The organism is Vibrio bivalvicida, from assembly GCF_001399455.2.
GTDB classification, from domain to species: Bacteria; Pseudomonadota; Gammaproteobacteria; order Enterobacterales; family Vibrionaceae; genus Vibrio; species Vibrio bivalvicida.
Window position 1 is genome coordinate 57,672 of the sequence record NZ_LLEI02000075.1, and the last position, 57,671, is coordinate 115,342.

General features: G+C 45.1%; 49 protein-coding genes (1 of these 49 only partly in view). 26 read left to right on the top strand and 23 right to left on the bottom strand.

Annotated features, from left to right (window positions below):
- A protein-coding gene (locus APB76_RS19410) for an aldo/keto reductase (RefSeq protein ID WP_082880318.1) crosses the window boundary here: on the top strand, positions 1 to 137 show its 3' end. Its footprint begins 745 nt before the window's first position; only the last 137 of its 882 coding nucleotides appear in the window; its start codon lies beyond the left edge, outside the window; it ends in the stop codon at positions 135 to 137.
- 63 nt (positions 138 to 200) lie between these two features.
- On the opposite strand, the gene APB76_RS19415 is transcribed toward APB76_RS19410, so the two are convergent.
- Complete coding sequence (locus APB76_RS19415) at positions 201 to 1,202, bottom strand: substrate-binding domain-containing protein (protein ID WP_054962395.1); 1,002 nt, start codon at positions 1,200 to 1,202, stop codon at positions 201 to 203.
- A gap of 178 nt (positions 1,203 to 1,380) precedes the next feature.
- Between APB76_RS19415 and APB76_RS19420 the strand changes: the two genes are divergently transcribed.
- Positions 1,381 to 1,713: a tRNA-binding protein gene (locus APB76_RS19420; RefSeq protein ID WP_049846470.1), complete on the top strand. Its 333-nt coding sequence runs from the start codon at positions 1,381 to 1,383 to the stop codon at positions 1,711 to 1,713.
- A gap of 28 nt (positions 1,714 to 1,741) precedes the next feature.
- Here the strand turns inward: APB76_RS19420 and APB76_RS19425 are convergent, their stop codons facing one another.
- A complete protein-coding gene (locus APB76_RS19425; protein WP_054962394.1) occupies positions 1,742 to 2,302 on the bottom strand; it encodes a gamma-glutamylcyclotransferase family protein in 561 nt (186 codons plus the stop codon).
- Positions 2,303 to 2,544: 242 nt separating this feature from the next.
- Here APB76_RS19425 and APB76_RS19430 point away from each other — a divergent pair, with 242 nt between their 5' ends.
- The gene (locus APB76_RS19430; protein WP_054962393.1) at positions 2,545 to 3,729 is read left to right on the top strand and encodes an NnrS family protein; all 1,185 of its coding nucleotides are present in this window, start codon (positions 2,545 to 2,547) and stop codon (positions 3,727 to 3,729) included.
- 62 nt (positions 3,730 to 3,791) lie between these two features.
- On the opposite strand, the gene glpD is transcribed toward APB76_RS19430, so the two are convergent.
- The 4 genes from glpD to APB76_RS19450 all read right to left on the bottom strand — a co-directional run bounded on the left by glpD (position 3,792) and on the right by APB76_RS19450 (position 8,905).
- The gene (gene glpD, locus APB76_RS19435; protein WP_054962433.1) at positions 3,792 to 5,345 is read right to left on the bottom strand and encodes a glycerol-3-phosphate dehydrogenase; all 1,554 of its coding nucleotides are present in this window, start codon (positions 5,343 to 5,345) and stop codon (positions 3,792 to 3,794) included.
- Between the two features lie 180 nt (positions 5,346 to 5,525).
- Positions 5,526 to 6,299, bottom strand: coding sequence for a DeoR/GlpR family transcriptional regulator (locus APB76_RS19440; RefSeq protein ID WP_049846473.1), 774 nt, complete (start codon positions 6,297 to 6,299; stop codon positions 5,526 to 5,528).
- Positions 6,300 to 6,475: 176 nt separating this feature from the next.
- Positions 6,476 to 7,993, bottom strand: coding sequence for a glycerol kinase GlpK (glpK, locus tag APB76_RS19445; protein ID WP_054962392.1), 1,518 nt, complete (start codon positions 7,991 to 7,993; stop codon positions 6,476 to 6,478).
- A gap of 57 nt (positions 7,994 to 8,050) precedes the next feature.
- Positions 8,051 to 8,905, bottom strand: a complete 855-nt coding sequence (locus tag APB76_RS19450) for an MIP/aquaporin family protein (RefSeq protein WP_049846475.1) — start codon at positions 8,903 to 8,905, stop codon at positions 8,051 to 8,053.
- A gap of 595 nt (positions 8,906 to 9,500) precedes the next feature.
- On the opposite strand from APB76_RS19450, the gene glpT reads away from it, so the two are divergent.
- Positions 9,501 to 10,865, top strand: coding sequence for a glycerol-3-phosphate transporter (gene glpT / locus APB76_RS19455; protein WP_054962391.1), 1,365 nt, complete (start codon positions 9,501 to 9,503; stop codon positions 10,863 to 10,865).
- 146 nt (positions 10,866 to 11,011) lie between these two features.
- Here the strand turns inward: glpT and dapD are convergent, their stop codons facing one another.
- Both dapD and APB76_RS19465 read right to left on the bottom strand, forming a co-directional pair.
- Positions 11,012 to 12,040 carry a 2,3,4,5-tetrahydropyridine-2,6-dicarboxylate N-succinyltransferase gene (gene dapD / locus APB76_RS19460; protein WP_054962390.1) on the bottom strand — a complete coding sequence of 343 codons (1,029 nt, stop codon included), beginning with the start codon at positions 12,038 to 12,040 and terminating at the stop codon, positions 11,012 to 11,014.
- A gap of 383 nt (positions 12,041 to 12,423) precedes the next feature.
- Positions 12,424 to 13,032 carry a peroxiredoxin gene (locus APB76_RS19465; protein ID WP_004747907.1) on the bottom strand — a complete coding sequence of 203 codons (609 nt, stop codon included), beginning with the start codon at positions 13,030 to 13,032 and terminating at the stop codon, positions 12,424 to 12,426.
- 199 nt (positions 13,033 to 13,231) lie between these two features.
- On the opposite strand from APB76_RS19465, the gene APB76_RS19470 reads away from it, so the two are divergent.
- From APB76_RS19470 to aceA, 3 genes are all read left to right on the top strand, one after another.
- Positions 13,232 to 14,137 (top strand): hydrogen peroxide-inducible genes activator, encoded by a 906-nt coding sequence (locus APB76_RS19470; protein WP_049846991.1) that lies wholly within the window; start codon positions 13,232 to 13,234, stop codon positions 14,135 to 14,137.
- A 663-nt stretch (positions 14,138 to 14,800) separates the two neighbouring features.
- Positions 14,801 to 16,447, top strand: a complete 1,647-nt coding sequence (gene aceB / locus APB76_RS19475; RefSeq protein ID WP_054962389.1) for a malate synthase A — start codon at positions 14,801 to 14,803, stop codon at positions 16,445 to 16,447.
- Between the two features lie 128 nt (positions 16,448 to 16,575).
- On the top strand, positions 16,576 to 17,889 hold the full coding sequence (aceA, locus tag APB76_RS19480) for an isocitrate lyase (protein ID WP_054962388.1): 1,314 nt from the start codon (positions 16,576 to 16,578) through the stop codon (positions 17,887 to 17,889).
- Between the two features lie 252 nt (positions 17,890 to 18,141).
- Here aceA and APB76_RS19485 read toward each other — a convergent pair whose 3' ends face one another.
- The 3 genes from APB76_RS19485 to APB76_RS19495 form a co-directional block, all read right to left on the bottom strand.
- Complete coding sequence (locus APB76_RS19485) at positions 18,142 to 19,065, bottom strand: aminoimidazole riboside kinase (protein ID WP_049846480.1); 924 nt, start codon at positions 19,063 to 19,065, stop codon at positions 18,142 to 18,144.
- Positions 19,066 to 19,157: 92 nt separating this feature from the next.
- Complete coding sequence (locus APB76_RS19490; protein ID WP_054962387.1) at positions 19,158 to 20,531, bottom strand: PTS transporter subunit EIIC; 1,374 nt, start codon at positions 20,529 to 20,531, stop codon at positions 19,158 to 19,160.
- A 16-nt stretch (positions 20,532 to 20,547) separates the two neighbouring features.
- Positions 20,548 to 21,996, bottom strand: coding sequence for a glycoside hydrolase family 32 protein (locus APB76_RS19495; protein ID WP_049846482.1), 1,449 nt, complete (start codon positions 21,994 to 21,996; stop codon positions 20,548 to 20,550).
- Positions 21,997 to 22,195: 199 nt separating this feature from the next.
- Here APB76_RS19495 and APB76_RS19500 point away from each other — a divergent pair, with 199 nt between their 5' ends.
- Positions 22,196 to 23,197: a LacI family DNA-binding transcriptional regulator gene (locus tag APB76_RS19500; protein WP_054962386.1), complete on the top strand. Its 1,002-nt coding sequence runs from the start codon at positions 22,196 to 22,198 to the stop codon at positions 23,195 to 23,197.
- 50 nt (positions 23,198 to 23,247) lie between these two features.
- Here the strand turns inward: APB76_RS19500 and APB76_RS19505 are convergent, their stop codons facing one another.
- Complete coding sequence (locus APB76_RS19505; protein ID WP_049846484.1) at positions 23,248 to 23,688, bottom strand: CBS domain-containing protein; 441 nt, start codon at positions 23,686 to 23,688, stop codon at positions 23,248 to 23,250.
- A gap of 316 nt (positions 23,689 to 24,004) precedes the next feature.
- Here APB76_RS19505 and queA point away from each other — a divergent pair, with 316 nt between their 5' ends.
- The 6 genes from queA (at position 24,005) to APB76_RS19535 (ending at position 30,480) form a co-directional block, all read left to right on the top strand.
- A complete protein-coding gene (queA, locus tag APB76_RS19510) occupies positions 24,005 to 25,057 on the top strand; it encodes a tRNA preQ1(34) S-adenosylmethionine ribosyltransferase-isomerase QueA (protein ID WP_049846485.1) in 1,053 nt (350 codons plus the stop codon).
- 311 nt (positions 25,058 to 25,368) lie between these two features.
- A complete protein-coding gene (tgt, locus tag APB76_RS19515) occupies positions 25,369 to 26,505 on the top strand; it encodes a tRNA guanosine(34) transglycosylase Tgt (RefSeq protein WP_049846486.1) in 1,137 nt (378 codons plus the stop codon).
- Between the two features lie 173 nt (positions 26,506 to 26,678).
- Entirely contained in the window at positions 26,679 to 27,008 is a 330-nt protein-coding gene (gene yajC / locus APB76_RS19520) for a preprotein translocase subunit YajC (protein WP_049846487.1), read from the top strand.
- Between the two features lie 21 nt (positions 27,009 to 27,029).
- Positions 27,030 to 28,886: a protein translocase subunit SecD gene (gene secD, locus APB76_RS19525; protein WP_074181735.1), complete on the top strand. Its 1,857-nt coding sequence runs from the start codon at positions 27,030 to 27,032 to the stop codon at positions 28,884 to 28,886.
- Between the two features lie 9 nt (positions 28,887 to 28,895).
- Positions 28,896 to 29,843, top strand: a complete 948-nt coding sequence (gene secF, locus APB76_RS19530; RefSeq protein ID WP_049846489.1) for a protein translocase subunit SecF — start codon at positions 28,896 to 28,898, stop codon at positions 29,841 to 29,843.
- 115 nt (positions 29,844 to 29,958) lie between these two features.
- On the top strand, positions 29,959 to 30,480 hold the full coding sequence (locus APB76_RS19535; RefSeq protein WP_049846490.1) for a hypothetical protein: 522 nt from the start codon (positions 29,959 to 29,961) through the stop codon (positions 30,478 to 30,480).
- A gap of 35 nt (positions 30,481 to 30,515) precedes the next feature.
- On the opposite strand, the gene APB76_RS19540 is transcribed toward APB76_RS19535, so the two are convergent.
- Positions 30,516 to 31,454 (bottom strand): ABC transporter substrate-binding protein, encoded by a 939-nt coding sequence (locus APB76_RS19540; RefSeq protein WP_049846491.1) that lies wholly within the window; start codon positions 31,452 to 31,454, stop codon positions 30,516 to 30,518.
- A gap of 195 nt (positions 31,455 to 31,649) precedes the next feature.
- Here APB76_RS19540 and APB76_RS19545 point away from each other — a divergent pair, with 195 nt between their 5' ends.
- Complete coding sequence (locus tag APB76_RS19545) at positions 31,650 to 31,982, top strand: DUF1904 domain-containing protein (RefSeq protein WP_049846492.1); 333 nt, start codon at positions 31,650 to 31,652, stop codon at positions 31,980 to 31,982.
- A 28-nt stretch (positions 31,983 to 32,010) separates the two neighbouring features.
- Positions 32,011 to 32,853 carry a penicillin-insensitive murein endopeptidase gene (mepA, locus tag APB76_RS19550; protein WP_167350329.1) on the top strand — a complete coding sequence of 281 codons (843 nt, stop codon included), beginning with the start codon at positions 32,011 to 32,013 and terminating at the stop codon, positions 32,851 to 32,853.
- A gap of 15 nt (positions 32,854 to 32,868) precedes the next feature.
- Here the strand turns inward: mepA and APB76_RS19555 are convergent, their stop codons facing one another.
- The 3 genes from APB76_RS19555 to rdgC form a co-directional block, all read right to left on the bottom strand.
- Complete coding sequence (locus APB76_RS19555) at positions 32,869 to 33,123, bottom strand: YfhL family 4Fe-4S dicluster ferredoxin (protein ID WP_004747928.1); 255 nt, start codon at positions 33,121 to 33,123, stop codon at positions 32,869 to 32,871.
- A 3-nt stretch (positions 33,124 to 33,126) separates the two neighbouring features.
- Positions 33,127 to 34,524: a prephenate-dependent tRNA uridine(34) hydroxylase TrhP gene (gene trhP / locus APB76_RS19560; protein ID WP_054962384.1), complete on the bottom strand. Its 1,398-nt coding sequence runs from the start codon at positions 34,522 to 34,524 to the stop codon at positions 33,127 to 33,129.
- Positions 34,525 to 34,784: 260 nt separating this feature from the next.
- Positions 34,785 to 35,699 carry a recombination-associated protein RdgC gene (rdgC, locus tag APB76_RS19565; RefSeq protein ID WP_054962383.1) on the bottom strand — a complete coding sequence of 305 codons (915 nt, stop codon included), beginning with the start codon at positions 35,697 to 35,699 and terminating at the stop codon, positions 34,785 to 34,787.
- A 208-nt stretch (positions 35,700 to 35,907) separates the two neighbouring features.
- Here rdgC and phoB point away from each other — a divergent pair, with 208 nt between their 5' ends.
- The 3 genes from phoB to APB76_RS19580 are packed head-to-tail and all read left to right on the top strand — an operon-like array spanning position 35,908 to position 38,897.
- Positions 35,908 to 36,597: a phosphate regulon transcriptional regulator PhoB gene (phoB, locus tag APB76_RS19570; protein WP_049846496.1), complete on the top strand. Its 690-nt coding sequence runs from the start codon at positions 35,908 to 35,910 to the stop codon at positions 36,595 to 36,597.
- A gap of 24 nt (positions 36,598 to 36,621) precedes the next feature.
- Entirely contained in the window at positions 36,622 to 37,920 is a 1,299-nt protein-coding gene (gene phoR / locus APB76_RS19575; RefSeq protein WP_054962382.1) for a phosphate regulon sensor histidine kinase PhoR, read from the top strand.
- The gene (locus APB76_RS19580) at positions 37,920 to 38,897 is read left to right on the top strand and encodes a PstS family phosphate ABC transporter substrate-binding protein (RefSeq protein ID WP_054962381.1); all 978 of its coding nucleotides are present in this window, start codon (positions 37,920 to 37,922) and stop codon (positions 38,895 to 38,897) included. The genes phoR and APB76_RS19580 overlap by 1 nt, the downstream gene beginning before the upstream one ends.
- Before the next feature lie 57 nt (positions 38,898 to 38,954).
- Here the strand turns inward: APB76_RS19580 and ppx are convergent, their stop codons facing one another.
- Positions 38,955 to 40,454 carry an exopolyphosphatase gene (gene ppx / locus APB76_RS19585; RefSeq protein WP_054962380.1) on the bottom strand — a complete coding sequence of 500 codons (1,500 nt, stop codon included), beginning with the start codon at positions 40,452 to 40,454 and terminating at the stop codon, positions 38,955 to 38,957.
- A gap of 31 nt (positions 40,455 to 40,485) precedes the next feature.
- Complete coding sequence (gene ppk1, locus APB76_RS19590) at positions 40,486 to 42,591, bottom strand: polyphosphate kinase 1 (RefSeq protein WP_054962379.1); 2,106 nt, start codon at positions 42,589 to 42,591, stop codon at positions 40,486 to 40,488.
- A 196-nt stretch (positions 42,592 to 42,787) separates the two neighbouring features.
- Between ppk1 and APB76_RS19595 the strand changes: the two genes are divergently transcribed.
- Genes APB76_RS19595 through phoU form a run of 4 tightly spaced genes read left to right on the top strand, consistent with a single transcriptional unit; the run spans position 42,788 to position 48,212 of the window.
- Positions 42,788 to 44,971: an ABC transporter permease subunit gene (locus APB76_RS19595; protein WP_054962378.1), complete on the top strand. Its 2,184-nt coding sequence runs from the start codon at positions 42,788 to 42,790 to the stop codon at positions 44,969 to 44,971.
- Positions 44,972 to 44,996: 25 nt separating this feature from the next.
- A complete protein-coding gene (gene pstA, locus APB76_RS19600; protein ID WP_054962377.1) occupies positions 44,997 to 46,643 on the top strand; it encodes a phosphate ABC transporter permease PstA in 1,647 nt (548 codons plus the stop codon).
- A 2-nt stretch (positions 46,644 to 46,645) separates the two neighbouring features.
- Positions 46,646 to 47,464 carry a phosphate ABC transporter ATP-binding protein PstB gene (gene pstB, locus APB76_RS19605; RefSeq protein ID WP_049846503.1) on the top strand — a complete coding sequence of 273 codons (819 nt, stop codon included), beginning with the start codon at positions 46,646 to 46,648 and terminating at the stop codon, positions 47,462 to 47,464.
- A 49-nt stretch (positions 47,465 to 47,513) separates the two neighbouring features.
- Positions 47,514 to 48,212, top strand: a complete 699-nt coding sequence (phoU, locus tag APB76_RS19610; RefSeq protein WP_049846504.1) for a phosphate signaling complex protein PhoU — start codon at positions 47,514 to 47,516, stop codon at positions 48,210 to 48,212.
- 15 nt (positions 48,213 to 48,227) lie between these two features.
- Here phoU and ppk2 read toward each other — a convergent pair whose 3' ends face one another.
- The 4 genes from ppk2 to APB76_RS19630 form a co-directional block, all read right to left on the bottom strand.
- A complete protein-coding gene (gene ppk2 / locus APB76_RS19615; protein ID WP_054962376.1) occupies positions 48,228 to 49,010 on the bottom strand; it encodes a polyphosphate kinase 2 in 783 nt (260 codons plus the stop codon).
- Between the two features lie 54 nt (positions 49,011 to 49,064).
- On the bottom strand, positions 49,065 to 49,817 hold the full coding sequence (locus APB76_RS19620; RefSeq protein WP_054962375.1) for a copper homeostasis protein CutC: 753 nt from the start codon (positions 49,815 to 49,817) through the stop codon (positions 49,065 to 49,067).
- Between the two features lie 170 nt (positions 49,818 to 49,987).
- Entirely contained in the window at positions 49,988 to 50,290 is a 303-nt protein-coding gene (locus tag APB76_RS19625; RefSeq protein ID WP_054962374.1) for a YebG family protein, read from the bottom strand.
- 129 nt (positions 50,291 to 50,419) lie between these two features.
- Positions 50,420 to 51,106, bottom strand: coding sequence for a TetR/AcrR family transcriptional regulator (locus tag APB76_RS19630; protein WP_237767929.1), 687 nt, complete (start codon positions 51,104 to 51,106; stop codon positions 50,420 to 50,422).
- Between the two features lie 96 nt (positions 51,107 to 51,202).
- On the opposite strand from APB76_RS19630, the gene APB76_RS19635 reads away from it, so the two are divergent.
- Both APB76_RS19635 and APB76_RS19640 read left to right on the top strand, forming a co-directional pair.
- The gene (locus APB76_RS19635; protein WP_054962373.1) at positions 51,203 to 52,435 is read left to right on the top strand and encodes an efflux RND transporter periplasmic adaptor subunit; all 1,233 of its coding nucleotides are present in this window, start codon (positions 51,203 to 51,205) and stop codon (positions 52,433 to 52,435) included.
- 4 nt (positions 52,436 to 52,439) lie between these two features.
- Positions 52,440 to 55,622, top strand: a complete 3,183-nt coding sequence (locus APB76_RS19640) for an efflux RND transporter permease subunit (protein ID WP_054962372.1) — start codon at positions 52,440 to 52,442, stop codon at positions 55,620 to 55,622.
- Positions 55,623 to 55,675: 53 nt separating this feature from the next.
- On the opposite strand, the gene APB76_RS19645 is transcribed toward APB76_RS19640, so the two are convergent.
- Positions 55,676 to 56,563, bottom strand: coding sequence for a LysR substrate-binding domain-containing protein (locus APB76_RS19645; RefSeq protein WP_054962371.1), 888 nt, complete (start codon positions 56,561 to 56,563; stop codon positions 55,676 to 55,678).
- Between the two features lie 104 nt (positions 56,564 to 56,667).
- Between APB76_RS19645 and APB76_RS19650 the strand changes: the two genes are divergently transcribed.
- Complete coding sequence (locus tag APB76_RS19650) at positions 56,668 to 57,636, top strand: TDT family transporter (protein WP_054962370.1); 969 nt, start codon at positions 56,668 to 56,670, stop codon at positions 57,634 to 57,636.
- Positions 57,637 to 57,671 lie beyond the last annotated feature (35 nt).

The following is a 57,671-nucleotide window of genomic DNA, read 5'->3' on the forward strand; positions in this document are numbered from 1 at the left end:
CGTCTAACCCAGTACCAATCTTGGGCAGTGGTAACATTGAGCGTGTCCACTCTGCAGTCGGCGCATTTGAACTGTCATTGACTAATGAGCAATGGTACCGAATTTGGGTTGCGTCTAAAGGTCATGGCGTGGCTTAAATGCTAAAACAATAAAGGCGTTATTCAAGGTAACGCCTTTGTTTGTTCTAACTGGTGCCACGTTTAGGTGACTTTCTCAACTGAATTTCGGCGTACCAAGGTCGGAGTAAACATTAATGCTTCATCGTTGGAGCTTTGTTCTTTGGCTAAATTCAGCGCTAAACGCGCCGCTCGTTCAGCCATCATGGCGATTGGATAACGGATCGTTGTCAGGCGAGGGCTGACATAGCGAGCGATCAAGCCATCATCAAAACCAAGCATTGAGATTTGATCCGGAACCTTGATGCCGTTTTCGTCTAATACCGACAGCGCACCCGCGGCCATATAGTCGTTGTATGCCACAACGCCAGTGATGTCTAACGACTTAGTCAGCAGGTTGGTCATGGCAACTTCACCACCGTCATTGTTCGGCTCACCATATTCAATATAGCTTTGCGGAAGCTCGATATTATTATCTCGCAGGGCTTGCAAGTAACCATCAACACGCTGATCCGAGTCTTCAATACGATGCGCTGAAGCGACGCAAGCTATCTTAGTGTGGCCATGGCGGATAAGGTATTCCGTGGCGAGATAGGCGCCTTTGCGGTTATCCAGTGCAATGCAGCGTTCGGCCATTTCTGGAATATGGCGATTGATAAAAACCAAGCCTTTGACTTCTTTGGCATAGCCTATCAACTCTTCATCTGACAAACCTTTCGAGTGAATGACCAGTGCGTCACAACGGTTGTTGATTAACAGTTCAATTGCTTTGCGCTCTTCATCAGGGCTATGGTAACCGTTACCGATCAGGATATGCTTGCCGTGTTCATGGGCAACATTGTCGACTGCTTTGACCATAGTACCGAAAAATGGGTCGGATACATCGCCCACTAGCACTCCAACTGTATTACTGCTTTGGCTTACCAACGCTTTCGCCGCGGCATTTGGGCGATAGCCAAGTTTCGCCATCGCCTGTGTCACTGAGGCAATAGAGGCTTTACTCGCTTTTGGGGATTTGTTTATGACCCGAGAGACGGTAGCGATCGATACGCCCGCTTCTTTGGCGACATCTTTAATAGTTGCCATGTTTGACCTCGATAAATATTCCTAGAGTTATTTAACCCTTTGAATGTAAATAAGGCAAATTGTATAGCATTCAGTTTCTTGAAATGCGATCTTTACCACTTGCAATATAAGTGGTTGCTGATAGTGTAAACGTTATCTTTTAGTAAAACTTTACTTAATCAATGTGCTGAGGTTTATCATGGAAACGATCGCATACACTGACTTCGCCAAACTGGAAATGCGTACAGGAAAAATCATCGAAGTCGCTCGCCACGAAAACGCGGACAAGCTCTACATAGTGCAGATTGATATTGGAGAAAAGACGCTGCAAACCGTCACTAGCTTAGTGCCTTACTACACTGAACAAGAATTGATGGGCAAAGAAGTGGTGGTACTGTGTAACTTGGCGAAAGCTAAAATGCGTGGAGAAACATCTGAATGCATGCTGCTTTGCGCTGAGACGGATGATGAATCACAAAGTGTACTGTTAACCCCAGAGCGTTCTATGCCTGCTGGGGTTCGTATTGTATAGAGCTCTCTTGTCGGCTGAGGGTTTTTAGTTAGGTTCTTGCTTCAGCCACCAGAGCATCAATTGTGTTGTGGTGCTCTGGTTTTACTCCTGCTAAATTGCCATATTTGGGCTGATGGCGATCATTCTCCAATGGAAAGTGCCAGCCAAAGGTATGTTCAACAAACTGCTGGGCAAACTGCTCGGAAATTTCTAGGCAGCCTGCCAGTACAGTATCGACGTAAGTCTGCATTATTGGGCTCAATGAACAAGGTGGCTCTGGACTGTCTTTGATATAGACCCAAATTTGGTCACCTGTCGACAGCGATAGTTCTGCGTCTAGTTTATCCGTTGAGATTAAAATTCGGTGGTACCCACGCTCTCTAACATCAAACTCTTGTAGCCCAGTATCGCTGACCTCAAGCAAAACTCCATTCACTTGTCCTTGGCCTTTATCGACGACTAACGGTGACAGAATGTAGCTCTCATCAACTTTGCCCCAATAGCGCTTGAAGCCATGTATTGTGGCCGGAGTTGCGGTAGAGGTTTGGCCCGTCAACTGGCGTGATTCAGAGTTCATTAGACTGCCATAACCAAAGATATAGCTTGCCATTCTGTTCTCCTTCTTGATTGGCATGATCAGTAGAGTTCTAAACTAGCGACTTTTCGTGACAAAAGGAAGTGATACAAATTGTTTTATTGAGGTCATAATGACATGTGTTTATTGTGTCATTATGACTTTAAATTGAGTGATTAGAGCGCTGAAAGCAAGAGTCTATAACGCTTTAACAAACTGGAACACTTCTTGCGATAGTTAAACGAGTTAGAGATTTTAATTTGTTTAGGAGTCTTTCAGTGCTCAATATTACCGACAAAAAGGTTGAAGAAGCCATTCCGCCCGTTTTGCGTCTAGGGTTTAGACCTTTCTTTCTGCTTGGTTCCATTTATGCTGTTATTGCCATTGCTTTATGGGTATGGATGTTTCAATCTGGTCAGCCCAAGCTATTGCAAGTCCCTGCACTATGGTGGCATGTCCATGAGATGGTATTTGGTTTTGCGATGGCAATTGTTGTCGGCTTTGTTTTAACTGCAGTACAAAACTGGACGGGGATTAACGGCACCAAACATTACCGTTTAGCTATCTTGGCCGTGTTGTGGTTAGCGCCTCGTTTATTGTTATGGACCCCCGCTCCGTTGTGGTTAATCTCTTCAATTGAAGCGCTTTTTTTAGCCATGGCGGCATTCGAAGTTGGCACCCGAGTGGTGAAAGCCAAAGGGTGGCGTAATCTGTTTTTTGTACCACTATTCATCCTTGCGATTGCGGCTAACTTTGCCAGTTATGCGACTGTGAAAGGCATGCCACCATTCTCCTCATCTGCGGTTTGGCAAGCCATGCTGTGGTGGTTCACTTTACTGCTATCTGTAATGGGAAGCCGAGTGATCCCATTTTTTACTGCTCGCCGGTTTAATTTCGAAAAACCTCAACCTATAGTTTGGCTCGAGTGGGTGGCTAATTTGCCTTTGGTGGGGCTGTTTATTCTTAGTTTCTTCCCGATGACTTTTGCTGAACTTGGCCGGCCATTGATGGTCATATCGGGCGTGGCGCATCTGATTCGTGTAATGAGGTGGCAGCCATGGAGAACTTTAAGTGAACCGTTAGTTTGGTCACTACACGCGACTTACTTATGTATTCCGCTGAGTCTATTGTTACGAGGTTTACTAAATAATCCATTTGCCAGCCACAATATGCTACATCTGTTTGCTATTGGAGCCATTGGCGGTGTTATTTTGGCGATGATCGCGCGTGTGACGATGGGACACACTGGACGCGCGATTTACCAGGGGCCAAACATGAGTATTGCTTTTGTGGCAATTGTCTTAGCTGCTCTGATTCGTAGTCTTGGTGTCGCTTTCTTCCCCCAGTACCTGATTGAATCGGTTAACATCAGCGCTGCCTTGTGGGTACTCGCATTTGCTATGTATGTTGGATTATTTGGCAAAATGCTGATTACACCTAGAGTCGATGGTCATCCCGGATGAGTTATTAGACAAAGAAAAAGGCTTGGTATGCGCCAAGCCTTTTATAGGTAGGACAGTGGGGGTTAACCTACCTCAGAAAACTCAACGACAGTTTTAGGTTGCTTGCTCTTTAGGTAGTCACCTAGCACCTGTTGCTCTTGGTCATCCAGATACAAGCCCAGTTTGGTACGACGCCACAAAATGTCTTCCTCAGTTACCGACATTTCATGCTCAATCAAGTAATCGATCTCACGTTGATAAACGCCTTGTGCTGAGTCTGAGAACTTGAAGCCAAGATCATCGACACTTTTTACACCTTCGAGTAATTTCCAGCAATAAGTGCCAAACTGAGTGACATAGCGCAGTAACAATGCCTCAGAAATCCACGGATATTCTTTGCGTATGGATGCAGCAAGTTGCTCTCGTGAACAGCTAAAGTTCCCACCCGGTAACGCGTGGTGAGCAGTCCAAGCAGTTCCCATCTCTGGCAAATAAGGCTTAAGTTTAGTTAACGCTGCTTCACCAAGTTTACGGTATGTGGTGAGTTTACCTCCAAATACAGACAGCAGTGGTGCTTGGTCATATTTAGCTTCAAGTTCAAGCGTGTAATCACGTGTGATGGCTTGTGGCGAATCGGATTCATCATCACATAAAGGACGCACACCACTGTATGTCCAAACTACGTCTTCACGTTTAAGCTGGTGGATGAAGTGCTGGTTAACGATGTCGATGAGGTAATCGACTTCTTCGTCGGAGATCGCAACTTCTCGAGGATCACCCTGGTACTCCACATCGGTAGTACCAATGATCGAGAACTTATCTAGGTAAGGGATCATAAATACAATGCGATTGTCTTGGTTTTGAAGGATATACGCTTGAGGCTCATCATGAATGCGTGGCACGACAATATGGGAACCTTTAATCAAGCGAATATTACGTGGAGAGTCCTGCTCTAAGCCATCGTCGAAGAATTGTTTAACCCAAGGGCCAGCAGCATTGACTAGGGCTTTCGCTTGACGTTCAAATACTTGGCCAGTGCTTTCATCACGGATAGTGACGTTCCATATCGCTCCCTCTCTGCGGGCACTTTCTACGCGGCAGTAATTACGTATTTCTGCATTGTTTTCTTGAGCCGCAAGTACATTAAGTAGCACCAATCGAGCATCATCTACCCAGCAGTCTGAGTATTCGAAGCCTTTTTTCATTTCAGGCTTGAGTATGCCCGACTTGGCTAAGTCGATCCCTTTACTCGCAGGTAGGGTAGTACGTTTGCCTAAATTGTCATAAAGGAACAAGCCGCAGCGGATCATCCACGCAGGGCGTAAAAATGGACGGTGTGGTAGGCGAAAGCGCATGGGTTGAGCGACATGGGGTGCTTTTTTCAGTATTACTTCACGTTCTGCGAGTGCTTCCGAAACTAAACGAAATTCATAGTGTTCAAGATAGCGTAAGCCGCCGTGAATAAGCTTAGAGCTTGCTGAAGACGTTGCTGAAGCAAAGTCGTTCGCTTCATAAAGACCAACGGATAAACCACGACCAGCAGCATCGGCAGCAATACCTGCGCCATTGATACCACCACCAATAATGATCAAATCTAAAATTTTGTGCGAAGTAGCCGCATTCGGGTTGTTACTCATGAATATGACCTCGTGTTTGAGCGAACGAGCATTTGTGAACATGATTCAATCCTAGCCTAGGTTTCGTTTGTGGTCATTATTTATTTTCGTTTATGCTCGTTTGTGTGATTTAAACACAAAAAAACCTTTATCTAATGATAAAGGTTTCAATAAGGTTAAATACTTCTGAGTGGGGAGTAACTAATCTTCGTTCGCGACCACTTCAAGTGGAATGGCGTTTTCTTTAAGAATTGACAAGATTTCTTTAGGGGGCTGTTTGTCGGTAAACAACATATGTAGCTGAGATATATTGCCGAGCTTAACCATAGCGTTACGCCCAAACTTAGAGTGGTCAACAGCTAAGAATACGCTACGACTGTTTTCTATGATTGCTTGTTTAACCCTGACTTCATGGTAGTCGAAGTCGAGTAGAGAGCCATCAAAATCAATACCACTAATACCCAAAATGCCGAAGTCTAAACGGAACTGCTTAACAAAATCTAGCGTCGCTTCACCGACGATACCTCCATCTCGATTACGGACCTCTCCACCGGCAAGGATAACCTTGAACTCTGGGTTAGGCAGCAAGATGGTAGCAACATTAATGTTGTTGGTAACCACGCGTAGCTGTTTGTGATTTTTACTCAGTGCGCGTGCAATAGCTTCTGGTGTGGTGCCAATATCAATAAATAGAGTCGCACCATCGGGAATGTGTTTCACGACTTCGTCAGCAATGACATCTTTCTCATTGAAATTTAGGCTCTTACGTGTGTTATAAGAGGTGTTTTCTGAACTCAATGGGATGGTTGCTCCGCCGTGATAACGACGGATTTTATTCGTGTCTGCCAATTCATTTAAGTCACGGCGAATGGTTTGCGGGCTTACGTCAAACTTCTCGACCAGTTCTTCCGTGCTAACATAGCCCTGTTTTTGAACCAACTTGATGATCTGCTGATGTCTTGGTATCTGTTTCACTCATTGCTCCCTGAACGAGGTTGGTCGGCAATTTCGAAAAGCCGCATTCGATAGTTGTATTGTGACTATTGTGCTCGAATTTGACCATGGAAAGAAGAGGGAGTCATAAGGAACAAGGGCTAAGGCGCAAAAAGGGCGCTTGAATTGCGCCCTTAGTTGCTTAACGATACGGTGATCTAGTCTTCATCATCGTGCATTTGTGCCCAAGTTTGCGCACACTTCACTGCACGTTTCCAACCTTTATAGCGTCGGTTTCGTTTTTCTTCGTCATGGTGAGGAACGAAAGTGCGATCTAATACCGCTTTGTTTTGCAGCTCATCAATGTTGTTCCAGTAGCCAACCGCCAAACCCGCTAAATATGCTGCACCTAGCGCGGTGACTTCGGTAACTTGAGGACGATGCACTTCGGTGTCCAATACGTCAGATTGGAATTGCATAAGGAAGTTATTCGCAACTGCACCACCATCGACTCGAAGGTTTGCGAGTTTAATACCCGAGTCAGCTTGCATTGCGTCGAGTACATCTCGCGTTTGATAAGCAATCCCTTCTAATGTTGCACGTATGATGTGATTGGCGTTCACACCGCGAGTTAGGCCGACAATCGTACCACGAGCATACGCATCCCAATAAGGTGCACCCAGTCCGGTGAATGCAGGGACAACATAAACCCCATTTGACGAATCTACTTTAGTTGCGAAGTATTCAGAGTCTTTTGCGTCAGCGAGTAGTTTCATCTCGTCACGCAACCATTGGATCGATGCTCCTCCCATAAATACAGCGCCTTCTAGGGCATATGATGGCTCCCCTTTTGGTCCACAAGCTAATGTAGTCAGAAGACCGTTCTTCGACGTTACTTTTTCTTGGCCAGTGTTCATTAACAAGAAACAGCCTGTGCCGTAGGTATTTTTAGCTTGTCCTGCTTCGACACACATTTGCCCATAGAGTGCGGCTTGTTGGTCACCGGCAATACCAGCAATAGGGATACGAGTTCCGCCTTTACCACCAATGTTCGTTTGACCATAGATTTCAGAAGAACATTTGACCTCGGGCATCATGGATGCGGGGATGCCCAATTCATCGAGCATTTTTTGGTCCCAACAGAGATCATTAATGTTAAATAGCATGGTACGTGAAGCATTGGTGTAATCAGTCACATGAACACGGCCTTGCGTCATTTTCCAAACGAGCCAAGTGTCGACCGTACCAAACAGCAGCTTACCCGCTTTCGCGTCTTCGCGAGCACCTTCAACGTTATCAAGAATCCATTTTACTTTGGTACCCGAGAAGTATGGGTCGAGTACTAAGCCTGTGTTATCACGTACGTAATCTTCAAGGCCGCGTTGCTTTAAATCTTCACAAATATCTGCGGTGCGGCGACATTGCCAAACAATAGCGTTGTAGACAGGTTTGCCGGTTTCTTTGTTCCAAACAATGGTGGTTTCTCGCTGGTTGGTGATACCGATACCCGCTAATTGGTCGCTGCGGATACCCGACTTACCAAGAGCTTCAACCAGTGTTGAGCTTTGAGTTGCCCATATTTCGAGTGGATCGTGCTCAACCCAGCCTGCTTTAGGATAAATTTGTGTGAACTCACGTTGCGCAACGCTTACAATGTTTGCATCGTGGTCTAGGATTACGGCGCGAGAGCTTGTGGTGCCTTGGTCTAGGGCAACAATGTACTTTTGCTCAGTCATGGTAAGAATCCTTTTTGTTTCGTTACTTTTAATTTTAGTTAATTCAGGGTTGAAAGGTTATGCGCGCGCTTCTTGCGCTTCGTCTTCTTGTTCACATTGGTTGGGAATTGTGCAGCCGTGGCCTTCTTGAGGCAAATAAGCCGCAATGGCTTTCGGGTATAACCAACCACCAAAACATGCGCCAGCGATTGGGGCAAGTATAGGGACGATGAAGTACGGGATCTCTTTCGCTCCGGTTAGCGCGTATTCCCAGCCAGCAAAGTAAGCAAAAAGCTTAGGTCCAAAATCACGAGCGGGGTTCATGGCAAAACCCGTTAGCGGGCCCAGTGAGCCTCCAATCACAGCGATTAGAATTCCGATTAATAGTGGGTTCATAGCACCACGAGATGCTCCGTTGTTTTCATCCCCTAGAGCTAGAATGACAAACATAAGGACAGCAGTAATAACAAACTCCACAGCAAAGGCGCCAAAGAAAGAGAGTGAAGCATGTGGGTAAGTTGAGAAAATTCCAGCTGTTGCTAGTGCATCTTGGCTGCTGCGCGCGAAACCGTGGGCAATTTCATAGTCGGTGAATAAATTGCTGTATAGGGAGTAAACTAGTGCCGCTGAGCAAAAAGCGCCAAGTAACTGTGAAATGATGTAAGGAATAACTTTAGCTTTATCAAACCCGTGAAACGCAGCTAGTGCGATTGTTACCGCAGGGTTAATGTGCGCTCCGGATACGCCCGCAGTGCAGTAAATAGCAATAGCGACGCCTAAGCCCCACATAATGCTAATTTCCCATTGTCCGAATGTTGCCCCTGTTAATACCAAAGCAGCAACGCAGCCAACGCCAAAAAAGATAAGTAATCCTGTCCCGATGAACTCGGCCAAGCACTCACCTAAGAGTGTAGGTTGTTTGTTCGTTGTCATAGTAAGAGTCCTTTAATAATTATGCTTGTCTAGCACGGCTCTATTGTGCATATGTAAACGTTTGCGAAAACAAACGCGCATTAAAAGTGAGCGTTTGAGCATAAAATTGTTAATCAAAATGTTTGTTTTTGTTAAATGGCGCATCTTTTGAACAAAAAAGAAAACTAATAAAGTCGTCATCAAGGAGGTGAACTTATCTAGAAAGTTAAAACTACCGATGGAAAAATGATTTCACAAACTGGTAAGAGGAGTTTTGTGAGGCCGCGCCACTATTGATAATTGTTCGTTAGCGTTTAGAAAATATATCGACATTAAGAGAAAATAAACCACGACCGATGTATAGGCGTGATTGGTTTGTTTCGTTTGCACATTTGGTCGAAGATAACATCGTAACCAAATATGTGAAAAGTGGAATCACGCGCTAATAATTTAACTTTAATACACTGTATTTACTCAGATTTAATTCTTATGCAACATTTGTCACAGAAATAAATTGAATTCCTAATAGAATGCATTTGCTTTCGAACGAAACTTATTTTTTGCTCGTTCGAGTTTGTTAAGACCTTACCATCGCTCAAGTTATAATGAGGCCCCAATGTTTGGAATATTTAAACCTAAGGCGCATATCGATCGCTTACCCACCGATAAGATTGATAGCGCTTATTCGCGCTTACGCTGGCAGCTCTTTATCGGTATTTTTGTCGGTTATGCTGGCTACTATCTAGTACGTAAAAACTTCAGCCTAGCTATGCCTTACCTAATTGAACAAGGTTTTAGTCGGGGTGACCTTGGTGTTGCACTTGCCGCAGTATCTATCGCTTATGGTCTGTCAAAATTTTTGATGGGCAGCGTGTCTGATCGTTCCAACCCACGTTACTTTCTAAGTGGTGGCTTGCTAATGTCAGCGCTCGTTATGTTCTGTTTTGGTTTTATGCCTTGGGCAACAGAAAGTATTGCAGCAATGTTCATTCTGTTGTTCTTGAATGGTTGGTTTCAAGGCATGGGATGGCCAGCCTGCGGACGAACCATGGTGCACTGGTGGTCACGCAAGGAGCGGGGAGAGATCGTCTCTGTTTGGAATGTGGCACACAATGTCGGCGGTGGCCTAATTGGTCCGCTGTTTATACTAGGTCTATGGGCGTTTAACGATGACTGGCGAACTGCTTTCTATGTTCCCGCTTTCTTTGCCACTCTCGTTGCTATCTTTATCTGGTTTACGGTGCGTGACACACCTCAGTCTTGTGGCTTGCCTCCGATTGAAGAGTACAAAGAAGATTACCCAGATGACTACGACAAGTCACATGAGAAAGAGATGACAGCAAAGGAAATCTTCTTTAAATATGTCTTTTCTAACAAGTTACTTTGGTCGATTGCAATTGCCAATGCATTTGTTTATCTGATTCGCTACGGAGTGTTGGACTGGGCTCCTGTTTACCTCAAAGAAGCGAAAGATTTTTCTGTAGACAAGTCTTCTTGGGCCTACTTCTTATATGAGTGGGCGGGTATACCAGGCACACTGCTTTGTGGTTGGATTTCAGATAAGTTGTTCAAAGGTCGCCGAGCACCTGCTGGTATCTTGTTTATGGTTTTGGTTACTGTCGCTGTTCTGGTTTACTGGTTTAACCCTGCGGGTAACCCTACCGTTGATATGATGGCTCTAGTCGCGATCGGTTTCTTAATTTACGGCCCGGTGATGCTGATTGGTCTTTATGCGCTCGAACTTGCACCGAAGAAGGCTGCAGGAACGGCTGCTGGTTTGACGGGTTTGTTTGGTTATTTAGGTGGCGCTGTGGCGGCGAATGCGATTCTTGGCTACACGGTTGACCACTTTGGTTGGGATGGCGGATTTATTATCCTAGTCGGATCTTGTATCACTTCTATTGTTTGTTTGACTTATGCTTTTATTGGCGAGCGTGCACATCACGAACAAAAAGATCGCGAGAAGGAAGCACTAGCGTAACTACGGGCTTGGTATTTCAAGAGTAACAACGTTAGTTAAGAGTATGCTTATCGTCATATGCCAATACGTAAGCGAAAAAATCCCCCAGCAGGTTCCTGCTGGGGGATTTTCTTATCAATCTTATAGATTTAAAACTAAAACTGACGTTAGTTGTTGCTGTGAAGCTCTGAATTCAGCTCTACCGCTGTTTTGTTCGCCAGACATTCAATTTGGCCTGTTACTGAATTGCGACGGAATAGCAGATCAGAAACACCTGCTAGGTCGCGAGCTTTAACCACTTCTACTTCTTTACCTTCAGCAATCATGCGAACTTTAGACCCGGCTGTTACATAGAGGCCTGATTCAACAGTACAGCGATCACCAAGTGGGAAACCTAGGCCTGCGTTAGCACCAAGTAGTGAGTTTTCACCGATAGATACTACAACGGTGCCGCCGCCAGATAGCGTACCCATGATAGATGCACCACCACCGATATCTGAACCGTCACCAACAACCACGCCAGCAGAAATACGGCCTTCAACCATACTTACACCTGTTGTACCGGCGTTGAAGTTAATGAAACCTTCGTGCATCACTGTTGTGCCTTCGCCCACGTGCGCACCAAGACGTACGCGAGAAGTATCTGCAATACGAACGCCAGCAGGTACCACGTAATCAACCATCTTAGGAAACTTATCTACACAATCTACAGACAGTGCACGACCGGCTAGGCGAGCTTCAATTTGACGCTCAGCCAGTTCTGGCAAGTCGATAGGACCTTCGTTTGTCCAAGCGATGTTGTGCAATAGACCGAAGATACCGTCAAGTACAGTACCGTGAGGTTGAACTTGGCGGTTAGAGATAAGTTGTAGTTTAAGGAAGCCTTCTGCCACTGATGCTGGTTTCTCGTCAGTTGCTAAGACAACCAGTACAAGTGGCTGTGAAGATTCGGCTGCTTTTGCCGCGAATGATGCGTTTGTTGTGTCGCCATTTGCTTCAAATGCGCCAGCAAGCTCAGCACTTTGTACCGCAGAGATCTCGATAGCTTGGTTACCTTGTTCGTAACCTGCCACTTTAGCAACGGCATCGACAAGTGCGTCTGCTGGGTTAAGCACTGGGCTAGGGAAAAATGCTTCGATGATTTTTCCATCACGGTTTTTGGTTGCCGTACCAAAGGCTAGAGAAAAGTAAGCCATGTTGAATCTCCTTGTTTGAATTCATTTAAAGACACCCTTCACTTTGAAGCCGTCACTGCAACGGATTTGGGTATCGAGCATCGTTGCTCTCAAATTAAGTTAAAGTCATCATAAAGAGAGGTTGTGAGACTTTAAAGAGCTGAAATAGATAAAGTCTGTAAGCCGATATTTTTTGTCTCTTTGGCGATATGTTGTCTTTTTGCCTATATTGATGATTTCGCTAATCATCATTTGATACTAGGAAAAAAAAGAGCCCGAAGCGGTGCTTCGGGCTCTTGAGTAAGACTTTACTTATAACTGATTGGCGCTGCGCTTTTTGCGCTTATATAGCTTTATACTACCAACCGTTCATACCCGTGAGCTTGGGTATGTGAAACAAGTAATTACTTGCTTAGGTCTTCTGCGTGCTCAGATAGGAACGCTGCAACACCTTTTGGAGATGCATCCATTCCAGCTTTACCTTCTTCCCACTGTGCAGGACATACTTCACCATTTTTCTGGTGGAAGTTTAGAGCGTCAACCATGCGTAGCATTTCATCGATGTTACGGCCTAGAGGTAGGTCGTTAACTACTTGGTGACGTACAAGGCCTTCTTCGTCGATTAAGAAAGAACCACGGAAAGCAACGCCTGCTTCTGGGTGCTCAACGTCGTACGCTTTACAGATTTCGTGCTTAACGTCAGCAACTAGTGGGTACTTAACTTGACCGATACCGCCATCTTCGATAGCAGTGTTACGCCATGCGTTGTGTGAGAACTGAGAATCGATAGAAACACCGATTACTTCAACACCTTTAGCTTGGAAATCAGCTAGGCGGTTGTCGAAAGCGATTAGCTCAGATGGGCAAACGAAAGTGAAATCTAGTGGGTAGAAGAAAACTACTGCTTTCTTACCTTTAGTGAATTCTGCAAAGTTGAAGTTATCAACGATCTCGCCGTTACCTAGAACAGCAGCAGCAGTAAAATCTGGGGCTTGACGACCTACTAGTACCATTTTTTTGCTCCTAAAATATATGGTTAGTTCCAAACCAAGCTTGTTGTTTTTGGTTTGGTCCGTGTTTGTACGCGACAAACTATAGTACACATTGTAGTATGTAAAAAAGCGAATTAAATAGATTAAGTTAATCGAAAAAAGCGATAAGTTGGATTTTATTAACTTGGTCAATATCTACCCGGAAATTGTAAATAAATCTATGAATAAGTGGCCTAGCCTCAAACAGTTACATTATCTGATCACCTTGTATGAAACCCGCCATTTTAGTGATGCAGCTGAAAAATGCTTCGTTAGCCAATCGACCTTAAGTAAAGGCATTCAGAACTTTGAAGAGCTGATTGGGTGCCCTCTTTATGAAAAGAAAGATAAAAAGAGCCCGCTAGTCTTTACTAGGGCAGGAGAACTCGTTGTTCAGCAAGGGCGAGAGCTACTGGCTAAAGGGCAAGACTTAGTCGAGTTGGGACGCCTGTGCCAAGGTGGGGAAATGGAAGGGCAGTTGCGCGTCGGCTGTATTCCGACGATTGCTCCTTTCTTGTTGTGCGATTTAGTTCAGGAAGTCAACCAGCGTTTTCCACAGCTTAACCTTCTATTAAGAGAAGACACCACTACTAATTTATTAGATGCGCTTCGTCATGGTGAACTTGATGTGCTGATTTTGGCGTTGCCGGTTGAAATTGACGGTATGGACAGTCGAATTGTGGGTAACGACCCTTTCCGGATGATCATCAGTCAAAACCAAGCCGACGCAATTCAAACACCGATTAAATATGCTGACTTGCCAAATGAGTTCGTCTTTCTATTAGAGAAAGAACACTGCTTAACAGAGCATGCGGTCTCTGCGTGCCAGCTCACCGACAAAGAAAAGATTAATCCGTTTTCTGCTACGAGTTTACACACCTTGGTTCAAATGGTGGCCAACGGAATGGGCACCACCTTTATCCCGCAAATGGCGATTGATCACGGTTTGATTGAAAACCAAAATTTGGTTGTGGTCGATGCACCTGGGCAACAGGCTCATCGCCATATTGGCTTAGTTTGGCGTCCAAGCTCGTCTCGAGTGAATACTTTTAATCAATTAGCAGATGTTGTATCAGAGCTACTTTAGCGATAAGTCGTAGCTGATTACCTAGTTATATCCATAAAAAACGCACTGGGTTTTGTGCGTTTTTTAGCATTTTATTCTGTTGGTAAACTTTAACTTGTAAAATTTCACAAAGAAATCTTGATGAAGCTTTCATTAAATTGTGAAATTTCACAGTGTCAATTTTACAACCAGTCAAATTTTCCCTGTTTGATCTCTCCGTTGCATATCATCTATAAGCCCAGCCCTAATTGGGTTTTCTCTCAATCGCTGATAATCAAACGTTTGTTTAAAACGTTTTTACAAGCTTAATTTTACTGTAATTAAATTACGTAATTACTTACGTTTTGGTGACCCAAATCAATAGTTTTAGGCTGACCGAATAAAACTTTGAATTTAACGGTTTGTTTACTTTTGCTCTTTTACTTAAACGCATGTTGGTATAGCTTAAATGCAGGCTTAGTAAGACTTATGTCTAGATTGAAAAGCGGTTTCTGCTCAGTCAATCTAATAGCCGATGAAACAAAAAAAACCAAACAAGCGATGGTCAATGTGGATGTTTGATTGTTGTTTGATAGTTACAAATGTAACTTGAAATAGACCAAGCAATACCCGAGTGACAGAAACAAATTAAAGGTGAGTGAACAGCACCCAGTTTCAACACTCTGGATAGTTAAGGAAGAAATTATGCTTGCCAACACACCAGATAGAGAAGAAACAACAGTAGAAGCCCAAGAAACCCTACTAACCGAAGGCATGCTTGATGTCACTGGTACCCTTTCACCAGAGCATCAGGCGATTTTCCCTGTTGAAGCCCAAACCTTTTTGTCTCTGCTGTGTGACAAGTTTGCTGGCCGAGTTGACGAGCTACTGGCTACTCGTGAAGAGAAGCAGGCGCGCATCGACGCTGGCGAAATGCCGGATTTTCTTGAAGATACGTTAGATATCAGGGAAGGAAGCTGGAAGATCCAAGGGATTCCAAAAGATCTGCAAGATCGCCGCGTTGAGATTACAGGTCCAACTGATCGAAAAATGGTGATTAATGCACTGAACGCCAACGTAAAAGTGTTCATGGCGGATTTTGAAGACTCTTTGGCTCCGGCTTGGGATAAGGTGCTTGATGGTCAAATTAACCTGCGCGATGCGGTAAATGGCGACATCAGTTACACCAATCCGGTTAATGGTAAGCACTATGAGCTGGAACAAGATCCAGCAGTTTTAATCTGCCGCGTACGTGGTCTACATCTAAAAGAAAAACACGTGACATTTAACGGTCAGATTATCCCGGGGGCGCTGTTTGACTTTGCGCTTTACTTTTACAACAACTACACCAGCTTGTTGAAAAAAGGCAGCGGACCTTATTTTTATCTTCCTAAGTTGCAGTCTCATCACGAAGCGAAATGGTGGAGCGAGGTATTCCACTTTACTGAAGACTACTTTGGTTTAGACACTGGCACTATCAAAGCAACTGTACTGATAGAAACGCTACCTGCGGTATTTGAGATGGATGAAATTTTGTTCTCTCTTAAAGAGCATATCGTAGGTCTAAACTGTGGTCGATGGGACTATATCTTTAGCTACATTAAAACCCTAAAAAGACACCCCGATCGCGTGCTGCCGGATCGTCAGGTGGTAACAATGGATAAGCCGTTCCTAAATGCATATTCGCGTTTACTTGTTCGTACCTGTCACAAGCGTGGTGCTTTCGCTATGGGAGGGATGGCCGCCTTTATCCCAGCGAAAGACCCGCAAACCAATCAACAAGTGCTAGATAAAGTTCATAACGATAAATCGCTAGAAGCCAACAATGGGCACGATGGAACTTGGGTTGCTCACCCTGGGCTTGCAGACACTGCGTTAACGGTATTTGATTTAGCACTAGGTGAACGAAACAACCAGTTGAACGTCTCTCGTAAACAGGATGCACCAGTAACGGCTGAAGACTTGCTTGCTCCGTGCGATGGGGCGATTACTGAGCAAGGCATGCGTCACAACATCCGTGTTGCGCTGCAATACATCGAATCTTGGATTTCGGGTAACGGCTGTGTACCTATCTATGGATTGATGGAAGATGCCGCGACTGCAGAAATCTCCCGCGCTTCAATCTGGCAATGGATTCAACACGGTAAATCGCTCGACAATGGACAAACGGTGACTAAATCATTATTCGAGCAGTACTTAACAGAAGAGATCGAAGTGGTGAAAAGTGAGATTGGCCTAGAGCGTTATGACTCGGGTCGATTTGAAGAGGCTGCCAAATTGATGGCGAAACTCACCACCAGTGATGAACTGACTAATTTCTTAACTGTTCCAGGTTATGACTTCTTGGACTAAGTAAACCAATAACAACTCAACAATAACGTGAATGTTCTAAGGCAGAGATGGATGTACTGCCAAGGATAAAAGAAACATAGCGCCCATTTACCCATATAAGAAGCGCTCATCAAAAGAGGGATAGACCGATGACTAACTTAACTCGCCGCCAACAAATCGAAGCTCTGGAAAAAGACTGGGCTACTAATCCACGCTGGAAGAACGTTAAACGTCCTTACACGGCTGATGAAGTGGTAGAACTGCGTGGTTCAATGGTACCTGCAAATACCATCGCTCAACGTGGTGCAGACAAGCTATGGTCACTGGTCAATGGTGACGCTAAGAAAGGCTATGTAAACTGTTTAGGTGCTCTAACTGGTGGTCAAGCTGTACAGCAGGCGAAAGCTGGTATCGAGGCGATTTACCTTTCAGGTTGGCAGGTAGCGGCTGATAACAATACGGCATCAACCATGTACCCTGACCAGTCTCTATATCCAGTAGACTCTGTACCTTCAGTGGTTAAGCGTATCAACAACTCCTTTCGCCGCGCAGACCAAATCCAGTGGTCTAACGGTAAGTCACCAGCCGATGAAGGCGGCATTGATTACTTTCTGCCAATCGTAGCGGATGCAGAAGCAGGCTTTGGTGGCGTACTTAACGCATACGAGCTAATGAAGTCGATGATCGACGCGGGTGCTGCAGGCGTACACTTTGAAGACCAACTTGCTTCAGTGAAAAAGTGTGGCCATATGGGTGGTAAGGTTCTTGTACCGACTCAAGAAGCAGTACAGAAGCTTGTAGCAGCACGTCTAGCCGCAGACGTATCAGGTACCACAACGTTAGTGATTGCACGTACTGATGCTAACGCAGCAGACTTAATTACTTCAGATTGCGACGCTTACGATGCAGACTTCATTCAAGGTGAACGTACTCAAGAAGGTTTCTACCGCGTACGCGCCGGTATCGACCAAGCAATTGCTCGCGGCCTAGCTTATGCGCCATACGCAGACCTTATCTGGTGTGAAACTGCAACACCTTGTCTGGAAGAAGCGCGCAAGTTTGCCGAAGCGATTCATGCTGAATACCCTGATCAGCTGTTGGCATACAACTGTTCTCCTTCATTTAACTGGGAGAAGAACCTAGATGCTGAAACCATTGCGAAATTCCAACAAGAGCTATCGGATATGGGCTACAAGTACCAGTTCATTACTCTAGCGGGCATCCACAATATGTGGTTCAACATGTTTGAACTAGCGCATGACTACGCGCAAGGTGAAGGTATGCGCCACTACGTTGAGAAAGTACAGCGTCCTGAGTTCCAAGCAGCAGAAAAAGGTTACACCTTCGTAGCGCACCAGCAAGAGGTTGGTACAGGTTACTTTGATAAGATGACCAATACCATCCAAGGTGGTAACTCTTCAGTCACGGCTCTGACAGGGTCAACCGAAGAAGACCAATTTTAATCCCTAGCCAGTAACCTGATATCAGTTGGCTACAAATACAGGCTTTAGATGACTGATATCGGGATTTGGTATTTTAACTAGCATAAACTTTGACATGCTTTGAGCGGTGCAGACCGCTCCTTTTTATTCGCTTCTCGTTAGTTATCGCTTGGTGCATAACCGCTACAGAACTTAGGTTGACTTGAGCATTAAGCCGCAGGAAGCAGCCAACCTTTCACTCATGAATTACGCTGAACAACTCACAAATAGATGCTAGTTAGATAGGAATTCGAGCAGTTCCGTTTGACTCGGAAGCGCGCTCATTGCCCCTTTTTCGGTTGTTGCCAATGCGCCACATCCGTTGCCCCAACGAACCGCTTCCAGAATATTGAATTCTTGCTGCCAATCATCGCATTGTGATAGATAGGCGAGCAACCCACTGACAAATGCATCACCAGCTCCTGTGGTATCGACCACGTTTACAGAGCGTGATTTCACTTGATGCCTCTGACCGTTAGCTATTGCAAGCGCACCATCTTCACCTAATGTTATCAGTACAAGTGGAATTGAGTGGCGAGAGAGTGCAGCTAGTCCCTCGTCTAGAGACGATGTATCGGTTAAATAGAGCAGCTCTTGTTCTGAAAACTTCACGACATCTGCTATTTGAATTGCGCTCATCACGACTTGGCGGATCTCTTGAGGTTTTTGCCATACCTCATCGCGCAGATTTGGATCGAAGCTGACATAGCCTTTAGCATCCTTGATGGCGTTCATTGCTGTTAATGTGGTTGAACGGCTTGGCTCGTTGGCAAGAGCAATCGAGCAACAATGGAGCCATTGGTTAGCCTGAAACGTCGGAATATCGGTCAACTGAGTAAACTGATCAGCACTTGGCTTGACCATAAAAGTAAATGAGCGCTCACCTTGGTCATCAAGGTCAACTATGACCGTTGAGGTGCGGTGTTGATAATCTAGGGTGAGATGAGAAACGTCAATATTTTCATCGGTTAACACATCAGCCATAAAACGGCCCAGCGGGTCACTGCCCACACGACCAAAAAATCCGCATTGACCAGCAAGCCTTGCAATACCCACCGCCACATTTGCTGGTGCGCCACCAGGACATTTTAAGTAGCTGTTATCACTTTCAGGAATGAGGTCTACCACGGCATCGCCAGTCAGCCAAACTTTGTTCATTTTTCGTTCCTTACAAAAGTGCCCATCGGAGCATAGCAAGATGGGCAAAGACGTTAGTACACCTAGGGGGTGGTGTACCAACGAAAATAATGTTAATGACTATTTTTTACTGGGTTGTAGATTCGAGTCAGTACAAAAGAGGTTGCGAACGCACTGGCAATAACCGTCAAGTAGCCTAAAACAGCAGAGAATGATTGTGAGTATAGTAAAATGCCCGGTATAAATGTGATTCCCATGCCTGTCGCGCTGATATTGAGGATATAAGTAACTAATCCACCTACCGCGCCGCCAATCATGCCAAACAAAAACACCTTGCCGTATTGCAGATTCACGCCGAATAGCAGAGGTTCTGTGATGCCAAATAGTGTCGACATTGACGCGCTGTACGCATTGCTTTTCTTCAGTTTGTCTTTAAGCAGGGTAGCCACAGCAATAGCTGCCCCAAATTGGCCTGCCATGGATGCTGTGCCTAGAGGTTGAAGTGGATTTACGCCAGTTTCATTAAGCAGCCCAATTTCTATCACACCCAGAGCATGGTGTAAGCCGGTAATGACGATCATTTGCTGAACGGCACCATAGAGGATGTAACCTAGTCCCAGTGGCAAGTCGAGTGCCATACGAACGAGAGATGTGCAGCCGTGTTCAATGGTTTGCAGAATAGGGCCAAAGCCGAATAGAATCACAAACACTGCAATGGTAATCGTTAAAAATGGAGTAAAGACTAAATCCATGCTGGCAGGAATAAAGCGACGTAGGTTACGCTCTAAGTACGAGACAAACCAACCGGCAAATATCGCAGGCAGTACCGTGCCCTGATAGCCAACCAGTGGGAAGTTGATTCCAAGTAGATTAACCATCATCGGATCGGCGCCACCATTGGCGACAACCCAAGCGTTAGGTAGTTGTGGGGCAACCATCATCAAGCCAACAACAATGGCGATAATTGCATTGCCACCAAATTTCTTTGCCGCAGAGTAAGCGATTAAAACGGGTAGGAAGGCAAAGGCGGTATCAGTTAACATACTAAAGAGCGCAAGCGTTTCCGGTGAAAAATCGACACCAGAATGCAGCATCATGCCACGTAGACCCATCAACAGACCAGTGGTGACTAGTGCAGGGATCAATGGGATTAATATATCAGCTAAGGTACGAACGACTTTTTGGCTGGCGGTCATATCAGCGAAAGCGTCTTGTTTGAAGTCGGTAGTTTCAAACTCTCCTCCGAGTGCACGTTTTAGTGAATCATATACATGAGAAACCTTGCCTGTACCGATGATAAATTGGTGTTGCCCTGATTGGTAAAAGTAGCCACTTATCTGGTTAATCTCTTTCGCTTTATCTGTGTTGACCTTGTTATTGTCTTTAAGGATTAGGCGCAGGCGAGTCGCGCAGTGTTCTGCGTTACGGATGTTGCCTAGGCCCCCGATACTTTCCAGTATTTCGTTTACGGTAGCGTCATAATTCATTCTGTTCACCACTTTATTATATTGTAAGGTAGGTTAGTTGGGTATTGAGCTTCGCAACGTTTTCAACAGATATATTCAACTGGTGGCTTTCTTGCTTAGGGAAGAAAAGACAGGTAAATACATCTCGACCATTGTTAATATAAATTTCAATAATGCTCTGGTCGCATATGAAAGAAATATTGTTAATGTCGTAGTCTGTAAGGTGTTGACGTTTACAACCATATTTCCAATTTAGGGGGTGATGGTCATATAACTCTCTATCTAAAGTAATAGAGTTACTATTGATAGTGAGAGTTAGCTCGTTACCACTTTGTGTATTTAGTGATATGGTTAAATTCTGAGTATTAGATAAATTATCTAGTGTTAAAGAAAATGATAAACTTTCTAGTTTAACTCCTTGGTTAATTAACAAATGTCCATTTTGTTTGTTGAATGAATTTGAATTAATTATGTTCGGTTTTTGCAGCAGTCTATTGTTTTCGACCGCAAGTTCTCTTGTTAAGGTTAAGCAATTAATCCAACCATATTGTTCGCTCGGTAAGTGTTCATCAGTTCCAGCCCATGCAATTAATGTTTGTTGTTTTGGAGCATTCGCCAATGTCTGTGGTGCGTAGAAGTCAAAGCCTCGATCCAACTCATCCCAGTGAGATACTTCAAATGTTAGTTGCTCAAAGTCGAAACGACCTAAGCAATAGATAACATTGAATTTGTTGTGGAATCGAGTTCCATCAGCAGTAACGCCTTGCGGAGAGAAGATCAGTACGTCATTGCCATCGACCTGCAGAAGGTCAGGGCATTCATACATGTATGCGTCAAGGAACTTACCATCTACTTGAATGTCGAGTGGCCCTTTGTAGTGCCAATCTAAAAGATCTTGAGATTGATAAACAATGATCTCACCTTGTAAGCCTGCCTCTCGTTGAGCGCCGAGCAACATAAGGTAGTCGTTACCGTGTTTGATGATTTTAGGATCGCGTACATGGCCGCTGTAGCCTTGAGGCACGGATTCAATTACAGGATTGAGCGTGTGTTTGGTTACCTGGTTGTTATTATCCAAAATTGCTAAGCACTGATTAGCATCACGTTCATCACCTCGTTTTACATTTCCGGTATAGAAAAGATAAGCATGTTCGTTTTTAACTAGAGCAGATCCGGAATAAGCACCATGGGATTCATAACTTTCTGTTGGTGTTATTTGTGAACCATGTTCATGCCAATTTAATAAATCATCTGAGGTTAGATGCATCCAATGCTTTAATCCATGGTATGTGTCAAAAGGAAACCACTGATAAAACAAATGATATTGCTTATTGAAATAGCAAAAACCATTTGGATCATTTAATAACCCATGAGGTGGAGTTATATGAAACAAAGGTCGAAAGGTTGAGTTTGATTTTATTTTCTCAAACTTTTCTTTATCTGATTCAGTCGCCATACTGATTGTTTGGTATTTTTGTTGTTGCACTGCTCGTTACCTAATAACCTTGGGTTGAGAAAATCATAATGACGCTTAGAAATCGTTGAAATAGTGGTGAAGATTTAATGGCTAGAATTGGAGGGAAATTGAACGAATTAAGATTGTCTTGTGATGTAACACAAAGTCTTGTTACATGGTGTTGGTTAATATGTAGTGGCAAGTGATTGGTAGTTTGGATGAGTATGCAATGACAATTCGAGATGTAGCAAAAAGAGCAGGAGTCTCAATTGCAACTGTATCGCGAGTGTTGAATGGTAATGAGCGCGTTTCGGCAGAGGCGAAGCAAGCCGTTGAAGCAGCAATGAATGAGCTTAACTATCAGAAACCGCCAGAAAAGCGAAAGAGTCCGACTAAACTATTTGCGGTCATCGTGCGTAACATGTCTAATCCCTTTTTCTCACAGTTAGTCGATGTACTGGAAGAAGAAGCGTATAAACATGGACGCAGTTTGTTGCTATTTAATAGCCGTAATAACCTTCAGCTAGAGAAAACTTTCTTTTCTGAGTGTATCAATCATAAAGTGGATGGTGTGTTTCTTGTTCCTCGTTCTTTGAAGAAAGAGCACTTAGCACCGCTCAATGCATTGCCCTTTCCAGTGGTACTTTTAACTGCGACGTCCGAGAATACCATTAGTATAGGTACACACCACCAACATGGCGGCGAGCTAGCTGCAAAGCACTTTATCCAGCAAGGTTATCGTCGTGTAGGCTATATCGGTGCTAGCAATACGCAGTCTGATCGTTTGTTGGGCTATCGAAGTGCACTGAATCAATTGGGGATAGAGCTTGCAGAGTCGAGAGTTCTTGCACCGTACGACTTAAATAGTTTGCATCAATTTATTGATGAGCAAATCACCTTAAGTGAACAGCCGTTGGAAGGCGTGTTTTGCTCAGACGATATTTCAGCCAGTCACCTACACAGTGCCTTGCGAGAAAAGCAAGTGAAGCAGCATGTCGATATTATCGGCTTTGATGATACTTTTATTGCTCAGTCATTAGGTTTTTCTAGCGTTAAGCAGCCAATCAGAAAGATTGCCTTACTTGGTTTTGACATGATGATTGAAGTGATCCAACAGTCCTCTTTTCAGCAGCGCCTGGTGTTGCTTGAGCCTACACTTACGGTGCGCGATCAACCTTCGTTTAGAGTCATGCCCCGCCAGCCAGAAATCTTGCGAAATAATGAACCATAACGCTAAGGGCTGTGCGCCTCTTAGCGCCAATCATTCGTTGTAATAAATGCTCAGTCAATTTCTTCCGGTTCGACTTCTTCTTGTAATTCGAGCAAGTTAATTGCGATAGTGACAAAATCACTGTCGGTAATGATGCCGACCAACTGACCTTTTTCAACCACAGGTAAGCAACCCACTTTGTGTTTTTGCATGTAAACGGCGCTTTCTTTTAATCCTGCTTGTGGCGCAACTGACATGAGGCTAGTTTTCATCACTTCATACAGCGGCGTAGTAAATGTGTAGGATTGGCTTTCGGGGAGTTTTTGCAAGCTCGACTCTTGAGCGGCAAGGACATCTCGCTGTGAGACGACACCGAGCAGTTTTCTATCCGCGTCGATGATAGGAACATGACGGATATCAAGTGCTTCCATCATGTTTTTGGCATCAGCGAGATTGTGGGAGCGGAGAAGCGTATGCGGATTACGCGTCATCATGTCTTCTACCTTAATCATGGCTGCCTCCTGAGTTATTATTCTTGGCTCTTTAAATATAGTAATTTTCTGATTCAGAGTTTGAGAGCTAAACGAGTTTTTACTGCTATAACCACCACTTTTTTGCGATCAATCAACTGGTGAATCGTTCTACAACTGTATTGATTGGCTTAACAGTTATCAGGCGCAAAAGATTACAATAATTCACATCTCTTTCCTTGCTATTGCTAGCGCGCAGAATATACTAGTCGGCTGCGAAAAACTCGTCGTCTGTTTGTGACAGAACCAGTTCGACTTCCATCACGACAAGATAAACCACGACAAAAGATTTAGTGACATGCAAGTATCAGATTTCCACTTTGACTTACCTGATGAGCTGATTGCTCGTTACCCTCAGCCAGAACGTACAGCTAGCCGTTTGCTTCAACTCAATGGCGATAGTGGTGAGCTAAACGATGGCACGTTTACCGATGTACTAAACCACGTGCAACCGGGCGATCTCGTGGTTTTCAATAACACTCGCGTGATTCCTGCACGAATGTTTGGGCGTAAAGAGTCTGGCGGTAAGCTTGAGGTTCTTGTTGAGCGTGTTCTTGATGAGAAGAGTATCCTAGCTCATGTTCGCTGTTCTAAGTCACCGAAGCCGGGCTCAACCATTTTTATTGGTGAGAACGACGAGTACTCAGCGCAAATGGTTGCGCGTCATGACGCGCTGTTCGAGCTGAAATTCAATTCAGAACAAAACGTTTTGGCTGTATTGGAAGAAATTGGTCACATGCCACTTCCACCCTACATTGATCGCCCAGATGAAGATTCAGATAAAGAGCGCTATCAAACTGTTTACAATCAAAAGCCAGGTGCCGTTGCTGCGCCAACCGCAGGATTGCACTTTGATGAGCCTTTAATTGAAAAAATCAAAGAGAAAGGCGCTGAGTTGGCTTACGTGACACTTCATGTTGGGGCAGGCACTTTCCAACCGGTTAAAGTTGATAATATCAATGAGCACCACATGCACGCAGAGTATGTGGAAGTACCGCAACAAGTGGTTGAAGCGATCAATGCGGCTAAAGCGCGTGGCGGTCGAATCATTGCCGTCGGGACAACATCAGTTCGTTCTCTAGAAAGTGCAGCGCAAGATGCATTGAAAAAAGGCACTGAGCTAGCCCCTTTCTTCGGCGATACAGAAATTTTTATCTACCCAGGTTACGAATATCAGTTAGTCGATTGCTTAATCACTAACTTCCACCTGCCAGAGTCAACGTTGATTATGTTAGTGAGTGCATTCGCAGGTTATGAAAATACCATGAATGCCTACAAGCATGCTGTAGAGAATAAGTATCGCTTCTTCTCGTATGGCGACTCAATGTTTATTAAAAAGAAAACGGCATAGGTTACTTTGAGAGATTCCTGATATCTTGTCCCTAGATTCGGGAATGACAAATTTTGCTATCGCAAGGCGAACATGTCATTCCGTTGAGTGGGGAACTCAGACTCTGTCATTCCATAGAGTGAGGAACGAACGAATAGGGAATCTCTTATGTTCAGCATTGAGCTGAACGCAAATAATTTACGAGTGCTAGCAGTAGGCTAGGACGCAAACCAAAAAAGTTGGTTTGTATCTCGCATGGAAGGCGACCGCTCCTTTAATGGGGATAACCCCGAAAATATCGTCAGACTGTTTCTCTGACAACCGGAGGCTTCGTGAAGTTAAAATTCGATCTTAAGAAAAAAGACGGTGTTGCACGCCGTGGTCAACTGACCTTTGAACGTGGCACAGTTCAAACACCAGCATTTATGCCGGTAGGTACATACGGTACTGTTAAAGGCATGACGCCTGAAGAAGTAAAAGGTACGGGTGCTGAAATTCTGCTTGGTAACACTTTCCATCTATGGCTACGCCCTGGCCAGGAAGTGATGAAAATGCACGGTGACCTGCACGATTTTATGAACTGGCATGGTCCTATTCTTACTGATTCGGGCGGTTTTCAGGTATTCAGCCTAGGTAAGATGCGTACTATCACTGAGCAAGGTGTTCACTTCCGTAACCCGGTAAACGGTGACAAGATCTTCATGGATGCTGAAAAGTCGATGGAAATCCAAAAAGATCTAGGTTCAGACATCGTTATGATCTTCGACGAGTGTACGCCATACCCAGCGACACACGATGAAGCGAAGAAATCGATGGAGATGTCTTTGCGCTGGGCACAGCGTTCACGCGACCATTTCGATAAGTTAGAAAACCCGAACAACCTATTTGGTATTGTTCAAGGTGGTGTTTACGAAGATCTACGTGATGTGTCGGTTAAAGGTCTAACAGAGATCGGTTTTGACGGCTACGCGGTTGGTGGTCTTGCTGTAGGTGAGCCGAAAGAAGACATGCACCGTATTCTTGAACACACGTGTCCACAACTTCCGGAAGACAAACCTCGTTACCTAATGGGTGTTGGCAAACCAGAAGATTTGGTAGAAGGTGTACGCCGTGGTATCGACATGTTCGATTGCGTAATGCCAACGCGTAACGCTCGTAATGGCCACCTATTTGTAACTGGTGGTGTGATCAAGATCCGTAATGCGAAACATAAAACGGATACAACTCCGTTAGATCCATACTGTGACTGTTACACTTGTCAGAACTACAGCAAGTCGTACCTTCACCACTTAGAGCGTTGTAACGAAATCTTGGGTGCTCGTCTAAATACAATTCACAACCTACGTTACTACCAACGACTAATGGAAAGTATTCGTAAAGCGATTGACGAAGATCGCTTCGATGAGTTCGTTACTGAGTTTTATGAACGCCGTGGTCGTGAAGTGCCACCGCTAGCAAAAGAACAGTAATTACTGGTTAAAAGAATTAGAGCCTTTGGCATTACGCCAGAGGCTTTTGCTAATAAAGTAGGCAAACGCAGGTTATTTTTGAGAGAGCGATCTCTATTAGTCACTCTCAGACTTGAAACTAAAATGCGAAAGCCCAACTTGGATATTAATAAAAAATAATAGAGGACTTTTTAATGTTTATTTCTCAAGCTCACGCAGCAGCAGAAGGCGCTCCAGCAGGCGGCGGTTTTGAAATGCTAATCATGCTAGGTATGTTTGCGGTGATCTTCTACTTTATGATCTACCGTCCACAAGCTAAGCGTGTAAAAGAGCACAAGGGCCTAATGGCTTCGATGGGCAAAGGTGATGAAGTTCTAACAAGCGGTGGCCTAGTAGGTAAAATTACTAAGATCGCAGAAGAGAACGACTACATCTCTATCGAGCTGAACTCAAACAACGAAGTTGTTATCAAGAAAGATTTCGTTACTGCAGTGTTACCAAAAGGTACGCTTAAGTCTCTATAAAACAGCTAGAGGATCCTCGCTGTGCTAAACCGCTATCCTATATGGAAGTACCTGATGGTGGTGTTTACCATCGCTATTGCTGCATTGTATGCACTTCCAAATGTCTACGGTGAAGATCCGGCTATTCAAGTTACAGGGGCGCGTGGCGCCTCTGTAGATATGTCAACGCTGGATTCTGTCACTCAGGCTCTTGAAAAACAGGGCCTATCTCATAAATCCATTGCTCTCGAAAATGGATCTATTCTCGTACGTTTTAACGACACTGATACACAAATCAGTGCACGCGATATTATCAATGAAGCACTTGGTAGCGATAAAATTGTTGCTCTAAACCTTGCGCCTGCAACGCCAGATTGGCTTGAGTCTATTGGTGCTGCTCCAATGAAGCTCGGTCTTGACCTGCGTGGTGGTGTTCATTTCTTAATGGAAGTGGACATGGATGCTGCAATGGAAAAACTGGTTGGGCAGCAAGAGGAAGCCTTCCGAAGTGAACTTCGTGAAGAGAAAATTCGTTACCGCGCAATTCGTCCTTCAGGCAAAGATGCGGTTGAAGTTTTACTGCGTAATGAAGAACAGTTAGCTGATGCTGAGCGCATTCTAAAGCAAAACCACCCAGATATGATTTTTACACAATCAGACTCTGATGGTCGCTTTGCGTTAACCGCTACTTTTACTGAGCAACGCTTAACTGAAATTCGCAACTATGCTGTTGAGCAGAACATCACTATTCTACGTAACCGTGTAAACGAACTCGGTGTTGCTGAACCACTTGTGCAACGTCAGGGTGCAAGCCGCATCGTTGTAGAGCTTCCTGGTGTTCAAGACACTGCGCGTGCGAAAGAAATTCTTGGTGCGACTGCAACGCTTGAGTTCCGTGAAGTAGACTCTAAAGCCGATCTAGCTGCGGCAGCCAATGGTCGAGCGCCAGCCGGTAGTGAAATTAAGCAAGATCGTGATGGCCGCCCTGTGGTGCTGAAAAAGCGCGTAATTCTAGGTGGTTCAAGTATTACTGATGCAAGCTCAAGTGTGGATGAATATGGCCGTCCTCAAGTTAACATCTCGCTAGATAGCGAAGGTGGCAATAAGATGTCTGCGTTCTCGAAAAAGAATATCGGTAAGCTGATGGCAACCGTGTTTGCTGAGTACAAAGACAGCGGTCGTCGCACGCCTGAGGGCAGAGTTATCTTGTCTAAGCATGAGGAAGTGATCAACCAAGCAACGATCCAATCGGCTCTTGGTCGTAACTTCCGTATTACAGGCATTGACTCTGCGGCAGAAGCACACAACCTAGCGTTGCTACTTCGAGCAGGTGCATTGATTGCGCCTATCTCTATCGTAGAAGAGCGTACTATTGGCCCATCTATGGGTCAGCAGAACATCGATATGGGCATTCAAGCGTGTATCTTTGGTTTAGCAGCGGTCATGCTGTTCTGTCTGGTGTACTACCGTAAATTTGGTCTGTTTGCTAACTGTGCCTTGATCGCTAACATCATTCTTATTATTGGCGTGATGTCGATGATCCCTGGCGCGACGATGACGCTACCCGGTATTGCCGGTATCGTTCTGACGGTGGGTATGGCGGTCGATGCCAACGTACTTATCTTTGAGCGTATTCGTGAAGAGCTGCGTGAAGGTCGTAACCCTCAACAAGCGATTCACCAAGGCTACGCTAACGCCTTCAGTACCATTGCCGATGCCAACATCACTACGCTAATTACTGCAATCATTCTATTTGCAGTCGGTACAGGTGCGATTAAAGGCTTTGCGGTAACGCTGTCTATCGGTATCTTGACCTCAATGTTCACTGCCATCATTGGTACACGTTGTATCGTGAACCTATTGTACGGCGGTAAACGCATTAACAAACTGTCGATCTAAGGAAGTAATATGTTTCAGTTATTGAAAACAGAAAAAACGATCGACTTTATGCGTTGGTCAAAGTTTGCGTTTATCTTTTCGATACTAATGATTGGTGCGTCAATCTTTACTCTATCAACCAAATGGCTGAATTGGGGTTTGGATTTTACTGGCGGTACCTTAATCGAAGTAGGGTTCGAACAGCCCGCTAACCTTGAAGATATCCGCGGCGCTCTTGAGGCTAAAGGCTTCGGCGATGCCACTGTTCAAAACTTTGGTAGTGCACGCGATGTTATGGTGCGTTTGCGCCCACGCGATGATGTCGCGGGTGAGAAGCTAGGCAACCAAATCCTTAATGCAATCAAAGATGGCACGGGTGAAAGTGTTGAAATGCGCCGTATCGAGTTTGTTGGCCCGAATGTCGGTGATGAGCTAACAGAAGCGGGGGGGCTTGCGATCCTTGTTTCTCTAATCTGTATCCTTATCTACGTTTCGGTACGATTCGAGTGGCGTTTGGCGGCAGGTGCAGTAATGGCGCTTACCCACGACGTTATCATAACGCTAGGCATCTTCTCACTGATGCAAATTGAAGTTGATTTGACGATCGTCGCGGCGCTATTGACCGTTGTCGGTTACTCGCTCAACGATACCATTGTTGTATTCGACCGTATCCGTGAAAACTTCCGTAAGATGCGAAAAGGTGAACCCGCAGAGATCATGAACAGCTCAATCACGCAGACTTTGAGCCGTACATTGATTACTTCGGGTACTACCTTATTCGTGGTTATTGCGTTGTTTACTCAAGGTGGCGCTTTGATTCACGGTTTTGCAACCGCACTGTTACTCGGTATTACGGTAGGTACTTACTCTTCAATCTATGTTGCTTCGGCACTGGCGTTGAAACTGGGAATTACCAAAGAACACTTAATGCCACCTCAAGTAGAAAAAGAAGGTGCAGAGTTCGACGAGATGCCATAAAGCATATTGAACTCGCTATACGAAAGCCGCTGAATCTCAGCGGCTTTATTGTTTTGATACCAATTAGAATAAATATCTGACCACCTACTTATCCTGATTGGTCTAGGGAAAACCAATGAATCGTTGTTTTGTGTTTTTTATCTCTGTGCTGCTGAGTTCAACATTATGGGCGAACACGCTAGTCATATCAGGTGATACAGGTGATGAGTTGAAAGCGACTATACAATCATCGTGGATGCATTGTGAGGAGCAACGTTGGTGTGCTGATGAGCTGTATTACTATCGAGAGAGCTTTATTGCCGAAGCGCAAGTTACCGAGCAGAGCCTTACCGTTGAGTTGTTTGCTGAATACTCACCTCACTTACTCTCTCAATTACAGCTGCATCTGCGCCAAGATGGCTTTGAACTGCTTAGAGTAAAGATTGAAGGGGGAGAGTTTGATGTTGCCTCTGCGGTAAAAGAGTCGTCACTTGCTGAAGCTGATAAAGCGCTAATTCTGTTTCTTAATCGCTACCCCTCGAGTGCTGAACGGACACTTGATTGGCAAAGTCGAGTTTGGCATGCCCAGCTAAAAAGTGATGGCGAGCTAGTCTCGTTGACACTTACCCAGCGTCGCATTCAACCAAGTGGAAACTGATTTGCAAATCTGGACTTGTTTTAACAACAGTTTTCTTATCGGTACTTCATTAACAGTGCTTCACGTACCTTGGTCTGGTCCATATTCGCTTGAGTAGCGAAGATACTATCTGTCGGAATGTTTTTAGGAAAAGGGTTACCGAGAAAAGTTTGATACAAAGCGTACACACCTCGATAGCCCATCTCATAGGGTTGCTGTATCACGAGCCCATAAATTCGACCGTCAGATAGGGCTTCTACAAGAATTTTGTTCGAGTCGAAGCCAATGTGAACTAAATCAGTCGGTGTTTCGAGTGACCCTAAAGCGATTAACACAGCAACGGTTGTGGACTCATTCGGTGTGAAGATGCCATCAAGTTGTTGGATTTTTCCTGTAAGGATTTCTTTGGCATGTTTACGCGCGTCACCAATCTTCAACCCTAAATAGCGGTCTTCAACAATCATTAACCCCGACGATGTTGCACCATCTTCAAAGCCTTGCTCACGGTCGTCTGTTGAAACAACTCCCTTTTCCATTCTTAGTAGAGCTACTTTGCCTTGGTTGCCCAGTTTTTTAGCCATTTTTGTCCCTGCAAGGAACCCTGCGTGGTAGTTATCTGTTGCAATAACGCTGATAACCTCCGCCGAGCCAGTATCTCGGTCGATATAAACGGTCGGAATATCTAGCTCTTTTAGCCGTGCTACATCATCAGCTCTGTCTGCAGAGTTGGGTGCGAGCAATAGTCCAATACACCTGTTTTTTATCACTTGGTCAATGATCATGCGCTGAGCATCAATGTTGGACTCGTCCTTTGGGCCGCGAAAATAAATGGCTAACCCTAGCTCTTGTGCTGCTTTTTCACTGCCAGCTTTAACCGATAGCCAAAAGTCGTGAACAGAGCCGGCTGGAACAACACCAATACAATCTTGAGATAAGCTATAGGAACTGAAACTGAGCAGGAACGGTATCATTAATCGATATAATCCTCTGAGCATCAAGAGAACCTCCGTTAAATACCAATGACTTTATGTTTTCTACTTTCTATCAGTAAGCATAGTGCGCTTCGTCATTTAAGTCGCAATTGCGCTATTAAACAAAAATACGAGCCTGAAATTAAGAATGATCATTTAGAGAGACATTAATGAATATCTTGCTATGATGAGCAAAAATAAAATAGCAGGAAGCATGTTATGCCACATTTACGCTTTAGAGCAGTAGAGCCGCAAACGGTTCAAACACTCTCGAAATCACTTATCGACGATCTGCAGCCGTATATGGATTGCCCACGAGAAGACTTTACCTTTGAGTACATCTACACCACTTTTTATCATGAAGGAGAGGTCAGCCAAGCTTACCCATTCGTCGAAGTGTTATGGTTTGACCGTGGTCAAGAGACTCAAGATGCTGTGGCTAAGATCATCACTAGTCAAGTTCGTGGCATGATAGGCGAAGATGTCGATGTTGCCGTGATTTTTACAGCACTAGAAGCAAGCAGCTACTATGATAATGGTGAACATTACTAGCTAGGGAGTAGGGATGAGAATTAATAAAATGCGAGCTACGGTGCTCTCGTCCTTACTTTCTATGTTTATTGCTCCCGCTTTAGCTACGCCTTGGGAGCAAATCACAACGCCCTCCAAACAACCCCCTCAAGCCATTGGTAGTTATGCTAACGGCTGTTTAGTTGGTGGTTCAGCACTGCCACTACAAGGCGACGGTTATCAAGTTTTACGCAGTCAGCGCGCGCGATATTATGGACACCCGAGTGCGGTGAGCTTTGTTCAAAGGCTGTCCGAGGTGACTAAGCATAAGCTCAAAACAAGACTGCTTATTGGTGACATCTCATTGCCGCAAGGTGGGCGCTTTTCAACCGGTCATACTAGCCACCAAACAGGGCTCGATATTGATATTTGGCTACGCTTGGCAGACTCACCACTTTCACAAACGGATCTAGAGCAGCCAATGCCGATGAGTTTGGTTAACCTAAAGCAATATGCGCTGTTAAAAAACAGTTGGGAGTCACGTCATTTTCAACTGATAAAAATGGCTGCAAGTGACGACCAAGTCGCGCGGATATTTGTTCACCCGGTAATTAAAGAAAAACTCTGTACTACGGAAGGGAAAGTCGAGAGGGAATGGCTCCGCAAAGTTCGACCTTGGTGGGGGCACCACTACCATATGCATGTGCGCTTGAAGTGCCCACAGGGGAGCATGATTTGCAAACCTCAAGCCGAACCACCTCAGGGAGATGGTTGTGGTGCGGAGCTGGCGAGTTGGAAGCCACAACCAAAACCCGCAGCGCCCAAGGTAGCGAGCAACAAGTCGAAAAAGAAAAAACGTTCAATCATGCCAGTACAATGTCAGCAACTACTAAACAAAAACGCCGCTCGATGAGCGGCGTAATTTTTATTAAGCTAAACCTTGGATGATGACGAACTTCTCTAATAGTTCTTCATCAGTTTCAACGTGATTTGGATCTGTGATGATACATTTTGTTATCGGGCACACAGACTGACACGTTGGCTTTTCATAGTGACCTTTACACTCTGTGCAGAGATCGGGATCGATCTCGAAGATAGTGTCACCCATGGTAATCGCGCCATTTGGGCACTCAGGATCACACATGTCACAGTTGATGCACTTGTCAGTAATCAGTAGCGCCATTGCTTACTTACCAGTTGGATTGCGAGTATCCTGACCTGAGTTTAGGTTACGCATTAATAGGCCGTATTCTAGGTCCATATCCTCAGGAACTGGGATGAATACAAAGTGGCCGTTTCCTTTTGCGTCCTCAATTTTTTCTGACTTGCGGTTTTCCATAGCTTCAAGAGTGAAGATGACGTTGCCTCTTGGTGTCATTAGCTCAAGGCTGTCACCAACTAAGAATTTGTTCTTCACTTCAACTTCTGCTAGATCACCACGGCGTTTGCCCGTGAATTCACCGACGAACTGTTGCGCGTCAGAAACTGAGTAGCCGTAGTCGTAGTTTTGGTACGCATCATGAGTGTGACGACGTAGGAAACCTTCTGTATAACCACGGTGTGCTAGGCTCTCTAGCGTGCCCATTAGGTTTTCATCAAATGGCTTGCCTGCAACTGCATCATCGATCGCTTTACGGTAAACTTGCGCTGTACGAGCACAGTAGTAGAAAGACTTAGTACGGCCTTCAATCTTCAGTGAGTGAACCCCCATCTTGGTTAGGCGCTCAACGTGTTGAACAGCACGTAGGTCTTTTGAGTTCATGATGTAAGTGCCGTGCTCATCTTCGTAAGCAGCCATCTTTTCTTCTGGGCGGTGCGCTTCAGAAAGTAGAACCACTTCATCTGTAGGCTTGCCACGGCCGATCGTCGTTTCAGGACGCTCATCCTGAACTTCAACCGCTTGCGCTTGTGCAGGGTCAAATTTCTCTACGATGTCGCCAGTGTCGTTCTCTTTGCCTTCTTCAACTTTATATTCCCAGCGACATGCGTTAGTACATGTACCTTGGTTAGGATCACGCTTGTTGATGTAACCAGAAAGTAGGCAACGGCCAGAGTAAGCCATACATAGAGCACCGTGAACGAATACTTCTAGTTCCGTTTCAGGACAGTGCTCACGAATCTCTTCGATCTCTTCTAGAGAAAGCTCACGAGATACAATCACACGCTCAACGCCGTTAGCTGACCAGAATTTTACGGTTGCCCAGTTCACTGCGTTCGCTTGAACTGACAGGTGAATTGGCATTTCTGGGAACGCTTCACGAACCATCATGATTAGACCCGGGTCAGACATAATTAGTGCGTCTGGGCCCATCTCAACAACTGGTTTTAGGTCGCGGATGAAGGTTTTTAGCTTAGAGTTGTGCGGTTGAATGTTACATACCACGTAAAGCTTCTTGCCTTGGGCATGCGCTTCGTCGATACCGATTTTAAGGTTCTCGTGGTTGAACTCGTTGTTACGTACGCGAAGGCTGTAACGAGGTTGACCAGCGTATACCGCGTCTGCGCCGTAGGCAAATGCGTAACGCATGTTTTTAAGGCTACCTGCAGGTGACAGTAGCTCTGGTACGAATGCTTTCTCAGTCATGTGTAATTCTCTTAATCTGATCTCAAGTCAGGCCGATTCCACCACATGGGATCGGGGGCGCAAATTTTACGTCAAAATGTGACTTGTGACCAGAGTTGAATGTGAACGAAATTTGTTCGAGGCATGAATGACCAGAATAGCTACTGCTTTCCAAGTCGCTTGAGGGGAGTTTGATATTCGAAATGATGCGCAGAGCAATGTCTGCGCATACTTGTCACAATAGCTACACAGGTCACTCTTAAATGTCCTGTGACAAATCTTTATGCGTTAGGGTGAGGTAAGCCGCCTAAACACTCATAAAGATTTGGCAAGAATGCGCCAAGCTCACCACACAGTAGTGAGAAGTCAGCGTCAAAGCGTGCTGCTTGGTCTTCACGTGGGATATCATCATTTTGATCTTTAAGCTCGTCAGAGAACTTAAGACGCTTGATGCTACCATCCTCAGCTAAGATAAATTCGATACGTTCTTGCCACCAAAGCGCTAGTTTAGTCACGACTTTATCGGCATCAATATGGCTGCGGATCTCGTCTGCTGTCAGCTCTTGTTTCTTACAGCGGATCACGCCGCCTTCCTCAAGTACCGATTTCAGCTCTGCTTCATCAAGCATCTGCATGCCTACTGGTGTTTCACCGGTTTTCACCCATTCTGTTAGCGTTGTTTCGACCGCTTTCTCAGGGATAGCAGGAACCACGGGCAGACTGCCCATGGTTTTACGCAGCAGCGCTAAAACGTCTTCTGCTTTTTTGAAGCTACTCGCATCGACTAAAATAAAGCCTTCTTTTGGTAGTATAAGCACATACGTGTAGTTACTGCGGCTAAAGGCGCGCGGTAGCAAGTCGATCACGATGTCTTCTTTCAGGTTGTCTTTCTCTTTTTTCTTCAGAGGGCGACCTTCTTGCGCTTCAAGTGCTTCTACCTTGGCGTTTAAAGAGTCTTTGATCACTGAAGCCGGAAGCATTTTTTCTTCTTTTTTGGCGCAGATAAGAATGCGGTTTTCTGAAACGTGCGTCATCATGTCGCCATGTTTGCCCATCGCGGTAACCCAACCAAATTTCTGCTTATCTTGGCTACCACACGGGGTAAAACGAAACTCAGCTAATTGTTTTTCAAGTTGATCTGCGTTGAACTCGATATCACGGTTAAAACGATATACCAGACAGTTTTTAAACCACATACTCTTTCTCTATACCTTTAAAATAGTTGCCAATCATAAAGACTTTTGCCGCGCTTGTCTTACTGCAAACACACAATAGTGGGATGAAAGTTATATGAAAATTTGTTTTCAAAGGTCACAAAAGTGTCATAATTGCTAGTGATAATGCTTAGCGTTGCACAAGGGTCAATTACCCAAGATAACTTAACTTACATAAGGTTATTAGATTATGTCTAGAAGGATTCTGGTTGTTGAAGACGAAGCACCAATTCGCGAAATGCTTTGCTTTGTACTTGAACAGAAAGGTTACCAAGCGGTGGAAGCGGAAGATTACGACAGTGCGGTAACTAAACTGGCTGAACCCTTCCCAGATCTCGTGTTGCTAGATTGGATGCTACCTGGTGGCAGCGGTATCAACTTTATCAAACATATGAAGCGCGAAGAGCTAACTCGTAACATTCCGGTTGTGATGTTAACAGCTCGAGGTGAAGAAGAAGATAAAGTGCGTGGCCTTGAAGTCGGTGCTGATGACTACATCACTAAACCGTTTTCACCCAAAGAGCTAGTGGCGCGTTTAAAGGCGGTTATTCGTCGTGTCACACCAACGGCGTTAGAAGATGTGATTGACGTCCAAGGGCTTAAGCTAGACCCAGTTTCACACCGCGTGACAGCAAATGGAGAAGCTCTCGACATGGGACCGACAGAGTTCAAAATGTTGCATTTCTTTATGACTCACCAAGAGCGTGTGTACAGCCGGGAGCAGCTATTGAACAATGTTTGGGGCACCAACGTGTATGTGGAAGACCGTACCGTCGATGTACATATTCGTCGATTACGTAAGGCGCTTGAGGCTGCAGGACACGACAAGCTGATTCAAACCGTGCGTGGCGCAGGCTATCGGTTCTCGACCAAAGCGTAAAAACAGTACCATTTGGAGAGGTAAGTGGTAGAACGGTTAACTTGGAAAAAGCTAGCCTGGGAGCTGGCTTTTTTTTACACCCCTTGGGTGATTGTAGGTTGGATCTTCGGACATATGCCGTGGTTGCTTTTAGCTGCCACGGTTTTGCAGCTTGTATGGCATTTACATAACCAGATGCGCCTATCTGCATGGCTATGGGATGAAAAGCGTCTTACTCCACCTTCGGGTAGCGGCAACTGGGAGTCTCTGTTTAACGGTATTTACCGCTTGCAGCAGCGCCAGCGTAAAAAACGCAAAGAGTTGACCAACTTAATTCGCCGTTTCCGTAATGGTGCCGAATCGCTACCCGATGCCGTTGTGGTATTTCGGGGTGAAGGTAATATTGTTTGGTGCAACAAGCTTGCACAGCACCTGCTTGGTTTCAAATGGCCAGATGATTCAGGTCAGCCTATTTCGAATCTGATTCGTACCCCTGACTTTATTAAGTACCTTAATAAACAAGACTTTTCAGAACCCCTCGAGATGCGTTCACCACTTAATGTTGAACGCATGCTAGAGCTACGTATTGTGCCCTACACCGAAGGTGAGCACTTGATGGTGGTACGTGATGTATCTCAGCTCAAGCAACTCGAAGGGATGCGCCGTAACTTCTTTGCCAATGTTTCTCACGAGCTAAGAACGCCGATGACAGTGCTACAAGGTTATCTAGAGATGACCGAAGACCCTGACATGGTGGTGGGCCCAATGTGGACCAAAGCCCATGGCGTGATGACCGAGCAGCTTAATCGAATGAATAGCCTGGTCAATCAGCTCTTAACTTTATCTAAGATTGAAGCCGCGCCAATGCATGAGCTAGAAGATGTCGTTAATGTACCTGCCATGTTAGAAGTGCTGGAGAAAGAGGCCATCAGTTTGAGTGGGGATCTTGAGCACAAACTGTCATTTGATGTTGATAATAGTTTACGTGTACTCGGTGATGATGATCAGCTACGCAGTGCCATTTCTAATTTGGTTTACAATGCGGTGAAATACACGCCTGCGGGTGCAGATATTCGCGTACGCTGGTATCAGTCGGCTCAAGGGGCGCATTTAGAAGTGGAAGATAGCGGTGATGGTATCGAACCCCAGCATCTACATCGGTTGACAGAGCGATTCTATCGGGTTGATAAAGCTCGTTCACGTGACACCGGTGGCAGTGGCTTGGGTTTGGCGATTGTTAAGCATGCGCTAAGCCACCATGACTCCCATCTAGACATTCACAGTGAAGTTAGCGTCGGCAGCAAATTCTCATTCATTTTGCCACCAAGACTGGTGGTGAGCTGATGAAACAAAATGTCGCATTTGCAATCCTTAGCTTCTGCTTCTCTGTTTCTGCACTGGCCGTTGATGGGCAGGTGGCTGAGGAACTGCCAAGCTACAGCAAAAAGTCAGGCATCACGGGGAGCTTAACCACGGTTGGTTCTGATACCTTAGCGGGGATGACAACTTTATGGGTTGAAGAGTTTAAGCAACTTTACCCTAGTGTGAATGGCCAGGTGCAGGCATCTGGCTCTTCGACCGCCCCTCCAGCTTTGACAGAACGCACTGCACAGTTTGGCCCAATGAGTCGACCGATGCGAAATCGTGAAATTGAAGCCTTTGAAAGAGAGCATGGGTACAAACCAACCGAGCTGAGAATAGCAATTGATGCGATAGGGATCTTTGTCCATCGAGATAACCCAATCAAAGGGCTTAACTTCGCTCAGCTTGATAGTATTTTTTCTGCGACCCTTCGTTGTGGCTCTAACTCTCATATTAATTCTTGGGCTGATTTGGGGTTAGACTATCAATGGGCGAAGCGAGGCATGCAGCTATTTGGTCGCAACTCGGTGTCTGGCACTTACGGCTACTTTAAGAAAAATGCCCTATGCGGTGGGGATTTTAAAAACAACGTTAACGAGCAACCGGGCTCGGCGTCGGTTGTTCAATCTGTCAGCTCAGCAATCAACACTATTGGGTATTCGGGTGTAGGTTATCAAGTGTCTGGAGTAAAGCTACTGCCGATTGCTAAATCAGGTCATGACTACGTAGAAGCAAGTAAGGAAAATATCTTATCAGGTAAGTACCCACTATCTCGATACCTCTATGTTTATCTGAATAAGAACCCTATTAAACCCCTTAGTCCAATAGAGCGTGAATTCATTCGTTTTATCTATTCTAAGCAAGGGCAAGCCTTGGTGACTAAAGATGGCTACATTCCAATTTCTGCCGATATTGCACGTCGAGAGTTAGCCAAAGTGGGCATTGCTGAACCTGAATAAAGAAAGTCCACTTTCACGCAACCTTTGACAGTTGGAGTTATGCGCTTGTGTTTACTTCTAGAAACTCAACTCCCAGCCAGCAGCGAGCCAATACTCCTGTTCACTGCTTAAGTCCGCATCAAGCAATTTGTTTGACTCTAACCAGCTCTCATCTTGTGAAGTGAGTGTCCACTTATCGCCATCGATAGAAAGGGTCAGTGTTGGAAGTGGATCATCATTTCGCTGCCCGTTGAGCAAGATGGCTAAACGTAAGATGCGTATCAAGCTAACAATGTGCTTCTTTTTGAATAGGGTAAACTCTTCCATCTCATGCAGTTTGAGTGCTTTTCGTTGAAATCGGACCAACATTGCTAACACTCGTTGTTGTTCGCGGTTAAACCCCGGCATATAGGTATTGCGCAGAATATAAGCCGAATGGCGATGGAAAGCTTGCAAGCTGATACTCAGCCCTACTTCATGTAACAGGGCACTCCACTCTAGTAAATCGAACAGCTCCGAACTTTTCTTTATCCCCAAATCTTTATGTACTTGTTGTAAGAAATCAGTCGCTTGAGTTTTGATTTTTGCTGCATGGTCTAAATCAACTAGATGTTTGCTGGCTAGGTTTTCTGTCGTTCGCATGCGAATGTCAGAGCGCTTGAAGCTGTCTTCCATTTCAAACAGCAATCCTTCGCGTAGTGCGCCTTCAGAAAAGTGCATCTCCGAGACTTTTAGGCTGTTTATAATAGCCGATAAGATGGCGACGCCTGCGGCAAATACGGGTTTTCGTTCAGGTGCAAGTCCACTCAGTTCAATATCACCAATAGTCTCCCATTCGCACAATACGCTGATTAACTTATCAAGACGTTTAGCGGTGATCAGGCCATCTTCAAAGCCTAAACCAATAAGAACTTCACTAATTGCCTTGATAGTCCCTGAAGAACCAAATGCGATATCCCAACCTTTCTTTTTGTAACGATAGGCTAAAGACTCCATTTTTTGCTCTGCGGCCAGAACGGCTTTAGTGAAGTTTTTTTTCGACAGCTTGTCATTGGCAAAGTAGCGCTTAGTGTAGCTAACACAACCCATCTGTTTGCTGTTGATTAGTTCAGGGTTAAAGCCGCGACCAATGACTATCTCGGTACTACCACCACCAATATCGACCACAAGCTTAGAATCAGATTCAGGTTGAGTATGGGCGACACCCAGATAGATCAGGCGCGCTTCTTCAATGCCGGGAATAATTTCTATTGGAAAAGGGAGCACTTCACGTGCGCGCTGCAAAAAGATATGTGAGTTGTTAGCCTGGCGCAGGGTATGGGTCGCGGCGATACGAACATTTTGCTCTTTAAATCCTTGTAGGCGTTCAGCAAACATCGTCAAACATTCCAGCCCGCGCTCTATTGAGGCGTTGTCTAAATTTTTTTGTCCATCAAGCCCTGCTGCAAGGCGAACCCTTTGCTTGTGGCGGCTGACAAGTTGTAAATCTTGTTCAACGACTCGCGCAACCACCATATGGAAGCTGTTGGAACCTAAATCGATAGCGGCAACATCACGAATGTCCGGAGTTTGAGTCATTTGATACCAACCTAAGTAAGTCGTTGACCAGTCACTTATCCAGGTTGGTATGCAACTGTTCTTTACGTTTCTGATTCTTTGTTTGTTTTTCTATATTTTTAAGATAGTCGTAAATGGCAATTTGCGAGCGGACTTTCTTACGGTTTCCACGCGGCACATAGCTATTGCTCATTTCTTTATCGATCCACCTTGCCTTAACTGTATCGGTAAAATGGATGTTAATGATGTCAATAATGCGTTGTTTAAGACGTTCGTCACGAACAGGAGCTGCGACTTCAATGCGATGGTCGATGTTTCGGGTCATCCAGTCAGCCGATGAGATGTAAACCTGCGGGTCACCATCATTGTGCGCAATCACAACTCTTGGGTGTTCCAGAAAGCGGTCAACGATACTGATGATCTGAATGTTTTCGCTGATTCCTTCGATTCCTGGTACCAAAGAACACATACCGCGGATGATCATTCTAATTTCAACGCCAGAGGCACTAGCGCCATAGAGTTTATTGACCAGCCCTTTATCAACCAAGTTATTCACTTTTAAGATTAAGGCTGCTTTCTTGCCTGCTTTAGCGTTAGCGATTTCATTGTCGATTAAACGATACATTTGCTTACGTGAGTTGCGTGGTGAAACAATCAGATGCTCGAATCTAACCGGGCGATATGGGTTTTCAATATAGCCAAATACGTTATGCACTTCGCTGGTGAGTTCAGGGTCGGCTGTTAGCAACGAGAAGTCGGTATAGATACGGGCAGTTTTTTCATGGAAATTTCCAGTCCCGATGTGGGCATAGCGAACGATCTCTTCGCCTTCACGGCGGCTAATTAGCAGCAGTTTGGAGTGAATTTTAAGACCGGGGACACCAAAGATGACCTCAACCCCCGCTTCTGTAAGCACTTTCGACCACTCAATATTCGCTTCTTCATCAAAGCGTGCTTGAAGCTCGACAACGACAGTAACGGCTTTGCCATTATGAACGGCATCAATCAGTGAATTCATTAAGCGTGAATCTTTAGCCACACGGTAGATATTAATTTTAATGCTCAGTACCTTAGGATCGAATGAGGCCTGACGAACCCATTCACTGATATGCTCAAAAGTATGGTACGGGTAGTAAAGTAAAATATCCTGAGCTTTGATGGCATCGAACTTGTTGGCGTGGCCGTCAAAGTCTGCACATTGCATTGGTGGTAGCGGTTTGTTCTCTAGATATTCGCGCCCAACGTTAGGAAAGCCGATAAAGTCTTTGAAGTTATGGTAACGCCCGCCCGGAATCAAACTGTCGTAATTAGAGACTTGGAGTTTATCGCACAAGAAATCGAGCATCTCTTGCGGCATATCTCTTTCGTAGACAAATCGAACTGGCATCGCGGTTAAACGCTGGCTCACACCTTCGGACATCTGTTCTAACAAACTATGCTCAACCTCATGGCTTAAATCATACTCAGCATCCCGAGTCATTTTCATTGCGTAGCCGTAAAGCGTGTCATAGTTAAAGAAGCCGCTAAATAGCTCATCCAAGCAATGGCGTATGATGTTGTCGAGCAATATGATGGTTTTACGGCGTTTGCCTTTCTGCTCAGGCACCATGACAAAGCGAGGCAGGTGATCAGTTGGGATCTCTATCAAAGCGTACTGATTGCGTTGCTCGGTTTTTAGTTCAACCGCGATATAAGCGTATTCGTCTTTGAGAAATTGCAGAACATCGATGTCATCGCGCATCATCAAAGGGGTAATGTGAGGCAGTACTTCTTTGCGGAAATATTTTCTTACCCACTTTTGCTGAGTTTCACTGAGCTGTGTTTCGTTGACTAAAAAGATTCGACGCCTAGCCATATCACGGATCAACTCTGCATAAAGTTCGTCAAAGCGCTCGTTGAGTTTGAGTGCTTTGGTCTGCATCTTAGTCAGCAAGTGCTTAGAATTGTCGTTACCGCCTCGCTCTTGGTTAATTAGAATTCGGCGTTTCACATCGGCAAAGCGAACTTTATAAAACTCATCTAAGTTATTGGAAAATATGCCAAGAAATCGAATGCGTTCGATTAAAGGGACATGTTTGTCAGCGGCTTCTTGTAAGACACGTTCATTGAAAGAAAGCCAGCTTAATTCCTTTTCAATATACAGTTTTTCTGCGCTCATGCTCTTACCCTTTAATCAGACTGAGAAAGTCAAATATTGAGAAAACACTCAGATGGATAGCAACTTAAGGTGTTAGTATGACAGTTTTATTGCATTTTTTTATTGCATTGTTTTCAGTTGTTTATTGCGATCTGTAATATAATTGTCACCTAATAGAAATATTATACCCTCGGACGAAAATAGGTAAGAGCAACAGATGGGCAAAGCAGACTTCTCATTGCGAGAGCGTGATCAAAAGCGACTAATTAAAGATCGATTAGTGCGTCTTGCTGTATCCGCTGGTGGTGTGGGAGTTTTAGCCGCTCTGGTTTTGATTTTTGTTTATCTTGCCATGATGGTATTGCCACTGTTTAGTGATGCTAAAATTACTCCAAACGTACGCTCGATTCCGATTTCAAGTTCGCAGCCTGTGGCTTTGGGTATAGATGATACAGGAGAAGGCGCTTTTGTTATTTCTGCCCAAGGTAATATCGACTTTTGGTCGCTAAAGAATCCAACTAGCAAGCCCGTGTTATCGCAGAAAGTTAGTCACCCTAATGATTTGTTTGCGCAGTCGTTAGCCGTATATGGGTTATATGGCTTTGCTACACGAACGGGCGAGGTGAACATCGTTAAGCCAAATCTCAGTTTGGAAATTGAGCAAGGTGCGCGTAAGTTTTCGCCGAGTATCAGTGAATTGACAATACAACTAGATCTTCATCGTGATGGAAAAACGCTGAATAAATTCGCTTTTTCAACCCAAGATAATTTAACCTTGGTCGGGTGGTATGATGACCACTCGGTGCAAGTACGTTGGCAAGCTGAAGGAAAGATACACCAATACACGTTTTCTGAGCCATTGCCAGATTTAGAACAGTTAATTCTCACGCCTGATGGAAATACCCTCTACCTACGTTCGGGATCTGAGCTTATTGTTGCGCTAAAGCAGGGGGATAAGTTTCAAGTTCGAGAGCTAGTGGATCTTAGCCAAGACCGGCCTGAACATGCCGTGACCGATATTGATCTGCTTCCTGGCGCCTATTCGCTGTTGGTTACCCACCAAGACGGTCTTGTTTCTCAATGGTTTGATGTGCTGATGGACGGAGAACGATACTTAACACATATCCGTCAGTTTAAGCTTGCGTCGGAGCTTCAGTTCCTATTGCCAGATACCTACCGTAAAGGTTTCTACAGCTTTTATATTAATGGTACAGTTCAAAGCCATTACACCACCAGTGAAAAGTTGGTGATGTTTGAGCGTGCCTACACCAAAGCCCCTTTGCTAGCGGCGATGTCGAATAACGAATCGTATTTATTGGCTATCGATAACAATGCATTAAATCTCGCAGTGATTGATAACCCGTTCCCAGAAGTTTCTCTTTCCTCTCTTTGGCAGAAAGTCTGGTATGAAGGTTATCCAGAACCGGAGTTTGTGTGGCAGACGACTTCAGCTAGTGATGAGTTTGAGGCCAAATTCAGCTTGGTACCAATTGCATTCGGTACATTGAAAGCGGCCGCGTTCGCAATGCTGTTCGCTATTCCTATCGCGGTTTTAGGGGCTATTTATACCGCCTATTTTATGGCGCCAAAAATGCGCAGAGTAGTCAAACCTTCTATTGAACTGATGGAAGCGCTACCTACGGTTATCATAGGTTTCCTCGCTGGATTATGGTTTGCCCCGATAGTTGAAAGCCATCTAGCGGCAGTTGTGGCGTTGATGTTGTTCTTACCTTTATCGACCATACTTGTAGGATTCTTGTGGCATAACGTATCCAAACAGTGGTCAGGGCAGTTTTCTAATGGTTGGCATGCCGCGATTTTGATGCCAATTGTGGTTGTAATCTGTGCAGTCATTTTGTCGCAGAGTGGCAACATTGAAACGATATTCTTTAATGGTGATGTCAGAGTCTTCCTTGCTGAGCATGGCATCGACTTTGATCAACGCAATGCGCTAGTGGTTGGCTTTGCGATGGGATTTGCGGTTATCCCTACGATCTTTACTATTGCAGAAGATGCTATTTTCTCGGTACCCAAGCATTTGTCAGATGGTTCACTTGCCTTGGGGGCCACGCCATGGCAAACGCTGATTCATGTTGTTCTATTGACGGCAAGTCCAGGAATCTTTTCGGCAATTATGATGGGTCTAGGGCGCGCCGTTGGCGAAACCATGATTGTGCTTATGGCTACAGGAAATACCCCCATTATGGATTGGAATATCCTAGAAGGAATGCGTACCTTGTCTGCAACGATTGCGGTTGAGATGCCAGAGTCTGCGGTGGGGAGCTCTCACTATCGGATCTTATTCCTAGCGGCTTTATTGCTGTTAGTCTTTACCTTTGCGGTCAACTCTTTAGCTGAATGGGTGCGCGAACGTCTACGTGACAAGTATCGCTCGCTGTAAATCGAATTATTAGGAAACCTTCTACGTGTTTAAGTGGTTAAAATCAGGCTCTCCTTGGATATGGTTAACAGGTGGTGCAGTTAGCATTAGTCTGTTGTCTGTGTTAGGGCTGTTGCTGCTTATCGGTTGGAAAGGACTTTCCTATTTTTGGCCTGCGCCACTCTATCAATGGCAGACAAAGCAAGGTGACGTTTTAGTCGGCCAAGTATACTCACAAGAGTATGTGCCAATTAGCCATTTACGAGAAATGGACGTTGATTTACCTGCAGATGTCGTTGAAAAAGGCTTAGTAAAAAGAGTCAGCATTAAAATTGCTAATCGCGACCTTTATTCATCAGACTTTATATCGTTATTTGAAATTGACTTAGATGAACCGACAAAACCAGAAAACTGGGCGGTGATCGAGCGAGCGCGTAGTGGTGACTTCTATGGTCAACCAGTGGGCTATTTACACGCAGATGGGCGAGTAAGTCGCAATATCGCCCAAGACTATACTGCGGGAATTGCGTTTGCTGAAACTCTGCGTGATGAAATTGAAAACCTCATTGAACGAGATGTTCGAGTTATCAATGCTCAGGCAGAAAGGTTACGCTTAGAAAAGAGAAAGCGCAGTCTGAATGGCACGCTAGATGATGAGTTTCTTTCTCTGTATCAAAGCCAAAATACCAAATACACCCAGCTACTTGACGCAACCGAATTTCAGCTCGATAGTCTGCGCAGCCAATTAGCCAATCAAGGCTTAATTGTTGAAGATATGACAGGCCAACGAGTCACGATTCCATTGAATGATATTCTTGATTTGTGGTACCCGAACCAAATGAATCTAGCAGAGAAAATTGCCAGGTGGGGTAAGCAGGCGTGGAAGTTTTTATCTGATGATCCTCGCGAGTCTAACTCTGAGGGCGGTGTGTTCCCTGCGATGTTCGGTACAGTGCTACTGGTGCTGATCATGTCGGTCATAGTGATGCCACTGGGTGTGATTGCGGCTATCTATCTTCACGAGTACGCTAAGAACAATGCGTTCACCCGCTTAATTCGAGTGGCAGTGATTAATCTCGCAGGTGTACCTTCAATTGTATATGGTGTATTTGGATTAGGGTTCTTTGTTTACACGCTAGGCGGCTCAATCGACTCACTATTCTATGCCGAGAAACTGCCAACCCCGACCTTTGGTACTCCCGGACTGTTATGGTCAGCATTAACGCTTGCAGTACTAACGCTTCCTGTGGTGATAGTCGCTACCGAAGAAGGTTTAACTCGAATTCCGAGTTCAGTTCGTCACGGTTCTTTGGCGTTAGGCGCGACTCAGTTTGAAACCATGTGGCGAATTGTATTGCCAATGGCGAGCCCGGCGATTATTACTGGTTTGATTCTTGCGGTCGCTCGCGCAGCGGGTGAGGTGGCTCCGTTGATGTTAGTCGGTGCGGTGAAATTGGCGTCGAGCTTGCCTGTCGATAGCCAATTTCCGTTCTTACATTTAGAGCGTAAGTTCATGCATTTAGGTTTCCATATCTATGATGTTGGCTTCCAAACCACTAACATTGAAACAGCAAGACCTTTGGTTTACGCCACGTCATTTTTACTCGTGACAGTGATTGTAGGCTTGAACTTAACCGCAATCAGCATTCGCAATAACTTGCGTGAGAAGTACCGAACTTTAGGACAAGATTAACCATGTTTTCAGTCAATCAAACACTCGGCTATCAAGCCCCCTTGGATGTGAATAATCTGAGCGATGAGCAAACGGCGATTGCTATCGAAGGGTTAAACTTGTACTACCAAAGCAGCCAAGCGTTGCACGATGTTTCGATGAGAATTCCAAAAGGGCAGGTCACCGCTTTTATCGGTCCTTCTGGTTGTGGAAAATCGACACTGCTTCGCTGTATCAACCGCATGAACGATCTTGTTGATGGTTGTCGTGTCGAAGGCAAGGTCAAACTACACGGAAAAAACGTTTACCACCCGAAAGTCGATGTCGCTACGCTTCGCCGCCGAGTGGGTATGGTGTTCCAGCGGCCGAATCCGTTTCCCAAGTCTATCTACGAAAATGTGGTGTATGGCTTGCGTCTGCAAGGGATCAAAAATAGCCGCGCTCTTGATGATGCAGTCGAGCGCTCTTTGCGTGCTTCGGCGCTATGGGATGAAGTCAAAGATCGCTTACATGAAAATGCATTTGGATTGTCAGGTGGTCAACAGCAGCGTTTGGTTATCGCGCGTGCAATTGCGATTGAACCTGAGGTATTGCTACTCGATGAGCCAACCTCCGCACTTGATCCTATTTCCACTTTAACCATTGAAGAGCTGATCAACGACCTGAAAACCAAATATACTGTAGTTATCGTTACCCATAACATGCAGCAGGCGGCGCGAGTGAGCGACCACACTGCCTTTATCCATATGGGCAAGTTGATCGAGTACTCAGATACGGATTCCATTTTCACGTCGCCATTGAAAAAGCAGACTGAAGATTATATTACGGGTCGATACGGCTAATTCGTCGTATTAGAATTTTTACTTATCCATTGGGAGATTAACGTTAACTATGAATTTTGGACGCCACATATCAGGTCAGTTTAATGTCGAGCTAGAGTCGATCCGAACCCACGTATTGACTATGGGTGGTTTGGTCGAACAGCAGTTATCGTTTGCGATGCAGGCGCTGCACAAAGAAGACATCGAGCTGGCGAGAAAAGTGGTGCGCGATGATCATAAAGTTAACGCGATGGAAGTTTCGATCGATGAAGCCTGTACTCGTATCATTGCCAAGCGTCAGCCAACGGCAAAAGATTTACGACTGATTATGGCGATCATTAAAACCATTACCGATTTAGAACGTATTGGCGATGTTGCAACCAAGATTGCATACGTCGCGATTGAGAGCCCTTCATCGCAAGAGCGCCAGTTTCATGTTTCTCTTGAGCCACTATGTCGCCAAGCGATTGCTATGCTGCACCAAGTACTTGATGCTTTTGCGCGTATGGATGTTGATGCGGCAGCCGAAGTGTATAAGCTTGACGATAAGATTGATGCTGAATACGAAGCAGTGATTCGTCAGTTGATGACCTATATGATGGAAGATCCAAAAAATATTCCCAATATCCTTCAGGTCATGTGGTCTGCTCGTGCGATAGAGCGAGTCGGGGATCGTTGTCAGAACATCTGCGAATACATCATCTATTTTGTCAAAGGCAAAGATGTTCGCCACTTGGGCGAACAAAGTATTGATGACGCGCTGCGTTAATACTCTCTATCGTAGTTAGTATTTTTGTGGAACAAACGTTTGTTCTTCAAGTGGAGCTCGAATATAGCCTTCTTTGTTGAGATTAGGTAGATGAATTTCTGGGTAGGTGAGGTCTTGGTATTCTATCTGTTCGAGTAGGTGGCTAATACAGTTTAAACGCGCGCGTTTCTTATCATCAGAAGGTACCACCCACCAAGGACATTGTTTGGTGTCTGTATAAGCGAACATTTTATCTTTGGCTTCAGAGTATTCAGCCCAGCGGTTGCGCGATTCTAAATCCATTGGGCTGAATTTCCAGCGCTTAATGGGGGTTTTGATACGTTCTAAGAAGCGCTTTTCCTGTTCTTCATCGGAAACCGAAAACCAGTATTTGAGCAAAATGGTGCCAGAACGCTGCAACATACGCTCGAACTCGGGGCAAGAACGTAGAAATTCATCATATTGTTCTTCGTTGCAAAAACCCATGACCTTTTCAACCCCAGCTCGGTTATACCAGCTACGGTCAAACAGTACGATCTCACCAGCAGCGGGAAGATGAGCAACGTAGCGCTGGAAGTACCATTGGGTCTTTTCTTTTTCCGTTGGAGCGGGTAGGGCGGCAACTCGACAAACCCTAGGGTTAAGCTTCTCAGTGATGCGTTTAATGACGCCACCCTTACCTGCAGCGTCCCGACCTTCAAAGATAACAACAACTTTTAACCCTTCTTGCTTAACCCACTCCTGTAGCTTAACCAGTTCAATTTGCAGGCGTCGAAGTTCGTTCTCGTAGATTTTCTTATCAAGCTTGTTCTTGCCCATAATGCACTCCTTTGTTATCAAAAGGTTAGCACTAGTAAGCGTTTGATGAGAGTTTTATCGCTGAGAACTGAGAGTTTCTACGACCTTTTTAATCGCTGTCCTGTCTGTGACTGGAATGGTGAAATCATCGACATTTTGATTACCCATTTTGGCCGCATCTCGGATGCTAGTCATGACACTTGAGCGGGTACTCTTGCCCGAGAGATGAACTTCCCTGACGCCAGTTTGCTGAACGATGTTTTGAACATTGTCGGCTGTTAGTCCAGCACCTGCCATGATTGAGATTCTACCATCAGCCAGCTCAACCATCTGTTTTAATACAGGTGCGCCTTGCTCAACATTGGCAGCCAAACCTGAGGTTAGAATGCGTTCGCAACCGAGTGAGATAACTTGTTCGAGGGCTTGTCGCCAGTCACTGCTTTGATCGATGGCTCGATGAAAAGTGACGCCTAAGTTGTACAACTTCGCGCGCTGAGTAAGCTGTTCGGCTAGTGGCATATCGATATGTCCATCGGCACTCAGCACTCCCAGCACTACGCCTTCTAATCCAGCCTCTGCTGCCGCTTCGATGTCGAGTAACATGGCCTCAATATCATCTTGGTCGTACAAGAAGTCTCCTTGCCTTGGACGAATCATGGCGAAGATAGGGATAGGGGAGATTTGCGCCGCTTTTTTCATCATGCCAAAGCTGGGTGTTAATCCACCAAGCGCTAAAGAGGAGCATAGCTCAATGCGTGTTGCGCCGCCGCTAATCGCATTATGCAGTGATTCAAGATTATCGATGCAAACTTCAACGTGGTACTTCATTGGTAAAGCTCTCTGAAGATAAAGTTGGCGCTATTTTAACAGTAGGCGCGGAAGATATTAGGGTAAAGGTTGAGGATTTGATTTCCTCAAAACGGCGGAAGTAGATGTGTTGGATTGAAACAAAAAACCTCAGCATGAGCTGAGGTTTAAGATCTTGAGCAGGAGCTAGGTTAAGCGGCGTCGTCTTGTGCTTGTTCAGCGTCTGCGACTGCTTCAACCTTTTTAGGCTTCTTAGGTGCAGGTTTGCGTTTTGCACCCAGTGCGTAGAGCACTTCTTCTTTGTTTTGTGCTAGGAACATAGCCAAGTCTTCTTTCTTGCCTTCGTCTTCTAGCAGTTCACTTTTACCTAGTAGCTCATAAAGCTCATCAGCCATATCAAGCATTTTGTCATATGCGTCAGCTTCCGCTTTAGAGGTAAAAGTCATTTTCTCTTCTCCGTTGCGTTCTACCACGTACTTGACGATTACAGCCATGGTTGGTCCTCTAACTCAAATTATCAAAAATATTCACTGTCTGTTTATACAGCTTATTGGTGGCAAAGTCTAGGTAGCACAGGCTATCATGAGGTTGAGAACGGTAAAAACTTGGTAACGCGCTGTTCACTATGAAGAAGACAATGGAGTGCAGGACTGGAAAAGATGCTCAGTCGCTATCTTGGCAACGCTTTCTAGCATTTCTGGTGGAGGATTATCTATCGAGTGAATCTGCAGTCCATCGAGCATGGTAACTGCATAATGCGTCATTACTTGAATATCGGCACCTTGCACGAGCTGACCATCATTCTCGGCTCTTTCAAAACGATGTTGGATGAGCTGAATAAACTCTGCGCGCATCTTTAGAGCAGATGTTTTAACCACATGAGAATCATCACTGCAAGCCAGAGAACTTTGGATCATCAAGCACCCTTTGTTCTTCTCGTTGCTGCATTTTGCTTCAGCAGTGCGAGAAAAAATTGTCTCAATGACATCGCGAATTTGAGGCTGTTCTAATGCAGTGAAGAAAGGCGCTCCTTCACGATGTTTATACATTTCTACAGCTTGAAAATAGAGTTGCTCTTTATTGCCAAAAGTTGCGTACATACTTGGCTTGTTGATGCCCATTGCTTTGGTGAGATCTTTGAGCGACGCACCGTCGTAACCTTGTGTCCAAAAGACATCCAAGGCTTTCTCAAGAGCGACTTCTTTATCAAAGCTTTTTGGGCGACCACAGGTTAAACGGACCATAATTTCATTCAATAACTTCTCATATATGACACTCAAATGGTAAATCGCAGGGCGTGCGTTGTCCATATCGAAAATGCATTCATTTGGTAAATTTAACTTGATCAATATCAAAGCTTAGGATTATTATACCGATCGGTACAAAAATAATGTAAGGATAGCGAGATGGTAGGTAAACACCTTAAAACCCCCCTTCTACTTATCTCAATTGCAGCACCTTTGGTGTTGTCGGGATGTCAGGATTCACATGCAGAAGTGACTCAGTCCGCACCACCAGCTCCTGGTGTTGAAGTGGCAGAGGTTCTAGTTGAAACCATCACTGAGCTTGATGAATATACAGGTCGTTTAGAGTCACCTCAGACAGTATCGGTGATACCGCGAGTGTCGGGCTACGTTGAGCAAGTGCATTTTGAAGAAGGCATTATGGTTGAAGAAGGCGATGTTCTATTCTCAATTGATGATCGAGCATTTGTGGCAGAAGTGGCGCGACTAGAGGCGGAGCTAAGCAGTGCCAAAGCAAGTTACAACCAATCAATCAAAGATCACCAGCGAGCTCTAAAGCTCAACAAAAATAACGCTATTTCACAAGAAACGGTGGATGCTCGTTTTACCGCTAAGCAGCGCAGCGCAGCAAGTGTCGCGGCGATTAAAGCTTCATTGTCTCAAGCCAAGTTAGATCTTGCCTTTACTCAAGTCACGGCGCCGATTACTGGCAAGGTTTCGAGAGCTGATATCACTAAAGGTAACTATGTGTCTGCGGGTAATACTCAGCTCACCACGCTAGTATCGACTGCTCATATGTACGCTTACTTTGATGTCGATGAAGTGACGTTTCTGAAATACCAGAAATTGAACAAGCTTAAAGCGGGTGAAGGTTACGCGAAACAGTTGGTGCAGCTTGGCTTGGCCAATGATGCAGCTTACCCACGAGTAGGGCACATCGACTTCGTTGATAATGCAATCAATCAAGCTACAGGAACGATTCGAGTTCGCGCGGTATTTGACAACAAAGATCAGTCTTTATGGCCAGGTATGTTTGCTAAATTGCGCATTACGGGCTCAAGCAGCTACGAAGGTATGTTGATAGACAATCGTGCGGTGGGTACTGACCTCAACAACAAATATGTGTTGGTTCTTGATGACAACAATATCGTGCAATATCGCGCGGTTTCTCTGGGTGAAAAACTCAATGGCTTGCGTATTGTGGCAGACGGGTTATTGCCAGGCGATAAAGTGGTGGTGAATGGCCTGCAACGTGTACGTGCCAACATGCCGGTTACACCGAGTGAAGTCTCAATGGCGAATGAATTAACGTTATCAATGCTGCGTGACCAACAAGATCTGATTGACCAACAGCGCCAATCTCTTACCACAGCGGCATTAAACGAGAAAGGATAACGGGATGTTTTCTCAGTATTTTATTCGTAGACCGATCTTTGCTTCGGTCTTATCGATACTCATTTTTATCGCAGGTGCGTTATCAGTGTGGCAGTTGCCTATTACTGAGTATCCTGAAGTTGTACCTCCTACGGTCGTTGTTACGGCAACATACCCAGGCGCAAACCCTAAAGTCATAGCCGACACGGTTGCATCTCCTCTTGAAGAGGAAATTAACGGTGTCGAAGATATGTTGTACATGTCTTCGCAAGCCACCTCCGATGGGATGATGACCTTAACGGTAACCTTTGAAATTGGCACTGACGCTGACAAAGCACAAAGCTTAGTGCAAAGTCGCGTTGACCGCGCATTACCAAGGTTGCCAGAAGAGGTTCAGCGTTTAGGTGTTGTTACCGAGAAGTCGTCTCCTGACTTGACCATGGTGGTTCACCTTTACTCTCCAGATGAACGCTACGATTTGCTCTACTTGGCAAACTATGCGGCGCTTAACGTACGTGATGAAATTACCCGTATTGAAGGTGTTGGCGCAGTGCGTGTATTTGGTGGCGGTGAGTACAGCATGCGTATCTGGCTTGATCCTAATAAGGTCGCTGCACTTGGCTTGAACCCTACTGAAATCATTGCAGCCGTTCGTGAGCAAAACCAACAAGCAGCGGCAGGCAGTCTAGGCGCGCAGCCAAGCGGTAATTCTGATTTCCAATTGTTGATCAATGTGAAAGGTCGTCTCACCGATGTTGAAGAGTTTGAAAACATCATCATCAAAGTCGGTGAAAACGGTCAAATCAACCGCTTGAAAGATGTAGCTCGCATTGAGTTAGGTGCTGAAACCTATTCACTACGTTCACTATTGGATAACCAAGATGCAGTAGCGATTGGTGTTTTCCAAGCTTCAGGTTCGAATGCGATTCAAATCTCTGAAGATGTGCGCAGCAAGATGGCCGAGCTTGAACAGAGCTTCCCACAAGGTGTGGCATACGACATCGTTTATGACCCGACAGTCTTTGTTCGTGGCTCAATTGAAGCGGTTGTCCAAACGCTACTTGAGGCAGTATTGTTGGTCGTTTTGGTTGTGGTGCTATTCCTACAAACGTGGCGCGCGTCAATCATCCCGCTGGTGGCCGTTCCGGTTTCTTTGGTCGGTACGTTTGCTTTCATGCACTTGATGGGCTTTTCACTCAATGCGCTATCGCTGTTTGGTTTGGTGCTGGCGATAGGTATTGTTGTCGATGATGCCATAGTGGTGGTGGAGAATGTTGAACGAAACATAGCGGAAGGCTTGGCACCGATTCCTGCAACGGAAAAAGCGATGCGTGAAGTGACAGGGCCTATCGTCGCTACGACTTTAGTGCTTGCTGCGGTATTTATCCCAACCGCCTTTATGTCTGGCTTAACCGGACAGTTCTATAAGCAGTTTGCGCTGACGATTACCATCTCGACCTTTATATCTGCGATTAACTCTTTGACTTTGAGTCCGGCTTTATCGGCACTGTTACTAAAAGGTCATGATCAGCCTAAAGATTGGCTGACGCGTGTGATGGATTCACTGTTTGGACGTCTGATTTTTGCTCCGTTTAATAAGCTGTTTAATAAAGGTGCTAGTGCCTACGGTTACGTGGTGAAGAAAACCATCCGTCTCGGTGCCTTGATTGGTGTTATCTATGTTGGATTACTTGGCCTAACGGCTTATCAGTTTGATCAAACGCCAACAGGTTATGTGCCAGGGCAAGATAAGCAGTACTTAGTCGCTTTTGCTCAGTTACCTGATGCGGCGTCTCTTGAGCGTACCGATGCTGTGATTCGTGAAATGTCTGAGATTGCACTTGCCCAACCTGGTGTTGAACACTCGGTGGCTTTCCCAGGATTAAGTATCAATGGATTTACCAATAGCCCGAACAGCGGCATTGTCTTCACGCCATTGTCTGATTTTGAAGACCGACAAGATCCTAGTTTGAGTGCGGGCGCGATCGCGATGCAACTTAACCAGAAGTTTGCTGCGATTCCCGATGCCTTTATTGCCATCTTCCCGCCGCCACCAGTTCAAGGTCTGGGCACGATTGGTGGCTTTAGGTTACAAATCCAAGATAGGGGTAATCACGGCTATGAGGCTTTGTATCAGGTCACTCAACAAGTGATCATGAAGGCTTGGGCTGATCCTGCGTTGACAGGCGTATTCTCAAGCTATCAGGTCAATGTGCCACAATTAGAGCTAGACGTAGATCGCACTAAAGCGCTGAAACAAAATGTCTCGTTAGATGATGTCTTTGCGACACTGCAATCTTACATGGGCTCAACTTACGTCAACGACATCAACCGATTTGGCCGTACTTATCAGGTGAATGTTCAGGCTGATGAAGCGTTTCGTCAAAACCCTGAGCAGATTCGCCAACTTAAGGTAAGAAATGCCGATGGAGAAATGATCCCACTTGGCTCATTTGTCAATGTTGATAACGTTGCAGGACCTGATCGCGTCATGCATTACAACGCCTACAAAACCGCAGAAATCAACGGTAGCCCAATGCCGGGGGTTAGCTCTGGTGAAGCGCAGGCAGCGATTGAAAAGATTCTTGCAGAGACGTTGCCAATCGGTATGACCTACGAATGGACGGAGCTCACTTATCAGCAAAAACTTGCCGGTAATACAGCAACCTTAATCTATCCATTGGTGATTTTACTGGTGTTCTTAGTACTGGCAGCACAGTACGAGAGTGTGCGTTTACCTATGGCGATTATTCTGATTATTCCAATGACGCTGTTGTCAGCGATCAGCGGTGTGATCTTGTGGGGAAGTGACAACAATATCTTTACCCAAATAGGTTTGATTGTATTAGTTGGTTTGGCGACCAAGAACGCAATTTTAATTGTTGAGTTTGCCAAGGAATTGCAGGACAGAGGTCGTACAGTCATGGACGCAATCTTAGAGGCATCTCGCCTACGTTTGCGCCCGATTCTGATGACATCTATCGCCTTTATTATGGGCGTGGTTCCTATGGTGTTCTCAACTGGCGCAGGTGCCGAAATGAGACAAGCGATGGGCATTGCAGTCTTTTCCGGCATGATTGGTGTCACTGTGTTTGGACTCCTGCTCACTCCGCTGTTCTACTACGTACTGGCAAAACGTGGCCAACAGAAGAAACAAGCAGTTGAACACAATATTGCACTTGAACCTGCAAATGAATCCACTGTCTGATCCCGCTCATTAGGATTCTTAGGGCAACTCTGGTTATTGGAGTTGCCCTTTTTTTAATCCCATTGATGGCAATATTCGATAAAGGATTTGAGCAATGGGCTCTGATACTTTTCCTTATGTACAAGCAACCAGTAGCGCCTTTTCATATCCAAAGAGAGTTTAAGTTCTACAACTCTACCATCGGTTAACGCCGGCTGAGCCGCGAGTTTTGATAAGCAACCTAATCCAAGCCCAGCAGAGACACTGTTAATCAAAGCTTCTGTTGTGTTGAGCTGGAATGACTCATGCCACTGTTCAATACGCGGAGCAATAGCGCGAAGGAAAAACTCTCTCGAACCTGAACCTGGCTCGCGTAAAATCCACTCACTCTCTTCCAAATCACCAACACTAAACCTTTGTCTATTTGCCAATGGCGAATGAGGGCAGCAGATCACGCACATCTCGTCTTGGCTGAATTGGGTGGATATAAGCTCGGGGTGCAGTGTTTTACCTTCAATAAGTGCAAGATCAAGCTCATAGTCGACTAACTTCTGACAAATCAAAGCAGAGTTGGAGATAAACAAGCTTTGCGAGTGGTGATTAGTATGGCGGCGAAAATCACTAATTAAGTAGGGTGCAACTTGATTACCTATGGTGTCACTAGCCCCAATTCTTAGTTCACCAGTTAATGTTTGGTCATTATCAAATAACTGCTCGATATCTTGCGCCCGCTCAATGAGTTCGTCCGCTAAAGGCAGTAGTTTCTGCCCTTCTTGATTGAGGATAAGTCGATTATTGACTCTATCGAACAATGAATGACCGATTTGTTTTTCTAGCTCTGACAGCGCCATGCTGACTGCCGCCTTGGACAGAAACAAGGCTTCTGACGCTGCCGTTAACGTGTCATGTTGTGTAATTGAGATAAACACTCTGAGCTGTTTTAGAGATATATTCGCGGCCATAGCTTCGTTTAGATTGTCTGAACATATGTTCTAAATAATTAGATATTATCGAACACTTGGCAAGCGTAAACTAGCTCCATGGTAAGCAAACTAGGTAAATAAAGATGATTAAAGCAGCAAAAGCAAAAGTGATGGGTGCACCTACTCCTATGGCAGGCTTAGCGCTTGGTATTGCCAGTTTAGGATGGTGTTGGGAAAATGCTGCTCCATTCCATGGTTACGCTCAGTGGAGTGGTGCGGCAATCGCAAGTGTATTACTGGCTGTTCTAGCGGTAAAATTTCTCGTTCATAATCATCTATTGCGTGAAGACCTAGCTCACCCTGTCGTGGGTAGTGTTGTACCAACGTTTGCGATGGGCACTATGGTAGTTTCGAATTCTTTAGGGCACTTTTACCCTTTAGTTGGAGACTTACTTTGGCTGTTTGCGGTTGGTCTTCACATTGTGTTTCTAGTCAGCTTTATCTACCACAGAGCGCAAGAGTTTGAATTGCACCATATGGTACCGAGTTGGTTTGTACCACCTGTAGGCATCATAGTGGCTGATGTTTCTTTCTCAGGTAACCCTGTTTTGAGCCATATTGCAGACGGCGCGCTAATGTTCGGAATGGTCGCTTATGCAGTGATGCTGCCAATGATGATCTATCGTTTTATGTTTACTCATGAGATTCCAGACGCAGCAAAACCAACCATGGCGATCATGGCAGCACCAGCCAGCCTGTCGTTAGCCGGGTATTTAACGGTAACGGCCGATCCTTCACCTGTGATCATAGGTCTATTATTTGGCATTGCGATTTTGATGACAGCAATTATCTACTTGGCTTTCTTTAAATTACTCAGACTGCCATTCAGCCCAGGTTACGCTGCATTTACCTTCCCAATGGTGATTGGTTCAACAGCGTTGTTTAAACTTGCCACATGGATGGAGACCATCGGTGTTGCAGTAAAATACGTCACTCAAGTGCACTACCTTGCCGTCTTAGAGCTCGTAGTAGCGACTCTAGTGGTCAGTTACGTTGCACTTCGTTACCTGCATTTCTATCAGCCTCACAACTTAACAGTGAGCAATGCGTAACCTTTTAGCCTAGATATTTTCTGATACGATATGCA

What these genes read in the sequence shown, in the direction of transcription:
- APB76_RS19415 (WP_054962395.1), bottom strand. Translation starts at nt 1,202, where the DNA reads ATGGCAACTATTAAAGATGTCGCCAAAGAAGCGGGCGTATCGATCGCT.
- APB76_RS19420 (WP_049846470.1), top strand. Translation starts at nt 1,381, where the DNA reads ATGGAAACGATCGCATACACTGACTTCGCCAAACTGGAAATGCGTACA.
- APB76_RS19425 (WP_054962394.1), bottom strand. Translation starts at nt 2,302, where the DNA reads ATGGCAAGCTATATCTTTGGTTATGGCAGTCTAATGAACTCTGAATCA.
- glpD (WP_054962433.1), bottom strand. Translation starts at nt 5,345, where the DNA reads ATGAGTAACAACCCGAATGCGGCTACTTCGCACAAAATTTTAGATTTG.
- glpK (WP_054962392.1), bottom strand. Translation starts at nt 7,993, where the DNA reads ATGACTGAGCAAAAGTACATTGTTGCCCTAGACCAAGGCACCACAAGC.
- APB76_RS19450 (WP_049846475.1), bottom strand. Translation starts at nt 8,905, where the DNA reads ATGACAACGAACAAACAACCTACACTCTTAGGTGAGTGCTTGGCCGAG.
- glpT (WP_054962391.1), top strand. Translation starts at nt 9,501, where the DNA reads ATGTTTGGAATATTTAAACCTAAGGCGCATATCGATCGCTTACCCACC.
- dapD (WP_054962390.1), bottom strand. Translation starts at nt 12,040, where the DNA reads ATGGCTTACTTTTCTCTAGCCTTTGGTACGGCAACCAAAAACCGTGAT.
- APB76_RS19465 (WP_004747907.1), bottom strand. Translation starts at nt 13,032, where the DNA reads ATGGTACTAGTAGGTCGTCAAGCCCCAGATTTTACTGCTGCTGCTGTT.
- APB76_RS19470 (WP_049846991.1), top strand. Translation starts at nt 13,232, where the DNA reads ATGAATAAGTGGCCTAGCCTCAAACAGTTACATTATCTGATCACCTTG.
- aceB (WP_054962389.1), top strand. Translation starts at nt 14,801, where the DNA reads ATGCTTGCCAACACACCAGATAGAGAAGAAACAACAGTAGAAGCCCAA.
- aceA (WP_054962388.1), top strand. Translation starts at nt 16,576, where the DNA reads ATGACTAACTTAACTCGCCGCCAACAAATCGAAGCTCTGGAAAAAGAC.
- APB76_RS19485 (WP_049846480.1), bottom strand. Translation starts at nt 19,065, where the DNA reads ATGAACAAAGTTTGGCTGACTGGCGATGCCGTGGTAGACCTCATTCCT.
- APB76_RS19490 (WP_054962387.1), bottom strand. Translation starts at nt 20,531, where the DNA reads ATGAATTATGACGCTACCGTAAACGAAATACTGGAAAGTATCGGGGGC.
- APB76_RS19500 (WP_054962386.1), top strand. Translation starts at nt 22,196, where the DNA reads ATGACAATTCGAGATGTAGCAAAAAGAGCAGGAGTCTCAATTGCAACT.
- APB76_RS19505 (WP_049846484.1), bottom strand. Translation starts at nt 23,688, where the DNA reads ATGATTAAGGTAGAAGACATGATGACGCGTAATCCGCATACGCTTCTC.
- queA (WP_049846485.1), top strand. Translation starts at nt 24,005, where the DNA reads ATGCAAGTATCAGATTTCCACTTTGACTTACCTGATGAGCTGATTGCT.
- yajC (WP_049846487.1), top strand. Translation starts at nt 26,679, where the DNA reads ATGTTTATTTCTCAAGCTCACGCAGCAGCAGAAGGCGCTCCAGCAGGC.
- secF (WP_049846489.1), top strand. Translation starts at nt 28,896, where the DNA reads ATGTTTCAGTTATTGAAAACAGAAAAAACGATCGACTTTATGCGTTGG.
- APB76_RS19535 (WP_049846490.1), top strand. Translation starts at nt 29,959, where the DNA reads ATGAATCGTTGTTTTGTGTTTTTTATCTCTGTGCTGCTGAGTTCAACA.
- APB76_RS19540 (WP_049846491.1), bottom strand. Translation starts at nt 31,454, where the DNA reads ATGCTCAGAGGATTATATCGATTAATGATACCGTTCCTGCTCAGTTTC.
- APB76_RS19545 (WP_049846492.1), top strand. Translation starts at nt 31,650, where the DNA reads ATGCCACATTTACGCTTTAGAGCAGTAGAGCCGCAAACGGTTCAAACA.
- mepA (WP_167350329.1), top strand. Translation starts at nt 32,011, where the DNA reads ATGCGAGCTACGGTGCTCTCGTCCTTACTTTCTATGTTTATTGCTCCC.
- APB76_RS19555 (WP_004747928.1), bottom strand. Translation starts at nt 33,123, where the DNA reads ATGGCGCTACTGATTACTGACAAGTGCATCAACTGTGACATGTGTGAT.
- trhP (WP_054962384.1), bottom strand. Translation starts at nt 34,524, where the DNA reads ATGACTGAGAAAGCATTCGTACCAGAGCTACTGTCACCTGCAGGTAGC.
- rdgC (WP_054962383.1), bottom strand. Translation starts at nt 35,699, where the DNA reads ATGTGGTTTAAAAACTGTCTGGTATATCGTTTTAACCGTGATATCGAG.
- phoB (WP_049846496.1), top strand. Translation starts at nt 35,908, where the DNA reads ATGTCTAGAAGGATTCTGGTTGTTGAAGACGAAGCACCAATTCGCGAA.
- APB76_RS19580 (WP_054962381.1), top strand. Translation starts at nt 37,920, where the DNA reads ATGAAACAAAATGTCGCATTTGCAATCCTTAGCTTCTGCTTCTCTGTT.
- ppx (WP_054962380.1), bottom strand. Translation starts at nt 40,454, where the DNA reads ATGACTCAAACTCCGGACATTCGTGATGTTGCCGCTATCGATTTAGGT.
- ppk1 (WP_054962379.1), bottom strand. Translation starts at nt 42,591, where the DNA reads ATGAGCGCAGAAAAACTGTATATTGAAAAGGAATTAAGCTGGCTTTCT.
- APB76_RS19595 (WP_054962378.1), top strand. Translation starts at nt 42,788, where the DNA reads ATGGGCAAAGCAGACTTCTCATTGCGAGAGCGTGATCAAAAGCGACTA.
- pstB (WP_049846503.1), top strand. Translation starts at nt 46,646, where the DNA reads ATGTTTTCAGTCAATCAAACACTCGGCTATCAAGCCCCCTTGGATGTG.
- phoU (WP_049846504.1), top strand. Translation starts at nt 47,514, where the DNA reads ATGAATTTTGGACGCCACATATCAGGTCAGTTTAATGTCGAGCTAGAG.
- ppk2 (WP_054962376.1), bottom strand. Translation starts at nt 49,010, where the DNA reads ATGGGCAAGAACAAGCTTGATAAGAAAATCTACGAGAACGAACTTCGA.
- APB76_RS19620 (WP_054962375.1), bottom strand. Translation starts at nt 49,817, where the DNA reads ATGAAGTACCACGTTGAAGTTTGCATCGATAATCTTGAATCACTGCAT.
- APB76_RS19625 (WP_054962374.1), bottom strand. Translation starts at nt 50,290, where the DNA reads ATGGCTGTAATCGTCAAGTACGTGGTAGAACGCAACGGAGAAGAGAAA.
- APB76_RS19630 (WP_237767929.1), bottom strand. Translation starts at nt 51,106, where the DNA reads ATGGACAACGCACGCCCTGCGATTTACCATTTGAGTGTCATATATGAG.
- APB76_RS19635 (WP_054962373.1), top strand. Translation starts at nt 51,203, where the DNA reads ATGGTAGGTAAACACCTTAAAACCCCCCTTCTACTTATCTCAATTGCA.
- APB76_RS19640 (WP_054962372.1), top strand. Translation starts at nt 52,440, where the DNA reads ATGTTTTCTCAGTATTTTATTCGTAGACCGATCTTTGCTTCGGTCTTA.
- APB76_RS19645 (WP_054962371.1), bottom strand. Translation starts at nt 56,563, where the DNA reads ATGGCCGCGAATATATCTCTAAAACAGCTCAGAGTGTTTATCTCAATT.
- APB76_RS19650 (WP_054962370.1), top strand. Translation starts at nt 56,668, where the DNA reads ATGATTAAAGCAGCAAAAGCAAAAGTGATGGGTGCACCTACTCCTATG.